This window comes from Microlunatus soli, from assembly GCF_900105385.1.
Lineage (GTDB): Bacteria > Actinomycetota > Actinomycetes > Propionibacteriales > Propionibacteriaceae > Microlunatus > Microlunatus soli.
Genome location: NZ_LT629772.1, coordinates 230,686 through 288,356, shown reverse-complemented (window position 1 = coordinate 288,356; position 57,671 = coordinate 230,686). Strand labels below are relative to the sequence as shown.

Genomic DNA, 57,671 nt, shown 5'->3' with positions numbered 1-57,671 from the left:
GCTGATGATCGTCACCGCCGGCAGTCGGCTGTCGCAGTACGTGTCGATGACGGCCGGCGAGGCCGACTTCGTCAGGATGTGGCTGGACGCATCCCAGCGGTTGGCCTGGCTGGAGAGCTATGCCGGGCGGCATGCCGACGCCGCCGCCGGATCCGTTCCCGAGCGACTGACCGATGGCATCAGGCTGGAACGGGTCAGCTTCGGCTATCCGGGAGCGGATCGGCCCGCGCTACAGGACGTCTCGGTCGATCTGCCGGCCGGCGCGGTGATCGCGGTGGTGGGGGAGAACGGCGCCGGCAAGTCGACCCTGATGAAGCTGCTGTCCCGGTTCTACACACCGAGCTCGGGCCGGATCACGGTGGACGGCGTCGACCTGGAGCGGTTGCCGGCCGAGGCCTGGCGGATGCGGTTGGCGGGGGCGTACCAGGACTTCTTCAACTTCGAGTTGCCGGCCACGCACTCGGTCGGCGTCGGTGATCTTGCGCGGCGCGATGATCATGAGGCAGTCGGCTGTGCCGTGCAGCGTGCCGGCGCCGACGACGTCATCGCCGGGCTCCCGCGCGGACTCCGAACCCAACTCGGGCCGACCTGGGAAGGCGGTGCCGAGTTGTCCTTCGGTCAGTGGCAGAAGATCGCACTGGCGCGCGGATTCATGCGCCGCGACACCCTGCTGCAGGTGTTGGACGAGCCGACCGCGGCGTTGGACGCCGAGACCGAGCACGCCTTGTTCGAATCGTTCGTCGCCCAGGCCCGGGCCGATCATGGTCGCACCGGCAGCGATACCGGACGGATCACGCTGCTGGTCTCGCACCGCTTCTCCACCGTGCGGATGGCCGACCTGATCCTGGTGCTGCAGGGCTCGCGGCTCGTCGAGGTCGGCTCACATGAGGAGTTGATCGCCGGCGACGGCCTGTATGCCGAGCTGTACGGCATCCAGGCCGCCGGCTACCGCCGATGATCGCGCCGGACGGGTCCGGCCGCTCGGTCAGACGGCTCCGAAGCCGACCTTGCGGCCGTTCTCCTCACCGATGTCGACGTAGGCGATCTTGTCCGACGGGATGAGGACCTTGCGGCCGCGTTCGTCGGTGAGGGTCAGCACGGCCAGCTTCGGGTCGGTCGCCTCGAGTGCCGTGGCCACCGCCTCCTCGATCTCGGCCGCGGACTGGGTGACCTCCAACACCACCTCACGATTGACGTGCTGGATGCCGACTTTGATCTCCACGTGCATTCCTCCTGTGCCCCGACCGTTCGAGGTCGGGATCCATGATCACTGTGCCGCTCGGCGGTCAGTGCCGACCCGTCGAGCATCCCTCAGCGTAGTCGACCGGTGGATGGCGGCGATCCCGGCTGAGCCCCTCGGTCCCGGATCGCCGGTCGGTCGGTGGCTGCCGCGCCGGGACCGGGCCGGCAGTGATGATCACCGTTCCAGACGCAATGCCCCGGAAGGGCAGAGCCGCACGGCATCGGCCACCTCCTCGCTGTCGTCGTCCTCGGCCCGGAGCAGTACGACGCGGCCGTCCTGGTCGTCCTGGTCGAAGTGGTCCGGGGCGGTCAGAGCGCACATACCCGAGCTCGCACAGATCTCGGTGTCGGCGATGATCGTCGCCATCTCAGTCCTGACCTCGGTCCGACCAGGTCACCGGGAGCTCTGTCGCACCGTAGAAGCTCTGGTCGGTCCGCATCGGCACCTCGTCGGCCGGGACGGCCAATCGCAGATCGGGAAAACGGTCGATCAATCGTGAGAACGCGATCCGCATCTCGATCCGGGCGAGCTGTTGACCCAGGCACTGATGCACGCCGTGGCCGAAGCTCAGATGGCCCTTGGCGCCCCGGGTGACGTCGAGTGTGTCCGGATCGATGAAGTGGGCCTCGTCCCGGTTGGCCGTCTGCACCGACACGGTGACGTATTCGCCGGCCGTGAGTGGATGCCCTTCGAACTCGAAGTCGGTCTTGACCTGCCGGATGATGCCGGTGTGGATGATCGTGAGATACCGCAACAGTTCCTCCACGGCTGTCGCCATCAGCTCGGACTGTTCCCGCAGCAGATCCCACTGATCGCGATTCTCCAACAGGGCAAGGGTTCCCAGCCCGATCATCTTCGCCGTCGTCTCGTGACCGGCGACCAGCAGCAACATGCCCATCCCGGCGATCTCCGACTCGTCCAGCTCCGGATCGGCGGCCAGATCGCTCAGCAGATCGTCCGTCGGTTCGGACCGCTTGGCCCGCGCCAGCTCGCTGATGAAGCCGAAGAGTCGTCCGAACGCTGCCTCCTTGGCATCGTCACCGGAGTTCAGGGTGAAGATCGCGGAGGTGTCGGACTCGAAGCGATCCCGCTGCTCGTACGGCACGCCCAGCAGCTCGCAGATCATCTGCGCCGGCACCGGCATCGCAAACTGCTCGATCAGGTCCGCTGGTGCGCCCGTCGCAGCCAGGGCGTCCAGTCGCTGGTCGACGAACTGTTCGATCCGTGGCTCCAGCACCCGCATCCGACGGACGGTGAAGACACCGGTGAGTTTGCGCCGCAGCCGGGTGTGATCCGGTGGATCCATCTCGATGAACATGCCCGGCGTGGTCGGGAAGTCGCCCTCGAAGTCGGCGTACGCTTCGAGCCCTGACATCGCCACCGGCGCTTGCGCCGGTCCGCCGAGGCGGGAACAGAAGCGGCTGTCCGACAGGACGGCGCGGGCCAGCCGGTGGCTGGTGACGAGCCAGCCGAGTCGTCCGTTCGGGTGATAGCGCAGTCGCCGCATCTCGGCGTCGCGGTGCAGGGCCATGATCGCCGCCGGCGGATCGAACCGGGTCTCACGGTCCAATGGGATGCCGTACGGGACGGTGGTCTCGGAAGGGGTCATCAGCTCTCTCCTCAGGTGGGGCAGCGGCGAGAAACGTCGCCGGCCGATCTCGTTCGGGTCTCCCGGGCGGAACGCTCGGAAGAGCTACTCTTTGTCGCTAACTACCAGTAGATAGTAATCACGAATACCGGTAGATAGCAATGCTGATTAGCTGTCGACGTCCCTGGAGGCCGGACCGCGGCGGAGAGGCGGCTGGGCCGGCTGCGGATCAGTCCCTGATGGATCAGCCCCTGGCGGATCAGTCCTGGATCAGCCCTTGGTGGATCCGGGCGAACGCTTCGGCTCCGTGACCCTGGTCGATCTGCGCGCGGACCAGTTCGTCGACCAGGACGATCGGTGCCGAGCTGATGCCGGCCTCCCGGCAGGCACGGATCAGGGTGTCCAGCTCGGTCCACTCCAGTGGCTGCACGTCGGTCGCGTAGTCCGCCCGGTCGACGGTCTCCGCCATCGCGGCCATTCCACCGGTCATCGCTGTCAGGAACGGGATGGCGCGGTCGGCGAAATCCTTCGCCGAGATGCCGGCCGAGCCGGTCAGCGCGGCACCGTGCAGGAATCCGGTGAACATGACGTACATCGCCGACAGCATGGCCAGGTCGTACAGGGCCGCCGTTCCCGGCTCGGTGCCATCCGGCCGAGCCCGAGGACGGTTGCCGCACTCATGCCGACACCGCTTCCGACGGGATCGGATCCACATCGCCGCGGCGGATGCCGTCGATGATCCTGGTCCAGTTGTCATCGCCGTGTCCGTCGTCGATCGCCGTCCGATAGTGCGCGAGCACCGCGGCGGGTAACGCCGTCTGGATGCCTGCTGATCGGCTGGTCTGCAGGATGTGCTCGGCAGTCGCTCCCATCATGGTGACCGTGCTCAGGTCACCCGGATGATCATGATCCTCCAGTTGACGGCCGAGGTCCCTGCCGACCGAGAGCATCGGTCCGATGCCGGTCAGGGTCTGCAGCGCCTCGGGGATGAACGCGGTTGCCGAGATGCCCCCTCGGCCGGCGAGTGCGGTCGCATGCATCAGCCCGGACAACGCGCTGAGGAAGATGTCCAGCTGCGCCTGGTACATCAGCTGGGCGAGGCCGGGATCGCTGCCCAGGAAGCGCGGTTCGCCGATCGCGCCCAGCAGTGTGCGGTGCTGGTCGAAGGTCACGGACGGACCGCTGTAGTAGACGTACGCGGCCGGCGTGCCGAGCATCGGTGCGGGAACCATCACACCGCCGGTCAGGAAGGCTGCGCCGTGATCGGTGGCCCAGCGCGCGGCGTCCCGGGTCCGGTCGGGATTGTCCGAGCTCAGGTTGACGATGGTCCGGCCGGCGAGCCGGTCGGCCACCGGACCGAGGATGTCGTCCATCGCGCGGTAGTCGGTCAGGCTGAGAATGATCACCGGGCTCGCCTGCACCGCGGCGCGAGGATCGGCTGCGGCACGGGCTCCCTGTCCGATCAGATCGGTCATCCGGCTCGGGGTCCGATTCCAGATCGTGACTCGATGCCCGGCGGTGAGCAGGATGGTCACCATCGACCGGCCCATCGGTCCGAGGCCGATCACGCTGACCGGAGTCGGGGTAGCTGGAGTTGTGGGGACTGCAGAGTGTTCGGTCATGTCGGCCATGCTGCGGCGGGTTTTATGATCATGGAAGTACCCACTAATTACTGGGGTACTTACCTTTCGGTGAGCCGCGCCCTACCAACAGACAGGTGATCGGATGAGGAAGGCAGGTCGCCGCGGACCCTACGTCTGCGGCATCGACGCTGCACTGGATGTGGTCAGCGGGAAGTGGAAGGGGCTGATCCTCTGGGAGTTGGAGGCCTACGGCACACGTCGGTTCGCCGAGTTGCGGCGTGGTCTGCCGGGCGTCAGCGAGAAGATGCTGACCCAGCATCTGCGGGAGATGGAGGAGGACGGACTCCTGCATCGCGAGGTCCATGCCGAGGTCCCGCCCCGGGTGGAGTACTCGCTCACCGAACACGGCAGCAGCCTGAACGACGCCCTCGTTCCGCTCGGCGTCTGGGGCAAGCAGCGACTCAGCCGGGACCGGGACTCGCTGATCGACCCGCCGGTGGCCGCGGCGACGCCCGACCGCTGAAGGCTTGACCTCAACAACGCTTGAGCTCCTAGCCTGCACGGCATGTTGATCATCAGAGCCGACGCCCACGGTGGCCCCGAGGTGTTGCAGCCCGTCCAGGTCCCCGATCCGAAGCCCGCCGCCGGTCAGGTGCTGGTCGACCTGGCCTGGTCCGGCGTGCTGTCGTTGGACGCCTTGATGCGCCGCGGAGCGCTGCCGCCCGGATTCACCGTCGACTTTCCCTGGACACCCGGCCGCGGTGGTGCCGGCGTCGTGACCGCGGTGGGTTCGGAGACAGATGTCGAGTGGCTGGGCCGGCGCGTCCTGGTCGACGCCCCGGGGAGCTATGCCGAGCAGATGGTGGCGACCGCCGACCGGCTGGTCCCGGTGCCCGACGATGTTGATCTTGCTTCGGCGATGGCCCTGTTGCACGACGGTGGGACCGCGATCGGGCTCTGGGAGACCGCGATCGAGGAGCCGGCCGAGCCACAGGTCGTCGTGGTCACACCGGCGGCCGGCGGTGCTGGAAACGTCCTGCTCCAACTGGCCCATCAGCGCGGTCACACGGTCGTTGCGATCGTCGGCGGCCCGGCGAAGGCCGACTTCGCGGCAGGGCTCGGTGCCGATCGGGTGCTCGACCACACCGAGGTCGATTGGCTGGACCGACTCGCCGCCGCCCGGCCGACGATGATCTTCGACGGCGTCGGTGGGCACGGAGCCGAACGGCTGATCAGCACCCTTCGGCCCGGCGGCAGCTATCTCAACTACGGCAACGCCGCCGGCGACTTCGCCGGTGATCTTGCTCAGAACGCTGCCCAGGAAGGGATCCGCGTGATCGGTGGCGAGATCCTGTCGCAGCTCGCGGCCGGCGGTCGTCGGGATCGCCAGCTCCGCATTCTGCAGTTGGCCGCGGACGGCGATGTCACCGCCTGGATCGGCGGCAGCTTCGCACTCGCCGACGCTGCGGCGGCGCATCGCGCGCTCGCCGACCGCACCATCGTCGGGAAAGCTCTACTGGATTGTTCCTGATCGGTCGACCTGTTGACGATCAGTCGCCTGTTGACGATCAGTCGGGGGTGCGGCCGTCCATCGGCGGCAGCAGGGTCAGCCGGGTCCAGGCGCCGAGATAGACCCGGTCGTACGGCGCCAGCGGATGTCGGATGCCGATCTCGATCGGCGTCTGCGGGAAGCCGGCGCCGGCGTCCTGCTCTTCGAGGGGGCTGATGAAGGTGCCGTTGACCGAGCCGAGGTCCTCGATCCACCACTGCTTGCCGTCGGTGGACAGCTGCGCCTGCCGACGGCTGACACCCCCGTCGTCGCCGCAATCGATCTCCGGCGTCGGATTCTGACTGGGGGAGCGCCGTCCGATCAGCGCCGACGGCGGTTCTAGCGTGATCAACTGCGGCTCACCCGGCTCCGGCATCTCGGCGGTGCTCTGCTGGTCCTTGTACCACTCGGGGTCGACGACGAGCTCCACGACCCAGGTGCTCGCCTCGGCCAGCGCCCGCGCGACGGGACTGTCGGTCATGCTGTCTCCTGCTCATTGCGGCCTGCGTGCCCATTCTGACCTGTCTGGTGCTCCGATCGTTGACCGGAGTGGTGGGCGTGTTCAGCCTGGCCGCTGAGCGGGAACCCGCTGATCCCACGCCAGGCCAGATCACTGACCAGTTGTTGGGCCTCGGCGAGCTCGATCCGACCCGCTGTCACCCAGTAACGCGCGCTGACATGGCCGATCCCCACCAGCGAGATGGCCAGTAGCTTGGACTGGTCGGGGCCGAGCCCGGTGTCGTCGGCGATCACCGTGGCGATCCGGTCGGCGATGTCGTTGTTGACCCGCCAGATCCGTTCCTCCACGGCTGCCTCGCCGGTCAGATCGGATTCGAAGATCAATCGGAACTCGGCCCGTTCGCTGGAAACCATGCTGTAGAAGGCCGTCATCGTCGCGACCACCCGCTGCGCGTTGTCCTCGGTCGATGCCAGCGCTTGATCAACCAGGTCGACCAGCCGGTCGCAGGCCAGATCGAGGAGCGCCAGGTAAAGGTCGAGTTTGGAACCGAAGTGCTGGTACAGCACCGGTTTGCTGACCCCGGCGGCGTCGGCGATGTCGTCCATCGCCGCAGCGTGGTAGCCGTTGGCGGTGAACACCTCGCTGGCGGCCTCGAGGAGTTGGGCGCGGCGCTGCTCTCTCGGCATCCGCGTCATGTTGCTGGCCATTGGAGCACCTTAAACCGATCTGCTCCGGACCTCGGCGCAGGCGAGCCGAGTGGACCGCGAGGGTCGGCGCGCCAGATTCGTCTCACGGATCAAGACCTATTAATCTGGTCGGGAATACAGGGTACAGTGGGAGGGCTCCGGATGATCAAGGCGGCACCGATCAATGCGCCACTGACCAGTGCGCCACAGATCTCGGGTTCGGCCGGCGGACGACCGACCGTGACGTTGCTGGGAGCGGGCGCTGCCGGGACTCTGACCGCCTTGGCTCTGGTACGGGCCGCGCGACGCCGTTCGCTGGGGCTGGATCTGGTGCTGCTCGACCCGGCCGATCGGTGGGCCCGCGGCGTCGCCTTCGGCACGGTCGAGGACGACCATCTGCTCAACGTGCCGGCGGCAGGGATGTCGGCGCTGCCCGAGGATCCCGCGCATTTCGTCGGCTGGCTGGCTGCCGAGGACCTCGACGGCGTTGCCGATCCGCAGGCGTTCGTGTCCCGTCGGACCTGGGCCCGTTATCTGGACGCCACGTTGGCCGCCGAGCTGCGCGCGGCCGAGGATCTGGTCACCATCCGGCACCTGCGCACTCAGGCGACCGGCCTGGTGATGACCAATCAGGACCCGTTGTCGCCGAACGAGGGCGGTAGCCGGGCCGGTGAGAAGTGGTCGGTCGTCACCGCAACCGGCGAGCAGATGCCGGCGGACGCGTTCGTGGTCGCGACCGGACTGCCACAGGTCGGCCACGACTGGGCCGGCCGGTCATTGCTGGACTCGCCCTTCTTCATCCGCGACCCGTGGGCACCCGGCGTGCTCGATCTCGTACGTCGCGACCACAGCGGACCGTCCGACGTGTTGATCGTCGGCACCGGCCTGACCATGGTCGATGTCGTCCTCACCCTGTCCGGCGCCGGCAACCGCCCGGACCGCCGGCTGCTCGGTATCAGCCGCAGCGGCCGACTGCCCAGGCGGCATCTGCCCGAGGCCAAGCTGGCCGCGATCCCCGACATCTCCGACTGGGGCAGTGAGCTGGACAGCATCGTCGCCGGCGCCACTCGCCACCTGTCGGAGGTCCGTGCCGAGACCGGCGACTGGCGACCGGCAGCCGACGGGTTGCGCCATCGGATCGCCGAGCTCTGGGGACGGCTGGACGACGCCGATCGACGACGATTCGTGACCGAACACGCCGGCGCCTGGGGCGCACTGCGGCATCGGATGCCGCCGAGCAGCGGGGCCGTGATCGACTCGCTGCTCGCCTCTCACCGGTTGGCACTGTCCACCGGCGAGGTGATCGACGCCGAGCCACTGCCGACCGGTGGCCTCCGGGTGACGTTCAGCGACGGGACCCGGCACGACGTCGGCTGGGTGATCAACTGCACCGGTCCGCGGACCGACCTGCGGACGTTGGGCAATCCACTGCTGGACGACCTGCTCCGGCCACGGGCCGGCGGCGCGCTTGCCACCGTCGACCCACAGGGGCTGGGGCTGCGGACCGACGGCGGTCGGCTGCTCGATGCCGCCGGTCGGACCGGCGCACCGGTCTGGACACTCGGCGCGCTGCGCCGCGGGGAGCTGTGGGAATCGACGGCGGTGCCCGAGATCAGGGTGCAGGCCTCCGCGATCGCGACCGCGATCCTGGACGAGGTGGCGCCGCAGCCACGGCGGCTGGAGGACGGCCGGTGGGTGAGCGGCCGGCATCCGATCGCTCGGCCGCGCGATCCGCTGGGGCTGCCGCTGTCGACGACGGCCGAGGCCGCGGCGGCGTTCAACGCAGGACTCGAACGGGTGATGCGGCTGCAGTCCGGTGGCGACGAACTGATCCGGACCGCCACCGAACTGGATCCCGACTTCGCGGTGGCGCACGCAGCGCTGGCCATGTTGGGCCACGAGGCAGGCGTCCGGACCGACGTACGGGCCAACCTGGCAGCAGCCCGGGCAGCGATCGGCAAGCGCGGGGACGCCCGGGAGGCCGGCTTGGTCGAAGTCGTCGGCCGACGGGTCGACGACGTCCGCGACACCGGTGCCACGGCGCTGATGGCGCACATCGCCGCCCATCCCCGCGATGTGCTGGCGGTGTCGGCGGCGGTGCCGACGATCGCCTTCTCCGGTGTCACCGACGTCCAACGGGAGGCCTGGGACCTGGTCGAAGGGCTGGCGCCCGCCTACGGCGACCACTGGTGGTACATCTCGCTGCTGGCCTTCACCCGGCAGGATCAGGAACGCTTCGACGACGCCGGACTGCTGGCCGAGAGTGCGTTGTCCTGCGAACCGTCCTCGGGTCATGCGGTGCATGCCCAGACGCACGTGCTGTACGAGACCGGCCAGCATGTCGACGGTCGCACCTGGCTGGACCATTGGGTCGCCGAGACCGGACGCGCGGCCAGCCATCGGGCACACTTCTCCTGGCATGCCGCGCTGCACGAGCTGGCGCTCGGCGACACCGAGGCCGTCCGGCGCCGCTACTACAGCCAGTTGGCGCCGCCGGCGGTCACCGGGGTCCGGGCGTTGATCGACTCGGCGTCGTTGCTGTGGCGGTGGCAACTGACCACCTCCGACTGGGACACGGCCGCGGCGACCTGCGGTGCCACACCCGCCTTCGTCGGTGAAGGACCGCCGCCACCGATGGCGCCGATCCTGGAGGCTGTCGGGGAGGATCTGGTCTCCCGTCCGCAGACCCCGTTCGTGGCGCTGCACTCGGCGGTCGCGCTGACCGCGGCCGAGGATCCGGCCGCCCTCCGCCGACTGCAGGAGCACTGCCTGGCGTCCTCCGACCCGACCCTGCGGACGGTGGTCGCGCCGGTCTGTCAGGCCTTCGGCGCCGTACTCGACGGGCAGTGGCGGCAGGCGGCGCGAGGTCTGCGCGATGTGCTGCCGGTCCTGGTCCGGGTCGGCGGTTCGGCCGCCCAACGGGAGATCGTGGAGGAAGCACTGCTGTTCTGCCTGATCAATGCCGGTGAGGCCGCCGCGGCGCTCACGCTGCTGGACCGGCGGCTGGACCGCCGCAATTCGCCGCTGGACCGGCGACGACGGGCCCCTCTGACCTCGATCCCACTGGCCCGCGCGCACTGACACCGACCGGAGAGGCCCTGGACGCCGGCTGACGGCACCGGCGAACGCCCGGCGCATGAGGTGCTCACCAGGTGGATCCCGGAATAGGACCGCCGGTGGGGCAGTTACCGTTGGAGATCGACGGGGCTCCACGGATCGGAGCACCCAGAGGACCAAGCCGCAGGAGGAATGGTGTCCCTACCGCCACTGGTGGAGCCGGCCGCAGAACTGACCCAGGAAGAGGTGCAGCGTTACAGCCGGCACCTGATCATCCCCGACGTCGGGATGGACGGCCAGAAGCGGCTGAAGAACGCCAAGGTGCTGGTGATCGGCGCGGGCGGTCTCGGCAGCCCGGCGTTGCTCTATCTCGCAGCAGCCGGCGTCGGCACCCTGGGGATCGTCGAGTTCGACACCGTCGACGAGTCCAATCTGCAACGGCAGATCATCCACGGGCAGTCCGACATCGGCAAGTCCAAGGCGCTGTCGGCCAAGGAGTCGATCGCCGAGGTCAACCCGCTGGTCAACGTGATCACCCACGACGTCCGGCTGGACAACGACAACGTGCTGGAGCTCTTCGCCCAGTACGACCTGATCCTGGACGGCACGGACAACTTCGCCACCCGCTACCTGGTCAACGATGCGGCCGTGCTGCTGGGCAAGCCGTACGTGTGGGGTTCGATCTTCCGTTTCGAGGGCCAGGTCTCGGTCTTCTGGGAGAAGCACGGACCCAACTACCGCGACCTCTACCCGGTGCCGCCGCCACCCGGCATGGTGCCGTCCTGCGCCGAGGGTGGCGTGCTCGGCGTGCTCTGCGCGTCGATCGGTTCGATCATGGTGACCGAGGCGATCAAGTTGATCACCGGTATCGGCGATCCGCTGATCGGCCGGCTGATGGTCTACGACGCACTGGAGATGAGCTACAAGACTCTCAAGCTGCGCAAGGATCCCGAGAGTGAGCCGATCGAGAAGTTGATCGACTACGACGCCTTCTGCGGCGACCTGACCCCGGAGGCGGCCGAGGCCGTCTCGGGCAGCACGATCAGTGTCGGGCAGTTGAAGGAGTGGCTGGAGGCGCGGGACAAGGGCGAGAAGGACTTCGAGCTGATCGACGTCCGCGAACCGGTCGAACGGGAGATCAACAACATCCCCGGCTCGGTGCTGATCCCGAAGGGTGACTTCCAGAACGGCACCGCCCTCCCGCAACTGCCGCAGGACAAGCAGGTCGTGCTGTACTGCAAGGTCGGTGGCCGTTCGGCCGAGGTGCTGGCCCTGGTGCACGGCGCCGGCCTGAAGGATGCGGTCCACGTCGGCGGTGGGGTGTCGGCCTGGGTCTCCCAGATCGACCCCAGCCAGGCCGCCTACTGACCCACCCCGTACGTCCTCGACAGATCCCGGCATCCCTTCCGATGCCGGGATCTTGTCATTCCCGGGCGCGCGAATTCCGGACACTCGGTCGGTCTTCGCTGCGAGCGGCTGTGAAGCGCGATGTCCGGACATTCGGCCGATCTTCCGGGCTGATCGGCGTCGACAGGTCGCGATTTCTGGACAGTCGGCCGAATTTCCTCGGGGAGCCGCAGCTCGCGGACCTTGCGTCCGGCAGGGAACTGTGGACGAGTGTCCGGTTTTCGGCGAGCCGCATCCTCCACCGCGCATCCGCGATCTCGACCTTTCCGGTCGTGGCGTGCCCATCGAGCTGTGGCTGCGGTTACCGTGTGGACCGACGGACCAGGTCGCGCTCGGTCCGACCGACGGAGATGAGGTGGGTAGGTGGCCGGTGCGGACGGCAGGCAGCCGACGATCCTGACAGTCGCCGCGCATGCCGGTGTCAGCCCGATGACCGTGTCACGCGTCCTGTCCGGGCAGAAGAACGTCAGCCCTGAGTTGTCCGAGCGGGTCCGCGCGTCGGTGGCCGAACTCGGCTATCGGCGCAACGAACAGGCCCGCAGTCTGCGGCCCGGTCAACGATCCGGGCTGATCGGGGTCGCGATCACCAACATCGCCAATCCCTATTACGCCGAACTGCTGCTCGGCGCCGACGAGGTCGTCGGTGCCTCCGGTCGGGGTCTGCTGATCGGCAGTACCAACGAGGACGAGGACCGGGAGAGCACGCTGATCTCCAAGTTCATCGGCCGTCAGGTCGAAGGACTGATCGTCGTCCCGGCCGGAGCCCGGCGCCATCTGCTGCCGCAGGCGCTGGGTGGTACGCCGCTGGTGCTGGCATCCCGTGCGGTCGAAGGGGCACGAGCCGACACCGTCCTGGTCGATGACATCGGCGCGAGTTACGAACAGACCGCCGCATTGCTGGCTGCCGGCCATCGGCGGATCGGTTACCTCGGCACCGCTACCTCGGTCTTCACCGGGTTGCGCCGATTCGACGGTTTCCGGATGGCGCACGAGGACGCCGGGATCGAGCTGGATCAGGCGCTGGTGTTCGCCGGCCAGAGCGATGTGCAGTCGGCCGAGCGGGTGATGCTCGACCTGCTCGGCCGCCGCAACCCGCCGACCGCGGTGTTCTGCGCCAACAACCAGAACGCGATCGGTGCGGTCCGCGCGCTGCGGTCATCGACGGCGCGTGCGAGGACCGACCCGATCCACCTGCTCAGCTTCGACAACTTCGAGTTGGCCGACGTGCTGGGGCTGCCGATCACGATCATCGATCACGACGCCCGCGAGCTCGGCCGGCTCGCGGCCAGAATGATGCTCGAACGGCTGGAGGGCACCGCCACCCAGCCGCCGCGGACCGTCGAACTACCGACCCGCATCCTCAGCTTCGTCGGCCGAGGCAGGGATATCGATGCCTCGGCCGGGGTCTGATGCCGAGTCCGAGCGCCGTCACTTCGCCTTGGGTGTGATGTAGCCCTGCTGCAGGGCCAACGACAGACCACCGCTGAGGTTGGCACCGATGATGTCCCACAACGGACTGGTGTTGTTCTTGTCGACGGGCGGCCAGTTGGTGAAGTTCTTGGTCGAGTAGGGGAACTGGTAGACCTTGGTCGAGTACCAGATGTACGGGACCTCGTCGTTGACCAGTTGCGCCCAGTTCCAGACCTGCTTGTTCATCTCGGGTCCGGGCGCGACCGATCTGGTCTGTTTGTCGATCGTCTTGGGTACGTCCACCTCGCCCAAGCCGGGGACGTTCATCGTCGGACCGAAGCCGAGCCCGCGGGTGTCGGCGTAGTTGCCCGCGGAGCTGAAGTTGTTGCCCGGGCCGAGCATCGCGGCGTACATGCCGAGCGGGTTGTTCCCACCGACGAAGTACATCCCGATGTCGAAGTCGCCCTTGTGCTGATCGGCGTCCTGCTGGGCACCCGAGGTGGCGTTCACATCGGCCTTGATCCCGAACGCGGTCAGCGCCTTGGCCGCGGAGTTGAAGGAGGTGACGATGTCGGAGGTCGCCGAGTTGACCAGGAAGGTGAGCTTGAACGGTTTGCCCTTGGGTGTGATCCAGGTGTCGCCCTTCTTGGTGAATCCCTTCGACTTCAGCAGCTGGGTGGCCTTGGCCGGATCGACCGGATACTTGTTCAACTTGTTGATCTTGTCCTGCGGCAGGTAGAGCTTCTCCAGCGACGGCGAGATCCCGGTATTGACCTCCTTCCAGGTGCCGCCGGCGCCGGCCTCGGTGCCGTACGCGGCGTTGCTGATCTGCTCCCGCGGGATGACGTAGGCCAGCGCCTGACGGACCTCCTTGATGTTCAACGGATACTTGTGGTTGTTGAAGCCCATCGCGAATCCGAACGCCAACGGCAGCGCGAGTTGGGCGTTCTCGGTGTTCTTCCAGCGCTTCAGGATCGGCGGCGGCATGTAGACGTTGGACATGTCGGTCTGGCCGCTGAACATCTGCGGATAGATCACTGTGGTGTCACCGTTGGTGTAGTCCAGCCCGCCGATCTTGATCTTGTCCGCGGCCCAGAAGGTGGCGGACTTGGGCATCTTGGCTTCCTTGGTGGTGATGTTCTTCAGCTTGAACGGGCCGTTGCCGATCACCTTGTCGACCTCGTAGCTTGCGACCTTCTTGAAGGTCTTGCCCATCCGCTTGAACTCCGGCATCTTCGACGCCTTGTCCGGGTCCTTCTGGTACGCGGTCCAATAGCTGACGACGTCGGACTCCAGCTGATCGGTGACGAACTTGCCGTACACGCTGGACGGGTAGGTGATCATGCCGAACAGATCACTCTGCGCCAGCGCGACCGGCTGGCCCTTCTTCAGGGTGAAGACGACCGTGTGCTGATCGGGCGTGTCGATCTTGGTGATGTCGTTCCAGAACGCGTCGCCGCGGGTGGCGTCCAGGATCGCTGTGTCGTAGACGTCCTTGCTGGTGACCGGGGTGCCGTCCTCCCACTTCGCGGCCTGCCGGATCTTGAGCGTGATGCTGCCGTTGCGGGCCTGCCAACTCTCGGCGAGCTGCGGCACGTACTCGGTCAGGCTCGGATACTTCGGGATCGCCAGCGGCATCAGGACGAAATTGTTCAGGATGTTGCTCAGACCGTTGACGTTGTACGGGTTGTTCGACCAGGTCGTACCCCAACTGCAGCACGGGGAATAGGCGAGATAGGGAGCCGAACCGCCGGCGCTGCCGGATGTGCCGGCCGGATCATTGGTTCCCGATCCCATCCCTGCGGTTCCGGCGGTGCAGCCGGTCAGGACGAGGGACAGTGCGATCACGAAGGCTGCCAGCGCCCGGATCAGCCCGGATGGTGATGCCTTTGTTCGGAACGACTCGGATGGCGATGACCCTGATTGCGACGAGCTGGTGCGTCGGATGCGTGGCTCGGACACGGTTGGTCCTCCTCGACCAAGAGCAGCGGTGGCCCCGTCGGTCAGCGAGCACCGGCCGCAAGGCGGGATAACGTTACCACGACGCGTCGATGCTTGACCTGGACCTGGCGGGGGACAACAGTTGTCCGTGACGCCGGTGAGCTGGCTTCGACACAGCAGATGCGGTTCCGGTGCAGTTCGGGTTCTGGTGGAGGTGGCCATGACGGCGATCACTGAACGGATCAACACGCTCGGCAGGAGCCGACGCTCCCGGATTCAGCGCAAGCTGATCGCGCTGTCGGCAACGATCGTGCTGCTGGGCTTGTTCCCGGTGATCGGTGGCCCGGTCGCGACGGCCGAGGCCGCGCACGGAGCCAAGTACGAGAAGTCGGCGGCCCGGCACACCAATGCCGAACGCACCTCGCGCGGTCTGGTCAAGCTTCGTTGGAGCGCCTGCCTCGATCGCTACGCCGAGGCGCAGGCCAAGCGGATGGCCCAGCGGCAGAGTCTGCAGCATCAGCGGCTGCGTCCGATCCTGTCGCAGTGCGGCCTGCGCTCCACCGGTGAGAACATCGCGGTCGGCTACCGGAGCGGCAAGGCGGTGACCCGGGCCTGGATGGCTTCACCGGATCACCGGGAGAACATCCTGCGCAAGGAGTATCGCAACTACGGTCTCGGCGCCCACAAGGACAGCCATGGCCGCTGGTGGGTGTCGCATGTCTTCGGCCGCAAGGCCTGAGCCCTGCTCACCGGATCCCGTCCTACAACGTCGTCATCCCGCCGTCGACCCGGAACAGCGAGCCGGTCGCGAACGACGACTCGTCCGAGGCGAGATAGACCATGACCCCGACCACGTCGTCGGCCGTCCCGGGACGGCCCAGCGGGATCCGCGACACGATGCTGGCGCGCTCGGTCGGATCGCCGGAGATGGTTGTCACCAAGGGCGTTTCGGTGTAGCCGGGGACGACCGTGTTGACCCGGATGCCGGTGCCGGCATAGGCCGCCGCGACCGTCCGGCACAGCCCGTGGATGCCGGCCTTGGAGGTGCTGTAGGCGGTGAAGTCCTTGCCCTCGCCGTTCAGTCCGGTCGGGCTGCCGGTCAGGATGATCGAACCGCCGTCCTGCGCCAGCATCGTACGGACCGCCTGCCGCAGGGTCAGGAAGGTGCCGGTCAGGTTGACGTCGATGGTCTGCTGCCAGGTCTCCAGATCCGCATCGGCGATCGGAGCGTCCCGGCCGAAGAGCTGCACACCGGCGTTGGCCACCACGACATCGGGTGCCCAGCCGTCGCTGATCAGTTCCTCGAAGCCGGAGATCACGCTGTCCTCGATGCTGATGTCCATGGTCAACGCCCGGCCGCGGTCGTGATCATCGGCGGCTGCTTCGGCGGCCCGACGATCGCGGTCGGCGAAGACGACCCGGGCGCCTTCAGCCAGGAAGCGCGTTGCGACGGCCCGGCCGATTCCCGAACCGGCGCCGGTGACCAGCGCCGTCCGGTCGGTCAACCGCTGGGAGTCGATCATGGTCGGTTCACCGCCGGACCGCGTCGATCTTGAGCATCTTGGCGATCACCGCATCCAGTTCGGAGTCGTCGAAGATCTTCTTCCAGTCCTCCTTGATGATCGACTCCCGGCCGTAGCCCATCGCGATGTGGCAGGCATCGGAGAACGGGTTGGAGCCACGCAGGCCGTTGGTCAGCGCGATCCAGGTGTGTCCATAGAGGATCGCGCGTGCGGCCTCGCGGGGGACACCGACCGTGTTGACGGTCTCCTCGAGCGCCTCGTGCAGGAATTCGCCGATCATGCAGGCGATGGTCTCCACCAGGGTCGGCTCCAGCACGGCCAGTTGCTTGACCGTCACCCAGTGCACCGCGATCACGGGTGCATAGATGGTCGAGATCACGGCTTCGGCCCGGGCGCGCAGATCCTCGTCGTCGGTCTCGAAGGCGGCCACGACCTCTTGTGGGGCGGCGATCCCGCCGAAGGTGTCGGCCCATTCCTCGGGGGTGGTGCGTTCGGAGAAGACCGACGGATGACACGGATGCGCGACGGCGTAATGGACGTCGTCGCGCTGCGCCAGCAGCCCGGCATAGGCGGCGGCCGGGTCGAGGGTGAGCAGGATCGCCCCGGGCTTGAGCTGCGGGACCACCGCCTCCGACACGACGCCGAGCACCGTGTCGGGGACCGCGAGGATCACCACGTCGGCCTGTGGCACGGCCTGATCGGTCGGGGTGACCTCGCGGCCGAGGTCCTTGATCGCCTGCTGGCCGGCGGCGGAATTCTCGCTGTACAAGGCGTTGTAGTCGCTTGTGGCCAGATTGTCGGAGACGCGGGTGCCCATCTTGCCGCCGGCGCCGATCACGGCGACGGTCAGGGTCGGGGCTGCGGTGTCGGTCATGCTTGTTTGCTCCTGAGATAGGCGATGGTGTCGGCGGTCCACCGTGCTTCGGTGTCGACGGTGGCGTGCGGGCTGTCCTGCCAGGGCAGCCAGAATTCGATGATCTGGTTGATGCCGCGGCGGTCGGGTTCGATCGCGGCGCGGATGCCGTCGTAGTCCAGTCGGCCGGTGCCGATCGGCACGCCGGTGTAGGAGAAGCCGACCCAACCCGGTGAACGGGTGAAATCGAAATCCTTGACGTGCCAGTTCTTCACGTACGGCGCACAGCGTCGGGTGACCTCGTCGGGTTGCTCGAAATTGGCCACCGTGTTGCCCGGGTCCAGGCAGATACCGAGCTGCGGGGAGTCGATCCGTTCGATCAGTCCGACCAGGTCGACGGTGGACACCTGTTCGTAGGTCTCCAGGGCGAGCGTCACGCCGGCGTCGGTGAAGGCGGGCAGCACGGCCCGCAACCGACGCTCGGCCTCGACCGCGCCCGGGCGGTCGTCGCCGGCGGTCCACATCGATCGGATCAGTCGGGCGCCGAGCCGTTCGGCGATCCGCAGATAGCGGAGCAGATGATCCTCGGCCAGCCCTCGGGTGCCGAGCTCGAGCGTGATCCCGAGATCGGTGGCCAGCGCCGCGATCTCGGAGAGCCGACCGTCGTCGGCTTCGGACAGCGGCTGATGATCACAGATCTGGAAGAGGTCGAGACCGTGGTCCGCCGTGTCGCGCAGCGCATCCTGCAACGACCAGGGCGACGCGACGCGCTCCGACATCCGCCAGAAGTAGGCGTACGTCCCGGTCCCGATGCTCATGCCGCCGCCCGATCCGTAGCCGCGCCGTGGTCGATCCGGGGAACCCGATCACGGCGGGACAGCAGGACGATCAGCACCGCCGACAACAGCATGAAGATCCCGACGATGATCATCGGCAGCTGGTAGCCGCCGGTCCAGTCGTGCACGGCACCGGTGACGTACGGCGCGGCGAAGCCGGCCAGATTGCCGACGGTGTTGATCAGCGCCACGCCGGCGGCCGCGCCGGCACCGGACAGGAAGCGGGTCGGCAGCGTCCAGAAGTTGGGCAGTGCGGCGAAGATCGCCATCGCGGTGACTGCGATCACGGCGATCGTCGCCGCCGGTGATCCGGCGAACAGCGCCACCGGCACACTGATCCCGCCGACCACCGCGGGCACGGCGATGTGCCAGGTCCGCAGGCCGCGCCGGGTTGCGTCCCGGGTCCACAGCCACAGCGCGATCGCGGCCGGGACGTAGGGGATGGCGGTGATCAGGCCCTTGGTCAGGTCGGTCATCGTGATGCCGTACTGCTCGGAGAAGCCGCTGATGATCGTCGGCAGGAAGAAGGACAGAGCGTACAGACCGTAGATGAAGCCGAAGTAGACCCCGCACAATGCCCACACCCGGCCGGAACCGAAGGCCGCGCGCAACCCGCCGGTCTCCTTGCCTGCTTGGGGTTTGGCCGCATCCTCCTCGGCGAGCGTCTGCTGCAGCCAGCCCTTCTCGGAAGCGGTCAGCCAGCCGGCGTCAGCCGGTCGATCCTTGAGGTAGAACCAGCAGATCACGCCGACCACGATCGCCGGAACCGAGACGCCGAGGAACATGAAGCGCCAACCGGCGAGGCCGAACGCGCCGTGCTGTTGCAGCAACAGCCCGGCCAGCGGGGCGCCGATCACGCTGGTCAACGGTTGCGCCAGATAGAACAGCGCCAGGATGCGCCCGCGATAGGCGGCCGGCACCCAGCTGGACAGGAACAGGATCGCGCCGGGGAAGAAGCCTGCCTCGGCGACGCCGAGCAGGAAGCGCAGCCCGACCAGCTGCGGGTAGTTCTGCACCCACACGAAGATCAGCGAGACCACACCCCAGGTGATCATGATCCGGGCCAGCCAGCGGCGGGCGCCGAAGCGGTGCAGTGCGAGGTTGGACGGCACCTCCAACAGGATGTAGCCGATGAAGAAGACGCCGGAGGCCAGGCCGAACTGCGCTGCCGACAAGCCGAGATCGTCTTCCATCCCGCCGGGTGCGGCGAAGGAGATCGCGGTCCGATCCAGGAAGTTGATGAAGAACATCAGTGCCACGAACGGCACGATCCGGATCGTGATCTTGCGGATCGCGCTCCGCGCTTCGGGCGCATGGTCCACGGTGACTCCTGACGATCGACAACCGAACCGGCGCTGCCGCATCGCGTGGCTGCCGGTCCGCTCATCGTCGCCAGTTCCTCTCGATCTGTCAACCGGTTGACCAATATTTGCGGAATTCGGGGTGTCGCCACCCGGTCTGCCGTCGGCTCGATACGCTCGGCCCATGCCCTCCTACAGCGACGACGATCCGACCGGGGTCCGTCTCGAACTCGAGGCGGTGCCGGCCGGGTCGCCCTCCGCCGTGGTCGCTCGCCAGCTGCTGCAGTTGCTCACCTCCGGCGATCTCGCGCCGGGATCGCGGCTGCCGCCGGAGCGCGCGCTGGCCGAGCGGCTCGGCGTCGGACGGTCGGCGGTCCGCGAGGCGATCGCCTCGTTGGAGATCCTCGGCGTGGTGCAGGTCCGGCCCGGCTCGGGCAGCTATCTGCGCGGTGGGACCTCGGAGTTGCTGCCGCGGACCTTGAGCTGGGGGCTGCTGCTGGCTGCCTCGAGGACCGAGGAACTGCTGGAGATCCGCTCCGGGCTCGAAGGGCAGGCGACCGGGCTGGCGGCGGAACGCGCGACCGAGGCCCAGGTCCGCGATCTGAAGAAGTATCTGGACCGGATGCAGAGGAATCTGGATCGGCCCAAGGCGTTCATCGAGTCCGACGTCCGGTTCCATACTGCTATCGCCCACGCTGCCGGCAACGAGGTGCTCGCCGATCTGTTGCAGACGATCCGATCGCTGTTGCAGGTCTGGACCGAGCGCGGCCTGAGCACCCGAGCCCAGGCCGACGACGCCTACGCCGAGCACGCCGAGGTGTACGAGGCGATCGCCGCCCATGATCCGCAGCGGGCCGCCGAACGGATGGCAGCCCACATGGTGACCGCCAGCGAGCGGGTGCTGTCGGCCGATCACGATCATCAGGAGTGAGCGCCCATGATCATCAGGACGGCGACCGGGTCGTGGGCATGACTGCGGGACCGGCTGTGGACGGGGCAGGTACGAGCTGGGGCGACGGTGAGACGCCGGACCGGATCGTGACCGCCGGGCGGTGGACGCTGTCGTTGCGCGGGGCCGAACTCGCCGACATCCGACACGGCGGCCACCCGGTGCTGCGCGGCATCCGATTCATCGTCCGTGATCATGACTGGCGCACCGCGGAGAACCTGATCCTCGACATCGGTGACGAGCATCCGGACCGGCTCCGATTCGCCGTACGCAGCCTGCTGGACGGAGTGCCCGTCCTCCAATGGGACGCCGACCTGCGACTCGGGCCCGAGCTGGAGTTCGTTGTCCGCGGCCGGGTGCTGCGTGATTTTCGGCGCAACCGGATCGGGCTGATCGTGCTGCATGCCCCTGGCCTCGCCGGCCGTCATCTGGAGGTCCTGCATCCGGACGGGACGGAGCAGAGTACCGCCTTCCCCAGTGACATCTCCGCCCATCAACCGGCGTTGGACGTCACGGGCTACCGCTGGCGGACCGACGGTCTGGCTGCCGAGTTGCGGCTGGTCGGTGACGTCTTCGAGATGGAGGATCAGCGGAACTGGACCGACGCCTCGTACAAGACCTACTCGACACCACTGGCTGAACCGTTCCCGGTGTCGGTCGGGCGCGGGGACCTGATCGAGCAGTCGCTCACGCTGAGCTGTCGATCAACGGCGACCGCGGTGTCGGGGCCGAAGCCGATGTTGATCATGCCGAGTGCGGAGTCGCTGCCGATATTGCAGACCGGCGCCGGCACGGCTCCCGACGACGCCGGCGCCGGTGGATCGCCCGCGCTCCGGTTGCCGATCATGGTCGAGCTGCCGGCCGATGAGAAGCGCTGGCCGGCGGTGCTGTACCGGGCCGGTCGGGATGCCGACGGTGCCGATCTCGACGTCCGGATCATCGCCTCCGACCCGGACCAGGTCGTCGCGGTACTGGACGCCCTGCGTGGTACCGCGATCTGCCGGATCGCCGTCTACGACCGGGCCAGCAGTCGGACGACAGTGCCGTTGACGGCCGCGCTGCGGCGGACGATGGCTGCCGTGCTGCCCGACGTCGAGGTGGTCGCCGGTACCCGTGCGCATTTCACCGAACTCAACCGCACCATCGATCAGTTCTCCGATCACCGGGGTGGGCTGACCTTCAGCATCACGCCGCAGATGCATGACCTGAGCCGCGCCCAGGTGATCGAGTCGCTGCCGATGCAACGCCCGGTGGCCGAGCAGGCGGTCCGGCTGGCCGGGGGACGTCCGGTGCACATCGGACCGGTCACCCTCCGATCCCGGTTCAACGCGGTCGCCACCACGCCGTTCGTCCCGGATGATCATGACCCGAATGATCATCTTCGGGGCGGACTCGTCGACGGATACGGTGCACAGCAGGTGCCGGAGGCCACCGACCCGCGGCAGACCTCAGCGGGGGTTGCGGCCTGGACCGTCAGCAGTATCGCCGCACTGGCGGTGCCCGGTGTCAGCACGCTGACACTGTTCGAGGCCTGGGGACCGCGGGGCCTGCGAGCCGCACCGAGTGCGCCGCCGCACCCGGCCGGCCGCGTGATCGACTGGGTCGCTACCGCCGGCCCACTCACGCCGGTGCCGTCGATCACGATCATCGACGGGCCGGCTGCGGCGATCGGGGTGCTGTGCCAGCGACTCGGGACCGGCGGATCCGGTGACCGCCGGCAGCTGCTGATCGGCAACCCCGGCGACCGAGCGGCCGTGCTGCAGGTCTCGGCGACCACGACCGGCGCACCGCAGAGCCTCGGCGAGGAGGCCACGTTGGCGGCCGAGCCCCGCGGCGTTCGGGTCACGGTCCCACCGGCGAGCACCGTCAGGCTCGTCCTCGACTGCTGACCGCACCGCTCAGCGCAGGGGAGTGACCGGCGTCGCCCGGTCGACCATGATCAACGCGTCGTAACTTCGGCTCGGGATCATCGACACCGAGTTCAGCCACGGCACCCAGGCCTGCCACTGGTGGAAGGATTCACCGGCGCTGGCCATCCGGACCCGGCGGTCCAGCAGCCGGCGATTGGCCGGCGTTGCCGCCGCGACGTCGAGGTATCCGATCCTGGTGCCGGCGAACATGCCGCGCAGCGGACTGCGGTTGGTCAGTCGGACCTCCCAGCGTCGTTCCCGGTCACCCGTTCGCAGTCGGGACTCATGCAGGTCAGTGCCGATCACCCGATAACGATCACCCCAGCGGCGCGCTGCCAGCGCACCCAGGTCGGGGTGAGCGTACGCCGCGGAGGTCTTGTCCAGATGGCCGTCGTGGGCGAACAGCAGGGTGTGATCATTTCCCCGTGCGGCTTCCTCGCTCACCGTACGGCGTAGGTTCTCCGCCATGATCCTGGCGCGGGTGGCGGCGTAGTCGCCGGCCCGGTCGAGCTGCCGATTCTGCTGCAATGCGGTGGCCGCGTTCCTGGCATCCCGCGCGACGTCGTCGCTGGTTGACAGCCGGTCGGCGAGTACGTCGAGCGCTTCGTCCACCCGACGCGGGTCACCGGGGTCGGTGGTGACGTCGTTCCATCCGTGCAGCTTGCGGCCGATCTCGGTGGCCAGGGCAGGATCGATGGTGCGCATCCCGTCCAGCGCAAGTTGTTTGTTGGCGTCGATCCGCTGGACGTCCATCCCGACCAGTCGGATCCGCCGATCCGGGGTACGCCGGTCGTTGATCCGGCGGATGCCCTCCAGCAGGTGCGCCATTTCCTCGGTGTGGTTGAGGACGAAGCCGAACGATCGTGTCGCGTCCTGGGCCGTACCCGGACCGCCTTGCAGGTAGGCGTTGGCCCGCGCGACGCTGCCGTAGTCCTCCTCCAACACGATGGCGCCGAAGGACGGCAGTTTGCCGACCAACTGCAGCCGCAGCTGCTGGAACTCATGATTCCCGTGGGTGGCTTCGCCGAGAGCGAGGACGGTCGCGTTCGACAGCCGCGGAGCGATCTCGGCACCAGCGAATTCCGTTGCCTGCGGCTCGCCCTGCGGTCGTCGGGTCCAGGAGGTCCACCCGATGGCGCCGCCGATCACGATCACTGTTGCCAGCACGGTGATCAACAGCACCTTCACCGGCGTCCGGAGCCTTGCAGTGCTCGGTGTCGTCGACGGAGTCGGCATCTCAGCGCACCTCCGTGCGAAGCTGCCGGATCCAACCCAGTACGCCCGGCAGCAAAATCCAAACCGTAACGCCCACCAGGGCCCGCGCGAGCTCGTCGCCGGTGATCCCGTCCAGGAATCTGCTGACCGCTCCGAAGTCGATCCAGGACAGCACCGGCCCGATGATCGGCGCCGACAGCAGTGGGAAGATCAGCGCCTGCCAGGCCAGAACGAGCACGATGGCGGCGGGAGCATTGAGTAGTGCCGTGCCGACCGCGGCGCCCACCAGTGCGGCGACGATCATCGCCGCAGCGAACCAGCCGATCGCGGTCCAGTCCACGGTCCAGCTGACCGCGCGTCCGGTGAGCAGCGGACCGGTCGCGCCGATCACAACGGCGGCCAGCAGACACAGCGCCGCCGTCAGCACCGCCGAGACCAGCACGGCAATCAGTTTGGCGGTCAGCGTCCGTGCCCGTCGGGGCACCAGGGCATCGGTGATCAACGCGGTCCGCTGACTGCGCTCGGAGGTCACCAGCAGGGTCGCCAGCGCCGGAATCAGCAGCATCGCCGGAGTGCCGGCGAGCAGCGTGATCCGACCGATCGACGGCGCATCGCGGAACAACACGGCGCCGCCGCCGAAGGTGCCGATCAGGACGGCGCCGACGACGATCAGGACGACACCTGCCCTGGTGTCGATCATCTTGCGCAGTTCCACCATCGTCAATCGCCCGATGCTCGGCGGCGAGGTCGCAAGCCGCTGGTCGATGTTCCGCGACCGCCGTGCCGAGGCCGGCGACGGAGCAGGTTCGGTTGTCATGGTGGAGGTCACTCTCCTGGTCGTGCGGACAGGGGTGGATCGTTCGGACGGGGCTGACGTCCGACGCGGGTCAGGCGGCACGGTCGAGTCCGCTGGTGACGGCGAAGTAGAAATCGGTGATGTCGCCGTGGCTGGCGCGGAGTTCCGCGGGGCGGCCGTGGGCGACCAGGCGACCGTCGGCGATGATCGCCAGCCGGTCGGCGATCCGTTCGACCTCGGCGAGTTGGTGACTGGACAGCAGCACCGTGCAGCCCTGACCGGCCCGTTCCCGGAGCAGCTCACCCAGCCATCGCTGACCCTGCGGGTCGAGTCCGTTCGCCGGCTCGTCCAAGATCAGGACTGCGGGATCGCCGAGCAGCGCGTTGGCCAGTCCGAGCCGCTGTCGCATCCCGAGCGAGTAGCTCCGGACCCGGCGGCGGCTCTCGGCCCTGGTCAGCCCGACGAGGTCCAGCACCTCGTCGACCCGACGCATCGGCAATCCCATCGTCAGGCAACTGAGCCGCAGCGACTCCCGCCCGGTACGCCCGGGATGGAATGCGTCGGCGTCGAGCAGCGCACCGACCAGCAGTCCCGGCGAGCCGAGGCTCTGATAGCGGCGATCAGCGACGGTTGCCGTACCGGCATCGGGAGCCGACATGCCGAGCAGGATCCGGAGCGCGGTGGACTTCCCGGCACCGTTGGGCCCGAGGAAGCCGGTGACCGTACCGGCAGAAACGCTCAGGGTCAGCTCGTCGACAACTCGGCGGCCGCCGTAGGACTTGCACAGCTGGTCGAAATTGATCATGGTCATAGTCCAGCCCAGCCGACCGGTTCGGCACATCGAACCGACGGCCGGCAACACGGCCGAACCTCGAGCCCTTCGGCCAGTCGATGCCGGCCGAAGGTCGCTACCGATGCCGCCACCAGTGCATAGGGTGAGTGGGGTGACCCTGCCCGAGCCCGCCGAACCAGGGCCGCGCCGGACGATCGGTGCGGCCGCAACCTGGGCCGTCGCCATCGTCGGCTGGCTCTACTACCTGACCCCGCTGCTGGTCCCGGGGCGGACGCCGCCGCTGTCGATCGTCCTGCTGCTCGTCCTCCCCGGACTCGGCGGGTTCGTGCTGCTGGCGCTGCGCCACCGCTTCCCGGTCGTGGTTCCGGTGCTGCTCGGCATCCTGCTGCTGATCGGACCGAGTCCGGTCGGCGCGGCGTTTGCCGCGGTCGCCCATCTGGCACGCCTGGGCCGCAGCGTGCTCACCGTCGTCCTGGTCGGCAGCTGGATCCTGATCGCCAAACTCGGCAGCTTCTTGGTCGGGCCGTATGCCCAACCCTGGCGCAACGCGCACACCGTCGAGCTGACCGTCACCATCGGTGGGTTGATGGTCGCGGTGCTGGTGGGCGCGCTCGGCGGCAGCCGAGAGACCGAGTTGCGGGAACGCGCCATCGCCGATCGCGCGCTGCGGCAGGTCGAGCAGGCACGACTGGACGGCGCGCGGGCGGCGGAACGGGAGCGGATCGCCCGGGAGATGCACGACGTGCTGGCGCATCGGTTGTCCTTGGTCGCGATGCACGCCGGCGCGCTGGCCTATCGGACCGACCTTGATCAACAGACCGCGCGGGACACCGCGGCGCTGATCCAGACCAACGCCAAGAAGTCGTTGGCCGAGTTGCGGGAGGTGCTGACCGACCTCCGGGGTGCCGGCACGACACCGGAACCGCCGCAGCCGACGCTCACCGACCTGGACTCGTTGATCAACGAGGCACGCCGGCACCAGCCGGTCGAGCTGCGATCGAGTGCCGAGGTGGCCGGTCTGCCGGAGCGGTCCAGCCGGCAGGCCTATCGGATCGTCCAGGAGGCGTTGACGAATGCCCGCAAGCATGCGCCCGGTGCTCCGGTGCTGTTGACGTTGTCCGGGGCGGCCGGTGGCGACCTGGTGATTACGGTCAGCAATCCGCTGACGCCACTGGCGCTGCCCGACCGGGACGGCGCCGGGCTAGGGTTGGTCGGGATCGCCGAACGGGTGGGCCTGGCCGGTGGAACGGTACGGCACGGCAGCGTCGGTGAGCGGTTCGACGTGGAGGTACGGATGCCCTGGCCGGACGCATCATGATCACCGTGTTGCTGGTCGACGACGATCCGATGGTCCGTACCGGTCTGCGGTTGATCATCGGCGGTGACAGCTCGATCGACATCGTCGGCGAGGCGAGCGACGGCGTGCAGGCACTGGAGATGATCGACAGCACCGGTCCGGACGTCGTGCTGCTGGACATCAGGATGCCGGTGCTGGACGGTCTCCGTGTCCTGCAACGGTTGTCCGGACGGGACGGACCGCCCGCGGTCATCGTACTGACCACCTTCCACGCCGACGACTACGTGTTGCGGGCTCTCCGGGAGGGTGCCCGTGGCTTCCTGTTGAAGGACGCCGACCCCGCCGAGATCGTTTCCGCGATCACCTCGGTCCAGCGGGGCGAGCACGCGTTGTCACCGGCGGTCACCGCGACCGTGATCGATGCCGCCGCGGCAAACCGGCCGGCCGTCGACCCGGCGCTGCAGCGGGCGGTGGCAGAGCTCACCGACCGCGAACGCGAGGTCGCCGTGCTGATGGCTCAGGGGCTGAGCAACCAGGAGATCGGACAACGGCTCTATCTCAGTCTGGCAACCGTGAAGGCCAACCTGACCCGCGTGTTCACCAAGCTCGGCTCGGACAACCGGGTGTCCGCGGCGATGCAGATCCGCGACGCCGGGCTGCTCGATCAGGAGCGTTGACGCCGTAGCTGCGGCAAATCCCGTACGAGGTTCCGGGCCCGGCTGGTTCGTTCATGATCATCATCGAGCGGTTGCTCGAGGTCAGCGGTCAGCAGATGCTGTCGGTCGGTGCCGGATTGCCCAGCCCGAACAGCGGCCGCAACTTCAGTCCGACCCAGGTGCCGCCGAGCGCGAACACCGCCCAGATCCAGCCACTGAGATTGCCGACGGAGATGCCGCTCAGGTAGGCGCCGATGTTGCAGCCGCCGGCCAGCCGGGCTCCGAACCCCATGCAGATCCCACCGAGGATCGCGGCGACGACGGTCCGCCACGGGATCGATGCCCGCAGCGTCCAGGCACCGGCCAACGCCGACGCCAGCGCCGCGCCGATCATGATCCCGACGTCGGTCAACGTCGTCTTGTCGGTCCACGCCGACGCCGACAGGGCCTGCGCGTTCTTCGCCTCCTGCCAGAAGGCCCAGGTCTCGGGATGCAACCCGATCAGCTGCAGGAACTTCGCACCCCACAAGGCGAAGGCGAAGGTGACGCCCCAGGTCGACCCGGAGACGAGTAGTACGGCGCCGGCCAGCAGACCGAGCACGACGGCGCCGACCAACAGCGGCCAGGAGCCGCGGATGATCCGGGCGGCGCCGGTCGCCGACGGTGCCGCTCCGGTCGGCGGCGGCGTACGGCGGTTCTGCACCCGGCGGGCGATCACCGCGATCGCGATCAGGGCGGCGATGGTGATCGCCCAACTCCCGAACCAGGTGACGTGATCGGACAGCAGCACACCGGGGATCTCCGGCCAGTTCTGCACGGCGGGGTAGACGGCGGTGTAGATCACCGAGCCGACGATGAACCCGAACAGGGTGATCAGGATCGCGCTCTGGCCCGAACCGACGGCGAACAGGGTGCCGGACGCGCAGGCCCCGCCCAACTGCATGCCGATCGCGAACAGCGCGGCGCCGACGAAGAGCGGCAGCCCGATCGGTGTCGCCTTCACCACCGGTGTCGAACCGAACAGGCCGATCCCGGACGCAGCGATCAGCATCACCACGCTGGCGGCGGTGCCGATCAACAGGGTGTGCGCCCGCAGCCCCGCGCTGTTGCCGACCGCGAGCAACTGGCGCCAGGCCGAGGTGAACCCGAAACGGGAATGGAACAGGGCGAAGCCGAGCAGCAGCCCTACCGACAGCAGCGCGGCGTACTTCGCGCCGTGCTGGGTGCCGACCCAGATGATCAGACCGATGCCGAGAATCGCGGCGATGATCAACGGGACCCGCTTCACCGGACCGGCAGCAGCCGGGCGCGGTGGGGCCTGCGACGTCAGACCCGGTGTGGTGACCCGGGAGATGAGCGGATGGTCCAGCAGGGAGGTCATGATCGTTCCTCGTCGGCAGCAGTGGCGGTTGCTGTGCTCAGTTCACCGCATGATCTGCTCGGCCGGACGGCGATGATCGCCATCTGGAACGATCACTCGGTCCAGGAACGACTCGGTACTTCGCTGACGGATGAGACGACAGAACCCCGGCAACAGGAACTGCTGCCGGGGCTCTGGTGTCGTGGTGGATCAGATCGCGTGGACCTGATCAGCCTGCGGACCCTTCGGGCCTTGGGTGGTCTCGAACTCCACTCGCTGCCCCTCGTCGAGGGTCCGGAATCCGGTGGACTCGATCGCGCTGTAGTGCACGAATACGTCCGGGCCGCCGCCGTCTACGGCGATGAAGCCGTAACCCTTTTCGGCATTGAACCACTTGACGGTTCCCTGCGCCATGAACACATCTCCTAGCATCTTGCATCCGGGGCCGCACCTCACGACTCCAGTGCTGCCGGACGCCCACTCCCGGCTCAGGGTTTTGGGGCCCACGCAAAAACTCACCGGGCGTAGCACTTACCACGACACAGAGCACTTGCAACAGCACGCCTAGCCTGTCACAAGATCGCAGACCTGGGAACCCCACAATTCAACCGTGTCACGTCCGTAACGTGGACGGTCCGGTCCACCGTGCATCAGCCATGATCACCCGGTCACCGCGCAGCGGGGCACCCTCCGACGCCAGGTGTTCCAGGGCTCGTTCGGTCAGTCCGTCGGCCGGCCGGCCGTCGGCCCGGACCACTCGCCACCAGCAGACAGCCGCGCCGTAGTGTGACATCACGCTGCCGACCTGCCGCGGCCCGCCGCTTCCGACGTAGTCGGCGATGTCGCCGTAGCTGGCGACCTGGCCGGGTGGGATCAGTTCCACTGCGCTCAGCACCGCTTCGACGAATTCCTCCTGCACCGGACCATCGTGGCACCGATCCGTCGATCCCGTGCCGGTGGCCCGGCCGATCCGGTGGTCCACTGACCGCGCAGCGGGCGGGATCGGGGTCGGCGGGCCCGGGCCGGTAGATTGAGGGCCGTGGCACAGGGTGAAGCGGAGCCGGCGGCCGACCAGTTCGGTCAGCCGCTGCTGATCAGAGTCAGCGGACGGGACCGACCGCGGGTGGTCGGCGATCTGCTCGGCCTGCTCGCCGGTGCCGGCGCCGAGATCGACGACATGGAGCAGCTCGTCGTCCGGGAGCGGTTGACCCTCGACGTCCTCGTCCGGATCGCCGAGGCCGACTCCAGCCTGATCCGCGACATCCTCTACTGGGGACACACCTTGCAGTTGACGGTCGACTTCGAACACGTCGAGGCGACCTCGCAGCGTTCGATGCTGCCCCGGCATGCGATCACCGTGCTGGGCGAGGCACTCAGCCCCGATGCGCTGGCGGCGGTGTCGGTGGCGGTGGCCGACACCGACGGCACCATCGACCGGATCGTCCGATTGGCCACCGAACCGGTCACTGCCTACGACCTGTCGGTGATCGCCGGCGATGTCGACACGATGCGGCGCCGGCTGATGCAGATCGCTCGCGATCACCGGATCGACATCGCCGTCCAGGCCGGTGGGCTGGAACGCCGGGCCAAGCGCTTGGTGGTGATGGACGTCGACTCGACGTTGATCCGGGACGAGATGATCGACCTGCTGGCCGAGGAGGCGGGCTGCTCCGAACAGGTCGTCGCGATCACCGAACGCGCGATGCGCGGCGAACTGGACTTCGAGGGCTCACTGCGCGAACGGGTACGGCTGTTGAAGGGGCTCGAGCTGTCCGCGATCGACCGGGTCCGTGGTCGGATCCGGCTCACGCCGGGCGCCCGCACCTTCGTCCGTACGCTGAAACGGCTCGGCTTCGCGGTCGCCATCGTCAGTGGTGGATTCACTCTGTTCACCGACTGGCTCCAAGATCAACTCGATCTTGATCATGCCTACGGAAACACTGTCGAGATCTCCGGCGACCGGCTGACCGGAGAGATCCTCGGCACCGTCGTCGATCGTGCCCGTAAGGCGGAGCTTTTGGCCGAGATCGCTGCTGCAGAAGGGGTTCCGCTGTCCCAGACAGTGGCGATCGGTGATGGCGCCAACGACCTGGACATGCTCGCCGCGGCCGGGATGGGGATCGCGTTCAACGCCAAGCCGGCGGTCCGGGAGCAGGCCGAGGTGACGGTCTCGGTGCCGTACCTGGATGCGATCTTGTTCATGCTCGGACTGCGCGGCACCGATGTCGATCATGGAGACGTCTGATGCGACTGGCGCTGGCGCAGATCATCAGCTCGGCCGACAAGCGAGCCAACCTGGACGCCGTGCAGGACCAGGTGGTCCGTGCAGCCGATGCCGGCGCGGAGTTGGTGATCTTCCCGGAGGCGACGATGTGCGCGTTCGGTAATCGGCTGGACACGGTCGCCGAGCCGTTGGACGGCCCGTGGGTGAGCAGGCTGACCGCGATCGCCGCCGCCAGCGGTGTCACCGCGGTGGCCGGCATGTTCACCCCGTCGGAGCAGCGTGCGCCGGACGGTCGGACGAAGGTCGGCAACACCCTGGTGGTGACTGGCCCGGACGGGCTGGTGAGCTATCGCAAGATCCATCTGTTCGACGCCTTCGGATTTGCCGAGTCCGACACCGTGGTGCCGGGCACCGAACCGGTCGTCACCCCGATCGGCGGGCTACAGGTCGGCCTGACGGTCTGCTACGACGTCCGGTTCCCCGGGCTGTACACCCGGTTGGCCGATCAGGGTGCGGAGTTGATCATCGTCTCGGCATCCTGGGGCGCCGGTCCGGGCAAGGTGGCCCAGTGGCAGTTGTTGACCCAGGCCCGTGCGCTGGACAGCACCTGTTTCGTTGCCGCGGTCGGCCAGGCCGACCCGGCGACCCAGGGGATCAAGACCCGGGGCAGTGCGCCGACCGGCGTCGGCTACAGCGCACTGATCGATCCCGCCGGCGGGGCCGTGATCGGCGCCGGTGCGGAGCCGGAGCTGCTGGTGGTGGACGTCGAGACCGAGCGGCTGCCGGCGATCCGGGAGACGATCCCGGTGATCGCCAACCGTCGATTCTGACCCGGCGCGGCGACTTCGGGGGCTGCATGTGAACCGCTTCAGTAACGCGCTTATCATGTGATCCTGCCGGCTCCTACGATGTCGGCAACATCACCGAACATCCTGAGGCGATCGAGGCCGTGTATCTGGTTGCGCACAAGGAAGTCGAGACACCGGAGATCGTCCGGTACGGCCTGTACGACGGTGCAGAGCAGAAGATCGGGGAACTCGTTTTCGACCCGGTCAGCGGCTTCGTCGTGCACGACGACGACGATCGCCCGGTGGTGGGGTTCGTCGGTATCGCGGCGCGGCTGGTGCTGGCCCACCAGCGGACCGGAGCGACCCCGGCCAAGATCGTCCACACCGGCTGAGTGTTCTGCCGGCACGGGAGTAGCGTCTGGCCGGTGCACTTCACCGAGTTCCACACCAGGGTGGCCGCCTACGCGGTGATCATCGACGCCGACCGGATCCTGCTCAGTTGGTACAACGGCGGTCCGCACGGACACGGCCGGCCGGGCTGGTCGCTGCCCGGCGGAGGAGTGGAGTACGACGAGTCGGTCGAGCAGGCGATCGTCCGCGAGGCGATGGAGGAGACCGGCTACCGGATCCGACTCGGCGATCCCCTGACGACGAATTCGTTCACCGACCAGGCCGGCTCGCCGGCCGATCCGGGCGGCAAGCCGTACAAGTCGGTCCGGATCCTGTACACCGCGTCAGTGGTCGACGGGAAGCTCGGCACGATCGAGGTGGGCGGCACCACCGACCGGGCCGCATGGATCGATCTGGATCGGGTGCCCACCGAATCCCGTGCCGACATCGTCGACATCGGCATCGCGTCGTGGCGGAGCCACCAGCTGTCGGTCCCGGGTGATCCAATAGCGTCATGACGGTGACGCGCTCGGACCTGCCGCAGGATCAGCGACCCGACAGCACCGCCGGGAGCTACGCGCTGGTCCGCCGAGCGTCCTCGGCGTACGGCGCGGCCACCGGTTTCACCGCGCTGGATCCCGCCCAACAGCAGGTCGTCGACCACCCCGGCGGCCCGCTGCTGGTGCTGGCGGGCCCCGGCACGGGCAAGACCACCACCCTGGTGGAGACAGCCGTCCACCGGATCTCCGAGCGCGGTCTGGGCGCCGAAAAAGTCCTGGCGCTGACCTTCTCCCGCCGGGCCGCCGCCGACCTGCGCAACCGGATCGCCTCCCGGCTCGGCCGCTCGGTGACCAGCCCGCGGGCGATGACGGTGCACGCCTTCTGTTTTGCGCTGATCCGCCGGTTCGTCGCCGTGGAGGGCTCCACCGATCGGGTCGGACTCCGGCTGTTGACCGGCCCCGAGCAGGAGTTCCGGGTCCGGGAGGTGCTGCAGGGCAGTCTCGAATCGGGCAAGGTGCGATGGCCGGAGTCGGTGACCCGAGCCTTCGGCACCCGCGGCTTCGCCGCCGAGGTGCGGGCGGTGTTGGCCAAGGCCCGCCAGCTCGGGATGGACCCCGAGGATCTGGTGGAGGCAGGGCAGGCCGCCGGCCGGCCGGAATGGATCAGCATCGGAGAGTTCTTCGACGAATACCTGGACGTCCTGGACGCCGAGGAGGTGATCGACTACGCCGAGCTGGTGCACCGCTGCCGGATCCTGCTGACCGATCCCGACATCCTGGCCACCCTGCGGCAGGAGATCGGCTGTGTGCTGATCGACGAGTTCCAAGACACCGATCCGGCCCAGGTCCGGCTTCTGCATGCGCTGGCCGGCGACGGTCGCGAGGTGATCGCCTTCGGTGATCCGGACCAGTCGATCTTCGGCTTCCGGGGCGCCGAGGCTCGCGGCATCCTGGACTTCCCCGGACGGTTCGGCGTCGGCGGTGAGCCGGCTCCGGTGATCGCGCTGCCGACCAACCACCGCAGCGGTGTCGCCCTGCAGGCGGCCACCCGCGGACTGGCCGATCGGCTCGGCATCCAACGCGCGCTGACCCCGACCGTGCTGCAGGCCTTTCGTCGGCCGACGTCGGCCGACGACCTGCCCCGCGGTGCCGTCGAGGCCTACACCTGCGTGACCGCCGGCGCGGAGGCCGAGCAGATCGCCGATCTGCTGCGCCGCGCCCATCTGCACGACGGCCTGGACTGGTCGCAGATGGCGGTCCTGGTCCGACACGGGCGGCAGCGGATCCCCGGCCTGACCCGGGCACTCACTGCTGCCGGGGTGCCGGTCGAAGTTGCCGGTGACGAGATCCCGCTGGCCGCCGAGCTCGCCACCCGGCCGCTGCTGCTGGCGCTGCGGGTGGCCGCCGCGGTGAGCCCGCTGCAGGTCGAGGAGGCCCAACTGCTGCTGAGCTCGCCGCTGGGCGGTCTGGACAGCATGGCGATCCGCCGGCTCGGCCGGATGCTGCGGCAGGCCGAACGCGCCGAGCTCGGCGACACCGGGCTGCCACGCCGGTCCCCGGAGTTGATCCGGGACGCCCTCGCCGATCCGACCCGGCTGGACGACCTGCCCGAGGTCGCCGAGGTCGATGCCGCCCGACGGCTGGCCGGACTGTTGACCGATGTCGCCGCGGAGATCACCGGCGGGGCCACCGCCGAGGAGGCGCTGTGGAGCCTGTGGACCGGTACCGACTGGCCGGATCGGCTGCGGGCCGATGCCCGGGTCGGCGGGGACACCGGCCAACGGGCCAATCGTGATCTCGACGCCGTCCTGGCGCTGTTCGACGTCGCCGGTCGCTCCGAGGAGATCTCCGGGCTGCGCGGCGTCACCGGATTCCTGGCCGAGGTGGAGGCCCAACAGATCCCCGCCGACACCCGCAACGAGGCCGCCGTCCGCGGTGCCGCCGTCCGGGTCCTCACCGCACACCGGGCCAAGGGTCTGCAGTGGCCGCTGGTGGTCGTCGCCTCGGTCCAGGAGGGCAGCTGGCCCGACGTCCGGCGCCGTGGCTCGCTACTGGAAGCAGACCGGTTGAGCCGCCACGGGCTGGCCGATTCGGCCCCGCCGGCGGCCCGGATCGCCGAGGAACGCCGACTGTTCTACGTCGCCTGCACCCGGGCGTCGAGGCGGTTGGTGGTGACCGCGGTGGAAGGAACCGACGGCGAAAATGATCAACCCTCGCGGTTCGTCTCCGAGCTCGGCGTCCAGGTCCGCCGGCTGGCCGGCCGTCCGCGGCGGCCGCTGTCGCTGACCGCGTTGATCGGCGACCTGCGCCGGGTGGGGGTCGATCCGCAGACTCCGCCGCGGCTGCAGTCCGCAGCCGCGGCTCGGCTGGCGATCCTGGCCGACGCCGAAGATGATCATCAACGACCGCTGGCCGCCGCGGCCCGGCCGGGGCGTTGGTGGGGCATGCGTGGGCAGAGCGAAGCACTGGTTCCCGTCCAGTCGGCGAAGGCGCCGGTGCAGCTGTCCGGCAGCCAATTGGCCTCCCTGCTGGGGTGTCCCCGGCAGTGGTTCCTGTCCCGCAAGGCGCACGGCGAATCGGTGCGGGGAACGGCCGCCTCCTTCGGTTCGGTGGTGCACGTGCTCGCCGAGTACGGCGCCACCCAGGAGTTGGACGCCGACACTATCGCCGGCCATCTGGACTCGATCTGGGACCAACTCGACTTCGACGCCAATTGGCTCTCGGCAACCGAACGGATCGAGGCCGAATCGGCACTCGAACGCTTCGCCCTGTGGCAGTCGGCCCGCTCGGACCGAGAACTGCTGGGCACCGAGGTCCCGTTCTCCTGCACCGTGACCCTGGGCAGTGAACGGGTCCGGCTCACCGGCACCGCCGACCGGGTCGAACGGGACGGTCTCGGCCGGATCCGGATCGTCGACTTCAAGACCGGTCGCCGACCACCGACCGCCGCCGACATCGCCGTCCAGGATCAGCTCGGTGTGTACCAATTGGCCGTGGCCGAGGGCGCGTTCGCCGAGGTGACCGGCCCGGATGCCGAGCCCGGCGGCGCCGAACTGGTCTACCTCCGGCTGCCGGAGGGCAAGGGTCCGCTGCCGAAGGTGTTCGAACAGGCCTCGCTGCATGACGTCCCGTATCCGGTCGCCCCGGAGGGTGACGGTCCGCCCGAACATCCGACCTGGGTGCACCAACGGCTGGCCGACGCGGCTCGGATCGTCCGGTCCGAGGAGTTCCACGCCCAGGTGGGCCCGGCCTGCCGGTACTGCCCGTTCCGCAGTAGTTGCCCCGCCCAGTCCGACGGCCGGCAGGTGGTGTCGTGACCGAGCAGTCCACCAAGCCCTCGTCCACCGGCGCCCGTCGACTCACCTCCACCGACGACCTGATCGACGCCCTCGGCATCCAGTTCTCGCTGCAGCAGCTGACCGCGATCACCGCACCGCTCGAACCGGGCGTGATCATCGCCGGTGCCGGATCCGGTAAGACGACGGTGATGGCCGCCCGGGTGGTCTGGCTCGTCGGCACCGGAGCCGTCCGGCCCGAGGAGGTGCTCGGGCTGACCTTCACCCGAAAGGCGGCCGCCGAGCTGTCTGCCCGGGTCAGGTCGGCGTTGCTGAAGGCCGAGGTGATCGACGAACAGGGCGTCGACGAGGCCGGCGAACAGCTGATCATGACCTACGACGCGTTCGCAGCCCGGCTGGTCGCCGAGCAGGGGCTGCGACTCGGCGTCGAGTCGGAGAGCTCCATGATCAGCGGGGCCGCCCGGTTCCGGCTGGCGTCCCGGGTGGTCGAAGCCGCGGCCGGTCCGTTCGAGCAGTTGTCCCGGCTCCGACCGCAGACGGTGACCGAGCGGGTGCTCGGACTGGACGCCGACCTGCAGCAGCATCTGGTGCCGACCGCCGCGCTCGACCCGCATGCCCGACGCTGGCGGCTGGCCTTCCAGGCGGCGCCGGTGAACAACCGCGGCAACGTGTACGCCGACGTCAAGCGAGCACTCGCTGCGATCGACGAACGCCTCGAACTGGCCAGCCTGGTGGAGGACTATCAGGCCCTCAAACAGCGACTCGAGGTCGTCGAGTTCGCCGACCAGATGGCGGTCGCGGCCCGGCTGGCGACCGAGGTGCCGGAGGTGTCGTCGGCGTTGCGGGAGGAGTTCAAGGTTGTTCTGCTGGACGAATACCAGGACACCTCGGCAGCACAGGCGATCATGCTGGCCGGACTGTTCTCCGGGCCGGAGGAGAAGTCCGGCCGCGGCCACCCGGTGACCGCCGTCGGCGACCCGTTCCAGGCGATCTACGGCTGGCGGGGTGCCGCGGCCAGCAACATCCTCGAATTCGCCTCGTCCTTCCCGCGGGTGGACGGCCGGGACAGCCGACGCTTCGCGCTGACGGTCAACCGACGCAGCGGCCAGACCATCCTGGACGTCGCCAACACCCTGTCGGAGTCGTTGCGTGCCGACGATTCGCTGCAGCCCGCGGACGGGACCGCCGAGGGTCTGGGACTGCTGCACGCGCCGCCCGAGGCCGGTCCCGGTGAGGTGCGCGCGGCCACCTTCCAGACCTGGGGCGAGGAAGTGAACTGGATCGCCGACCAGGTGGTCGCAGCGCGGCAGAGCCAGACCGTGGACCGGTGGTCCGAGATCGCCATTCTGACCCGCCGCAACGCCGACATCGGACCGCTCTACGCCGAGCTGGTCGGCCGGGACGTGCCGACCGAGATCGTCGGTCTCGGCGGCCTGCTCAGTCTGCCCGAGGTGAGTGACGTGGTCTCCACGCTGCGGCTGATCGACGACGTGACGGCCAACCCCGACCTGATCAGGCTGCTCGGCGGCCCACGCTGGAACATCAGCCCACGCGACTTGGCCCAGCTCGGCCGACGAGCCCGGGAGCTGGCGCAACAGGACCCGCTGCCGTTCGGCGATCCGGACGAGCAGCCCGACGACGATGTCGACGCCGACGGCGGGGTCGGCGGTCTGCTCGGGGCCTTGGAACAGGCCGTCGGTGATCTTGATCCGACCGAGGTGATCAGCCTGCTGGACGCGGTCGAGGATCCGGGGGAGGAATTCGGCGAGGAGACCCGGCGGCGCTTCGCCCAACTGGCCGCCGAGCTCGGCTACCTGCGCCGGCACGCCGACGAACCGCTGCTCGATCTGTGCCGACGGGTGATCGCGGTGCTCGGGCTGGACGTGGAACTGCTGGCCACCCCGGACTTCGGACGGACCCAGCGGCGTGATCAACTCGGCGCCTTCACCGATGCGGTCGCCGACTACGCCGACGTCGACGGGCAGGCGTCGCTGTCCGGGCTGTTGAGCTATCTGCGGGCCGAGAGCGAGTACGGCACCGGTCTGGAGCAGGCGGTGCCGACCGACCGGGAGTCGGTGAAGCTGCTGACCATGCACAAGGCCAAGGGCCTGGAGTGGGATGTGGTGTTCCTGCCGGCCCTGATGAAGGGCACCTTCCCCAGTGACCGGGTCTCCGACAACTGGGTGATCAGTGCCGGGGTGCTGCCCGCCGATCTGCGCGGCGACGCCGGGTCGATCCCGCAGCTGAGCGAGGCGGCCGGCCCGGCGATCGCCGACTACAAGCAGCGGTTGAAGGATCAGCAGTTGCGGGCCGAGGACCGGCTGGCCTACGTGGCCGCGACGCGCTCCCGGCGGGTGCTGATCGGGACCGGTCACAACTGGCGACCAGAACTGGTCAAGGCACGACAACCGTCGAGCTACCTGCAGACGATCATCGCCGAGGCCGGGCGGCAAGATCGTTTCGCGCCGCAGGCACCGCCGGCCGGGGACGTCAACCCGCACGATGCACAGGCTCCGGCCGTACCGTGGCCGCGGCCGTTGGACCCCGAAGCCCTGGACCGTCGTCGCCATGCCGCCGAACTGGTCCGCGCGGCACAGCAACGGCGGGCCGCCGACGGGTCGTACGAGCCGCCGGCGGGCAGCGAGGAACCGCTGCTGTTGGACGACGAGGAGACCGTCGCGGTGTGGGACGCCGACATCCGTCGACTGCTGGAGGAGAGTCTGGCTTCGCGGCGTGGCGCCGGATTGGTGGCATTGCCGGAGTCGTTGACCGCGACCGAATTGATGAAGTTGCGGGCCGACGGTGAGGCGTTCGCGACCGATCTGGCCCGGCCGATGCCGCGCCGACCGTCCCGGCGGCAACGGTTCGGGACCCGCTTCCATCAGTGGATCGAACGCCGGTTGGCCGGAGCCGCCGCACAGTTGGTGGATCCGGACGAGCTCACCGATCGGGCCGACCTCGGCATCGGCGACGAGGCGGAATTCCGGGAACTGTGCGAACGATTCGCCGACGGTCAGTTCGGCAACTCCCAGCCGATGGCGCTGGAAGCTCCATTCACCCTGGTGCTCGGCGGTCGGGTGATCCGCGGCCGGATCGATGCCGTCTATCGGACCGGTACCGGCAGCTACCAGATCGTCGACTGGAAGACCGCCCGCGGCGAGAGTCACGACCCGTTGCAGTTGGCGATCTATCGGGTCGCCTGGGCCGAGCTCTCCGACGTCGATCCCGAACAGGTCGACGCGATCTTCTACTCGGTGCCCGATGACACGATCATCCGACCGTCGCGACTGGCCGATCGCGCCGAACTGGAACGCATCCTGGCCGACGTCCCGCAGCTGTGATCATGGAGTCATGATCGACAGCGGTACGAACGACGAGACCGGTTCGGCGCACTCATCACCGTGAGCGGACCGAATGCCGTGGTGACCGGTCGAGGTCGCGGCATCGGTGCGGGTTCCCCGCGAACTCTCCGCCGCCGGCGCGGGGATCCCGCCACAGGCTGATCGGCAGGCCGGAATCCTGGTGCGTGCTGCCGACCGTCAGATCCGCAAACCGGCAGTGGACTTCAATGCCGACGACTGGGACGTGATCCATGATCTGCATCGTCTTCATCGGCGTGCTGACCAGCAGTTGGCTGGGCTGCCGAAGATGGTCGGCCACGCCGGGCCAAGAGTGGCCCGCTCGGACGGCCGGGCTCTTGCCGCGGAATGGGCACCGTGCGGGAACCGGGGCAAGGCCGTCCTGCTGAGCCGGATTACGACGACACCGGCGATGATGTGCCGGTCGGGCCGTCCCGGTTCCCGCGCATCGAGCAGGATCGGCGACTTGCCGAGTTGGCGATCAAGGCGATCGGACAGATCGATCCCGCAAAGCTTCGGCCCAATGCCACGTTGTATGTGCACATCGCCCGGGAGACCTTGGAGAACGGTCTCGGCGTGGCGCGGGTCGAGGACGTCGGCCCGATCGTGTCCAGCCTGGTTGCCGACTGGCTCCGGGGCTGCGATGTCACGGTCAAGCCGGTTGTTGATCTTGCGGCTGATCTGACACCGGTGGATTCCTCTGAGATCCCGAAGGCGATGCGGGAGCGGATGCTGCTGAAGTTTCCGGGCAGCATCTTTCCGTTCTCCGGTGTCACCGGACGGTATGTTGATCTTGATCACAGCATCCCGTATGTGCCGGGGTTCCCAGGTCAGACCCGGGAGGACAATCTCGGTCCCAAGGGCCGCGGCGAACACAACGTCACGACCCACGGCTTCTGGCGGCGTCGACAACCGTCGCCCGGAACACACGTGTTTCGGGCGCCTCACGGCAGAGTCATTCTGGTCAATCAGGCCGGCAGTTTCGATCTCGGATCTGGATCCTTCGCCCAGACGACCTGGCATGCCGCCGCGCCCCAAGTCGCAGCAAGCTGACCAGTAACTCCCGACCTCTGATCGCACTCGAGGCAGTGCGCGTGGGGCGGTGCGGATGCGGAGCCTGTGCGGAGGTGTCCGATGCCGTTCCGGTCGGGGAATGCCGGCGGACGTCACCGAGCAGGTGGCGGCGGCCCCGGAGCGTGGCGTTGACCAGGTCGGCGTCGGAGACCGGTCTTCGTCGATCACTGCAGAATCGCGTTGCGCGCGGCGTCCAGGTCGGCCAGGTCGGCGAGCACGACGGTTGCTCCGGCTGCTGTGAGTTCCTCGACGCCGTAGTGCCCGGTTGCCACCGCAACTGCGACCGCGCCATTCTCCGTTGCCGCACGCACATCGTTCGGGGTGTCCCCGACGACTACGACCTGATCCGGTGTGAACATGCCGTACTTGGCCGAGGCCGCGTTGATCGCATGAGTCACCAGCGCCGACCGATCGTCGGAGATGGTGCCGTAGCCGCCGATCTCCAGGTCGAGATGCTGTTCGAGACCGAACGCGATCAGCTTGTGGCGGGAGATCTCCGGAAGGTTGCCCGTGACGACGGTTTGCGCCACACCGAGTCGGTCCAGCTCGGCGATGATGGTGGCGGAGCCGTCGAGCGCCCGACCGACGTCGGCCAGACTGTCGCGGGAACCTTCCGACAGTTGGATCAGATAGGTCCACAGCGTTCGAATGTTGTCCTCGGACGGCTCGATACCGTGCGCGAGCAGAGCGTCGGTACTGATCGCCCGTTCGGTCCGGCCGGCGTAGACCGGATGGGTGTGCAGTTCGACATCCATCGCGCGCAACGCCGATTCGTACCAGGATCTGCCGATTCCGGCGAGGTCAACGAGGGTGTGGTCGATGTCCCAGAGAACGAGGCGGTGGACGGTCACGGGCCGAACCTACCAAGATCGATGGCCGTGGTTCTCGCCGCCGATGCCCGGCGGGGCGAACTCGTTCGCGCGCGTCGGGTCTGCTTCGGCGGCCACTCCATCGGGCCGGTCCGACGGGAGCCCACTCCGGGGTCGGCGATCATCGAGACGGTGATCAGCGCGCGGCGCGGGTGCGGCGCCAGAGCAGGGCAGCGACGATGCCGATCACGGCGAAGCCGGCAGCCAGCACGAAGCCGGCGTTGCCGGTGTCGATCGAGGCGATCGCGTTGATCGGCGAGAAATGCAGTCCGGCGACGTCGGAGAGGATGCTGGAGATCGCGATCACGCCGACCAGCAGCGCCGAGCAGATGCTGATGCCGGTGATCAGCAGGTTGAAGTTGATCTTGCGCGCCGGGTTGTTGGCTGCGGTTTCGTACATCTTGAGCATCATCAGGCCGTTGGAGGTGTCGCCCAAGGTCATCGCCGCAGCGAACAGGAACGGCAGTGACAGCGTGGCCAACGGTGCCGCGCCGCTCAGACCGGCGGCACCGGTGAGCATCAGCAGGCCGATCTGGCTCGAGGTGTCGAAGCCGAGAGAGAACAGGAAGCCGATGCCGTAGATGTGATGCGGATGACGCACCCGCCGCAGCGGAGCGGTCATGATCCGGGCCGCCGGGCCGCGCGGTGTCAGCGCCTCCGGCGGCACCTCAAGATCGGGGTCGCGGAGCAGCTGGCGACGCAACCGCAAGGCGGTCAGGAAGGCAGCCAGGTTGGAGATCGCCACCAACAGCAGGTAGCAGCCGGACACCGAGAGACCGATGATGCCGAGCACCTGGGCCGTTCGGGATTCGCCGTCCAAGGCGTGCTGGACCACGCCGATGCCCAGCACGAGAGCGAAGCCGGTCAGGATCACCACGGTCGAGTGACCGGCGGAGAACGCCAAGCCGACCGATGCCGGCCGACGGCCCTCGGCGATGAATTTGCGGGTGGAGTTGTCGATCATCGAGATGTGGTCGAAGTCGAAGGAATGCAACAGCCCGCGCAGATAGGCCAGCACGGCCAGCGACACCGTCACCACGTGCGGCTGCCCCGGCAGCAGGCTGGTCGCCAGCAGACCCAGGCCGATCAGGTGCAGCCCGCCGATCGCCGCGAAGGACGCCGTCACCCGGGTCCGGAACGGTCGTGCCTCGCGACCGGCAACGGTCAGTAGCGATCTGTCGTTGATCAAGACTCTCCCTCGGGTCGGCCGTCAGAGCCTGGTCCGCAGGCCGCTGGCTCGATTCGCCGGTCGCAGCGTAGCGCGCCGGATCGCTTGCTCGGTCCCGACCACCAGCACTCGCTCGGTCGCCCGGGTCACGGCGGTGTACAACAACTCCCGGGTGAGCAGCGGCGAGTCGGCCGGTGGCACGATGAACGAAACAGTCCGGAACTGGCTGCCCTGGGCGCGGTGCACCGTCATGGCGTGCACCGATTGGACGGCATCCAGCCGGACCGGGGCGATCATCGTCGGCTCACCGCCACGGGCGAAGGCTGCCCGGACTCCGCGTGGCGTCTGCACCACGACACCGGTGTCGCCGTTGTACAGCGACAGCTCGTAGTCGTTGGCGGTGATCAACAGCGGCCGACCCGGATACCACTCGCCGGCCGTGGCATAACCCGGAATGGCGTCACCGAGCCAGCGCAGAATCTCCCGGCTCCAGCGACTGACGCCGTACGGCCCGCGCCGGTGCGCACACAGCAGCCGATGTTGATCGAGTGCCGCCAGCGCACCGGAGACGTCGCCGATCTCGGCGCTGTCCCGCATCTGTCGCGCCGAGCCGACCACCTCCGATCGCAACTGGTGCAGGGATGTCGCATCGATCGCGGCGTCGCCGGCCACCGTCGGGTCGGCGATCGGCTCGGCGAACCACAGCGCGGGATCGCCCGACCGCAGGATCTCCATCACCCGGTCCGGATCCGAGGCTCGGATCGCGCGCGCCAGCTGGTCGATCGCTCCGCCGAACCGCCAGGTGTGCTGCAGGCGGACGACCGGACGGGCCGGCTGGCCCGACTCCGGCGGCTCGTCCAGGACCTCGGCGAGTGCCGTGGCCAGCTCCTGATCCGGCGCGGTCTCGGCCCCGGCGATGTCGGCCAGCACCGCACCGGCCTCGACCGAGGACAGCTGATCGGGATCGCCGACCAACACCAGGCGGGCATCGGGCCGCAACGCATCGGTCAAGCGCGCCATCAGGGTCAGCGACACCATCGACATCTCGTCCACGACCACCACGTCGTACGGCAGATGGTTGCGGCCGTGGTGTACGAACCGGCTCCGGCTCTGCGGCACCCAGCCCAGCAGTCGGTGCAGTGTCGATGCCGTGAGATCGCCGATCCGCTGCCGGTCCTGCGCGGGCAGCTGCGCGGTCGCGGCCCGGACCGCCTCCTCCAACCTGGCCGCCGCCTTGCCGGTCGGCGCAGCCAGCGCGATCCGCAGCGGCCGCCCCTGGCCCGGGTCGTGCTGATCCTGCAGCAGTGCCAGCAGCTTGGCCACCGTTGTGGTCTTGCCGGTGCCGGGCCCACCGGCCAACACGCTCACCCAGCGCAGCACGCTGATCGCCGCCGCTCGGCGCTGCAGATCCGGTTCACCCGGGGCCAATCCCGCGGAATCGAAGATCCGCGCCAACCCGGCACGGAGCCGGTCGGTGTCGACCCTCGGCGGCACCGCTGCGGCTCGCCGTTGCAGCTGGCTGCGGACCGTCTCCTCCTGCCGCCAGTAGCGTTCGAGGTAGAGAAGTCCGTCGGTCAGCCGCAGCGGCTTGCCGTCCGGTTCACCGGCGGCGGCGACCATCGGACTGTCCGAGCAGGCGTCGAGCCAGGCCCGCGGTTCGGGCCAGTCCAGGCTCGACACATCCACCTGTTGATCGGCGTCGTCGGCAGCGGTGTCGGCGAACACAGCGTCGGCGACGGTGTGCAGGTCGATACAGACCGACCCGGCCCGCAGCGCACGGACCGTCAGGGCGACCGCCAGCTGGACCTGCTCGCGGTCGTCATGAGCGATCCGGCCGATCGCCCGCGCCGTGTGCACGTCGGCCACCCCGAGCACGCCCGCCCGATTGAACTCACCCAGCAGTCCGGCAACCCGATGCGCGGTGTCCGGCGCGTAGTCGGTGCCAGGATCGGGGTCGGTCATCGTCACGGTCGCTCAACTCCGTCCAGCAGATCGGACAGTTCGGTGATCAACGCCGACGGCGGCCGCCAGGAGAAGACGCCGCACGGCACGCCGCCCTCGCGTGGTGTGTCCGGGCCGGCCATCCCGCGGACGAACAGATACAGCATCCCACCCAGATGCTGCTCCGGGTCGTAGCCGGGCTGCCGCCAGCGCAGATAGCGATGCAGGGCAACCGCATACAGCAGCGCCTGCAGCGGATAGTGCGCACGCATCATCGCCTCCGGCAGCCGGGACGGAGCGTAGGCCGACACCAGCAGCGGACGCCGATCGAATTCGCCGAGCCAGTTGGTCTTGTAGTCGACCACCAGATAGCGCGGTTGATCATCGCCGACCCGTAGTACGGCGTCGATGCTGCCCGTCAGGTAGCCACGCAGTGGTTGATCGGCCAGCATCGGATCGGCCAGCATCGCCGGATAGGGCGCGAGGTGGTCGGTGCTGTCCAGGTGTTTGTCCAGCAACGGTCCGACGTCGCCCAGCCGGACGTTGCCGCGTGGCTGGTCACCCCCGGCGAGGGGCAGCTCGAAGGTGAGCTCGGCAAGCCGGTCGGAGACCGGGATGTCGGCCAGCCTGCGGTCGTCGGCGAGCGGACCCAGCGGGGTCAGCAACGCCGGCTCGATGCCGTCGGCCAACGCCGGTGCCGTCATCGGTCCGGCCGGCAGTCGGGACAACTCCTCGCCGGCCAGGGTCCGCAGTTGGGTGCCGAGGTCATCGGCCTGCGGATCGACCTGCTCGAAGATCGCGTGCACCACGGTGCCGAACGCCGCGCCCATCGGCAACGCGTCCATCGGCGACACCAGCTCACCAGCGGCCGGGACGGGGGCTTCGACCGTCGAGGACGATTCGGCGATCGGGGTTGCCAGTTCGGACAGCGACTCGCTCACCGCCGTCTCGTCGTCCTCCTTGGTCGGTTCGGCCTCGCTGCTCACCCCGGCTCCGGCGCCTGCGGCCGCGGCCTCGCTTCCGTGGGCGGCCGCCGTCAACGCCGAGTAGGAGGTCCGCCGCCAGTCCTGGTCGAGCTCGCGATCGAATCGTCGGCTCTCCAGTCGCCGGGGGAGCTGCGGCCCGGCCTGCCACTCCGCGACCGGCCGCGGCATGATCTGCTCAATCGAGAACAGGGCGGCATCGTGCGGCAGCAGGCCGGGATCGCTGGTCACCTCGTAGCGGTCGGCCGGTTCGGCCGACTCCGCGGCACGGGACCGGAACAGGAAGCGTTGCAGGGCCGAGCCGGCGGTGTTCAGCGACGGCATCCACCACGTCACCACCTGGGTCTGCGCCCGGGTGAAGGCGACGTAGGCCAGCCGGAGGTCCTCGCCGCCGTCCTCGGCCCGGTAGCCGGCCAGTCGCTCCCGCCGACCGGCGCCGCCGAGTCCACCGACGTCGAGGACCAGTTCACCGGTTCGATCGTCGTGCAGCCGGAGCAGCCGACCGTCGTCCTCACGGCGGACGAAGCGATCCCAGGCTTCGGGGAGATAGACGATCGGAAACTGCAGCCCCTTGCTGCGGTGCACGGTGAGGATCTGGACCGCCTCGGCATCGGTCTCCAGTCGGCGGCTGCGGTCGTCCAGGCTGGTGTTCTGCGCTTCGTCGATCCGCTGCCGCAGCCAGTCGATCAGGGCACCGACCCCGAGCTGGCCCGAGGTCATGGTGGCGTGCAGGCTCTGACCGATGTGCCGGATGTCGGTCAGCCGCCGTTCGCCGCCGATCGACGCCAACATCCGCCGACCAAGATCGGTCTCGGTGGTGATGGCCTCGATCAACGCTGCCACGCCGCGGTGGGTGAGCAGCCGGCTCCAGCGCCGGATCCGCGCCGACAGCTCGATCACCGCGTCCTCGTCGGCGGTGGCCAGTTCGGGCATCGTCCAGCCGACGAACGCGGTCAGCGCGACCGCCCGCACCTGGGACTGGCGCGGTTGCTCCAGAGCGGTCAACAAGGTCAGCCATTCGGATGCGGTGTCGCTGGCATAGACACTGCTGACGCCCAGCACGACCGCCGGGATGCCGGCGCCGGTCAACGCCGTCCGGATCTCCTCGGCCCGGTCATTGCGGCGGACCAGCACCGCGATGTCACCCGGCCGGACCGGTCGCCGTTCGCCGATGGTGAGCAGCGGGCGAGCCGCCAGCAGTTCGGCGATGTCGGCAACCAGATCGGCGGTGATGGTGCGCCGCAGATTGCCGACCCGGGGGAGCTGCTCGGACTCCGGCTCGTGCGGCTGGAACCGGATGCGGACCGGCGCCAGCCGACCGGGCCCGCCGTCGGAGGTGGCCGGGCAGTCGTCGAGTTGATCTTGGGACGGCAACAACCGGCGCTGCTGATGGTGCGCGGTGACCCCGCCGACGGTGATGCGTTGATCACCGAGCGCAACGCCGCCCATCAGCTGGTCCAGCGCTGCGACGAGCACGGAATCGCTTCGCCAGTTGACATTCAGGGTGCCGAGCTGGCCGGCCTCGGTGACGGCATCCAGGTAGGAATACACGTCCGCACCGCGGAAGGCATAGATCGCCTGCTTGGGATCGCCGATCAGGATCAGCGTGGCATGCCCGGCGAACGCGGTCCGCAGGATCTCCCACTGGACCGGGTCGGTGTCCTGGAACTCGTCGACCAGAACCACCGCGTAGCGTTCCCGCAGCCGGTCCGCTGCCGGTCCGCCGCGGACCGGGTCGACCAGCGTGTCCCGCAGCCGGGTCAGCATGTCGGAGTAGCTGTACAGCCGACGACGCGCCTTGCGGACACGCAACTGCTCACGGACGTCGGTGGCGAAGGCGTACCGCTGATCGGCGTCGGTCCGGCCCACTTCACCGACCGGTCGAGGAACCAGCGGGACCGTCTCGTCGCCGATCACGTCGGTGGCGATCCGGATCGCTTCGGCGAAGTCGAACGGAGGAGGCGTGCTGTCCCCGGCGAAGCGTTGCAGATAGCAGTCGGTCGCGACCTCGGCGGTCAGATCGGTCAACGAATCGGTGAAGGTCGCGTCCGGTTCATGATCACCGAGTACGCCGAGCTCGTCCAGCATGGTTTGACAGAACTCATGCGTGGTGGCGATCGTGGCCGCGTCGAACTCGGCCAGCGCTGCCCGGACCCGACGATGCCGAGCCGCCAGCACCGACGGCGTCCCGGTGATCAGCAGTCTCGTGACATCGTCATGATCACGATCCGGGGCGCGTTGTTGATCATCGCCCTCGGCCAGGCACTCGGTGAGCGCGCGTTCGACGGCGACCAGGCGCTCGCGGACCCGCATCCGCAGCTCGTTGGTCGCCATCCGCCCGAAGGTGATCACCATCAGCTCCGGCAGCTCGACGATGCCGTCGGCGATGTAGCGAGCGGCCAGGGCTGCGATCGTGTAGGTCTTTCCGGTGCCGGCGCTCGCCTCCAGCACCGTGGTCCCGGTCGGCAGCTCGCCGCAGACGTCGAAGGCGGTCACGCCAGCTCCTCCGCATTCAACAGGGGATGCCAGACCCGACGGGCCAGGGCCCCGAACCGGCTGGGTGCACTCAGTCCCTCCCGGGCGTCACCGGGCCGGGCGGGGATCTTGATCAACTTCTCGAAGCTGAAGTCGGTACCGAAGACCGCACGGTAGGTGTCGTCAAGATCGAATTGGACCTGCTGGGCAACCCGGCCGCGGAGCAGCTCGGGTGACCGTTTGCCGGAGCCGATCAGGGTCGCGTACTCCGCTGCGGCCAGCGGCAGCAGCGGGAGTGGCGAGGTCATCCCGGCCCGATAGATGTCGACCAGATCGGCCAACGCCTCGCGGGCGAAGTCGGCTGGAACCGGGCCGAGCCGGGAGGTGCCCGGGGACCACCGGTTGCCGCGTCCGATGGTGATCGCCTGCCACGGTCCGGGCTCGGTGGCGGTCATCGCCAGCAGCTGGATCCAGGACTGCAGCCGCTGCTTGGGTCCGAGCCGGGAATAGTGCACCGTGACCAGCCGATCCCCGTACACCCCGGCCACGGTGCCGACCACCGAGACGGTCCGGTCCGCCGTTTCGTCCGCGTCGGTGGAACCGGGCGGTGGCAGCGTCAGCTCGGCGTTGATGTCGACGTTGTGCCGGGCGCCTGACAACTCGGGACGGGCCCGGTCGGCGATCTCGGCGACGTTGTCGGTGATCGGTCGCAGGAATCGTCCACCGAACTCCTTCGGCGGCACCTCACCGCGCAGTCGTTCGGCCGTCGCCAGATGAGAGATCGAAACACCTGCCAGATGGGCTCGCAGCATCCGGTCGCCGATCGCCCAGCCCTGCAGACCGTCCGGTTGCACCGGCATCTCGTCGGTGGTCGGGTCCTCCTCGGTGTAGAGACCGATCCCGGCTCGGGTCCGCAGGAAGCGTTGCACGGGGTGCCGGAAGAAGCGGACCAGTTCCTCCACCGGCAACAGGGCCGGCAGTTGGTAGGCCGGCAGCGGCTCGGGGGAGTAGACCGGAGTCGGCTCCGTACGAGGTTGCAGCGTCGCCCGTGCCGCAGCCAGCCCGGCGGTGTCGAAGCTACCCGGCGGTCGGCCGTCGGCGGTCACGAAGTTGGCGACATCGAACGGCTGCAACGGATGCCGGTGCAGGATCTGGCTCCGCACCGGCCCGCCGTCGGCAGCGGTCGCGGTCTGATCCAACACGTCGAGCAACTCTCCGAGGGGCACCGATGGCGGCCGATCGGCATTGGTCCGCGGATCGGCGCCGGAGTAGATGATCATCAGATGCTCGGTCGCCGACATGATCGCGTCCAGCAGCAGCTGCCGGTCCTCGCTGCGCCGGTCCCGGTCACCGATCCACGGGTCGACCGCGAGCAGATCGTCACCGTCCAACCGGCCGGCCCGCGGGAACACGCCGTCGTCCAGACCGAGCAGACACACCACCCGATGCGGCACTGAACGCATCGGCATCAGCGTCGCGACGGTCAACGTACCGGTCCGGAAGTTGGCCCGGCTGGGCCGGCCCGCGAAGAGGTCGGAGAGCACCGCACGCGCCTCCCGACGGGTCAGCAGCAGATCATCCCGGCGGTGTCCTGAGCCTGTCGAATCGCCGGCCGCCGACTCGCCGATCCGAGTCAGCTCGCCGTAGGCCTGGGCGAGCTGCCAGTTGTCGTTGGACGGGACCGCGGTGAGTAGATCGAGGGCCGTCCGGCAGGCGTCGATCCAGGACCGCAGCGACTGTCGGCGGTCGAACGAGGCGATCACGGTGTTCAACCGGTCGACCACCTCGGCGAGCCGACCGACGAGCTCGACGTCGCCGGCGTCGATATCGTCCATCGGCAGCGTGGTGCCGATGAAGTGTTCGCCGTCCTCGTCCATCGCCACCCCGAGCAGCATCCGGTCCAGACCGGCAGCCCAGGTGTTCTGCGCGAAGTCACCCATCGCGAACCGCTGCCGGTCCCGCGGGTCCAATCCCCACCGGACACCGGACCGGGCGACCAGCTCACGCAGCCGGAGCAGATCCTCGGCTCGCAGATCGAACTGCGTCGCCACCGGATCGGTGCCGCACAGGTCGACGATCGCCGACGCCTCGATCCGCGACTCGGCCAGGTCGAACAGCCGGGACAGCACCTGCAACAACGGATTGAGCTGACGCAGCGACCGGTCGGCGAGCCGGACCCGGAGCTGATGGCCGGGATGACCGTCGGGTTCGGTATCGGCATCGACGGCCTGGGCGCCGAACGCGGCCGAGACCAGCGGGGCGAAGGTCTCGATGTCGGGGCACATCACCATGATGTCGCGTGGCTCCAGGGTCGGGTCGTCGGCCAACAGCCCGAGCACCAACTCCCGCAACACCTCCACCTGCCGATCCGGCCCGTGCGCGGCGTGCACGCCGATGCTGTGGTCGTCGGCGGCGATCGGTGCCGACGTGTCGGCGGTCCGCAACGGGCGGTCGGCAGCCAGATCGTCCTGCAGGCGCCGCAACAGGGGACCGCCCGCCGGAGCCGTCGCCGGATCGTCCACCCGTTCGTCGGTCTCGTCCAGGAGTTGATCATGGATCTCGGTGTCCAACCGGGACAGGCCGACCTGGAACTCGCGGGCGTCGCGGCCCAGGTAGCCGAGCAGCCGATGCCGCGGCAGGTCAGCGGTCGGATCGTCGGAGCGAGACTGAATCGCGGGACGATCGGCGATGGCGGCCGACACCTGTTGCCACAGCGCAGGGGAGGCGTGCGGCAGCCACAGATGTACCTCGCGATGGTGGGCCAGCGCAGCCAGCACCGTCAGCGTCGCATGCGACAGCCGGGTCGGTCCGAACACCGAGAGCCGTCCCGGCAGTGTCGACGCGGACGGGTCGGCGGCCAACTGGGCGGCGGCCTCCGGCAACCGTTCGGCAGGTCCCGGCACCCCGATCTCGACCCGCAGTCTGCGCAGCAGTTCGGCCTGCCAGGCCATCGTCGCCGGCAGCGGTCGGCCGCCGCCGTCGGTGTCCCGGCCGGCCAGCCAATGCATGATCATCTGTGGCCGATCGCCGGCATACCCGGCGAGCAACTCGGCCAGATGGAACGCCGTCGCGTACCGTCTGCCGGCGCCCTCCACCTCCCCGATCTCGTCCTCGGCCCCGGCTCGGGAGAGGTCATGATCGGGCTCGCGATCGGCGAGATAGCGCCACAGCGGCTCGGCCCACTCCTGATGCCGGCCGGCGTCGATCACCGACAGCAGCGCCCAGACGGCGCGTCGTGGATGCCAGGGATCTGATCGGGGCTCGATGCCGGTGATCGGTGACACCGCATCGCCGACCAGCCGCTCCGGGGAGGGGAAGTCGATTCCGGCGCAGACCCCGTCGGTGGCTGCCCCGGTCCCGAGCAGATGGGACAGCGACTGGGCGAGCCAGCGTTCGACACCGCGAGTGGGCACCGCGACGATCTCGGTCGCGAACGTGTCCGCGGGCGGCGTGGCCAGCACCGCGCCGAGTCCGGCGACCAACCGATCGGCGCGGCTGGCCCGATGAAGGAGAAGTCCCATGGCGTCGGTCACTCTAGAGGTCGTCGCCGACAATCCGGTGGGCGCGTACACAGCCGATCAGCCGTGGCGGGCCCGGCAGCCGGCCTACTGTGGCGTTCAGGCACTTCGAAGTGCCTTTTGTAGCGCCCCTTTTACCGACTCATGATGGTGTTACGCACTACTCGTGAGGTAAGGGGCAGGAGATGAGCAGGCAACGCGGACCGGGAGGGACGGGGCCGGGCGACGGCTCAGTCGGTCGGCGTACTGACCGGGACCCGAGCCCGGCCGATCCCGGTCAGCTCACTGGCAGCCCGGTTGCTGGCGACCTCGGCGTGGTGTGCGGCAGCCCAGCCCGCCATCGCCATCACCGCGTCCAGCAGCGACCGACCCAGATCGGTCAGCTCGTACTCCACCCGCGGAGGGACCTCGGCGTAGGCGGTGCGGGTGAGCAGTCCGTCGCGCTCGAGGTGTTTGAGCGTCTGGGTCAGCATCCGTTGCGAGATCCCGGGGATGCTTGCCTGCAGGTCGGAGTAGCGCACTGCTTCTGCACCGAGCGTACTGATGATCAACATGGTCCATTTGTCGCCGATCCGGTCGAGCACCTCGCGGATGAAGGCACTGTCCTCGGGCCATGCCTGGCACGGACCACCGACCGTCCTCGCTGCCGCCATCTCCTCGCCTCCGGGTTCGACTTCCCAACGTCATAACGAATCTCGTCCTCTACCGCACCAACAGTAACCACGCCTCACCCGAGCTCGCGGGGACCACCCCGCGACGGGCGAACCACCGAAAGGAACCCAACCATGCCCACCATTGCCATCGTCGGCGCCGGATCCGGCCTCGGCCGATCGATCGCCAAGGCCTTCGGATCGAACGGATACTCCGTGGCGCTGCTGTCCCGCACCGAGACCAAGCTCGCCGCCCTCGCCGCTGAGCTGAACGAGGCAGGGATCGAAGCTGCCGGCTTCGCCGCCGATGTCTTGGAGCCGGCCTCGATCGCCGCCGCCTTCGGCCGGATCACGAAGCGTTTCGGAGCCGTCGACGTCCTGGAGTATTCACCCGCTCCGCACGCGCCCGTTCCGGGGTTGGACAATCCGTCGCCGTTGGAGGCGACCAGAGCCAACATCCAGCCGCAGATCGACTACTACCTCTACGGCGGGATCGCGGCTACCGAGCAGGTGTTGCCGGCGATGATCGAGCGTGGCAGCGGAACGATTCTCTACAGCACCGGCGGTACGTCGAAGGATCCGCTCGCCGGGCCCGCCGAATTCGCCACCACCAGCATCGGCAGCGGCGCGCTGCGCAGCTACGCGCTCAAGCTGCACCAGGCAACCGCGGACACCGGGGTGTACGTGGCCCACGTCCCGATCTTCGCCTGGATCGGCTCCGGCGGGCCCGAAACCCAGCCCGAGACGATCGCTCGGCATTACTGGGCCGCGCACACCGCACGCGAAGGAGCCGAACTGCCGTACGTCGCGCTGTGACCCACGGCCGTCCGATGCCGAGGTTCAGTGCGGCTCGGCGTCGGCCAACAGTCGATCGATCGCGGGCTCGAGCTGATCGGGGGAGTCGATGATCAGATCCGGTCCGGATGCCACGAGCTCGTCGCGGCTGCCGTAACCCCAGGTGACGGCGATCGTCGCCATCTCATGATCACGACCGCCGCTGATGTCGGAGTGGCGATCACCGACCATGATCATCTTGTGCCGTTCGGGATCACCGAGCGCGGTGCAGGTGGCGTCGATGATCACCGACTTGTCACCGGCGCCACCCTCGGCGGCACCGCCGACCACCTCGAAGTACTCGGTCAGTCGGTGATGATCAAGGAACGGCGTTGCGGTACTGATCAATTTCATCGTCGCGGTCGCCAGCCGGAAGCGTTGCTGCAAGCTGGCCAGCACCTCGCGGACCCCGGGGAAGACGGTGGCGTTCTGGATCCCCTCGGACAGGTAGTGCCGGCGGTAGGCGGCACCGGCCTCGTCGATCCGCTCGGCCGGCACACCGACCCTGGCGAACAGGACCGCCGGCGGCGGGCCGAGGTCGCTGCGCAACACCTCTTCGCTCGGAGGTTCGATGCCGACGTCGCGCAACGCCGCCTGCTGGGCGGCGACGATGCCGGGCGCCGAATCCAGCACCGTCCCGTCCAGATCGAACAGGATGACCGGGCGGTCGTCGGTGCTCACCCGAGGCGACGGTTCTGTCGAGGTCACAGGTTCCGCCGAGCTCACAGGGTTGCGAGCTTGGCGGTGACCTCGCGCACCGACGGGTTGGTCATCGAGGAGCCGTCGCTGAAGACCAGAGTGGGCACCGTCTGGTTGCCGTTGTTGATCTTGGCGACCAACTCGGCCGCATCCGGCTGGGCCTCGATGTTGACCTCGTCGAAGTCGATCTTCTCCCGCTTCAGCTGACCCTTGAGGCGGAAGCAGAAACCACACCAGGGTGTGGTGTACATGGTGAACGCGCTCATGTCACCAGCTAACCGCATCGCGGTCGCGACTATTCCACCGCCTCACGTCCGGCCGGGTGGCACGGCAGGCTGTGGGTGGCCGGCGCAAACTGTCGGCCCGGCGGTCTAGGGTCTGTGCTGTGACGTCATCAGCAGCTCCCGGCACGCTTCTGAGTGTGGATGCACTGCTCGAGCGGCTGGATCCCGAGCAGCGGGAGGTGGCCACCACCTTCGGCGGCCCGGTGGCGGTGATCGCCGGTGCCGGGACCGGCAAGACCCGGGCAATCACGCACCGGATCGCGTACGCCGTCGCTGCGGGTGTCTACAACCCCACGTCGGTGCTGGCCGTCACCTTCACCACCCGGGCCGCCGGTGAGATGCGGGGTCGGCTGCAGCAGCTCGGGGTCCGTGGCGTGCAGGCCCGGACCTTCCACTCCGCCGCCTTGCGGCAGGCGCAGTATTTCTGGCCGAAGGCGTACGGGTCGGATCTGCCGCCGGTGGTCGACAACCGGTGGGGAATGGTCGCCGAGGCCGCGTCCCGGCTCCGGGTCTCCACCGAGACCGCTGCGCTGCGCGACCTGTCCGGTGAGATCGGCTGGGCCAAGGTCAGCAATGTGACTCCGGACAGTTATGTCGGAGTCGCCGGCCGACAGGACCGTCAGCTGGCCTCGTTCGACGCCGAGACCGTGGCCCGCGTGTTCGCGGCCTATGAGGAGGTCAAACGGGACCGGCAACGGATCGATTTCGAGGACATCCTGCTCTGCACCGCGGCGATGATCTCCGACCACGACCGGGTGGCCGCCGAGATCCGGCGCACCTACCGGCATCTGGTGGTCGACGAATACCAGGACGTCAGTCCGCTGCAGCAGACCCTGCTGGATCTGTGGCGGGGTGAGTCACAGGACATCTGTGTGGTCGGTGACCCGGCGCAGACCATCCACACCTTCGCCGGTGCGCAGGCGTCCTTCCTGACCGGATTCGCCAAGCGGCACCCCGGCAGCACGGTGGTCCGGTTGGTTCGGGACTACCGGTCCACACCACAGGTGGTGAAAGTCGCCAATCGGATCGCCGGGAGCGGCAAGATCTCCGAGCTCGGAGCAGTCCGGTTGGAGGCGCAGCGGGAGCCGGGCCCGGAAGCTCGGTTCGCCGAGGCTGCCGACGAGGCGTCCGAGGCCGCCGACGTCGCGGACTGGCTGGCATCGTTGCACCAGGCGGGCGTGGAGTATCGCGAGCTGGCGGTGTTGTTCCGGATCAACGCCCAGTCGCCGGCCTTCGAGCAGGCGTTGACCGAGCGGGGCATTCCCTACCTGGTCCGTGGCGGCGAGCGGTTCTACGAGCGGCCCGAGGTGCGGCAGGCGCTGGTCGCCCTGCGCAGCCAGGTCCGCAACGCGCCGGAGGACGCCGACGACTCGGCGATGACGGCCGCCGGTCAGGTGAAGATGCTGCTCGGCAGTCTGGGCTGGACCGAACAGCCGCCGACCGGCACCGGCGCTGTCCGGGAGCGATGGGAGTCGCTGGCGGCCCTGGTGGCGGTGGCGGAGGATCTCACCCGGACCCGACCCGGCTGCACGCTGACCGATGTGGTGGCGGAGTTGCAGCGCCGCGCCGAGACCCAGCACGTGCCGTCGGCCAACGGCGTCACCGTGTCCACGCTGCACTCGGCCAAGGGGCTGGAGTGGGACGGTGTGGCGGTGGTCGGAGTCTGTGAGGGGTCGTTGCCGTTCGTGCTGGCGACCACCGAGGAACAGATCACCGAAGAACGCCGGCTGTTCTACGTCGGCGTCACCCGGGCTCGCAAACACCTGCGGGTGTCCTGGGCCCGGACCCGCAACGGCTCCGGTCAGCGCAGTCCTTCCCGGTTCCTGTCCGGTCTACGCGGCGACAGTGCCGGAGCGGGCACCTCCCGGCCCGGCCCCGTACGGCGGAATCGGTCCAGTGTGTTGGCGGCGACCTGCCGTTCCTGTGGTCGGCATCTGGTCGACGCCGCCGAACGGAAGCTCGGCCGCCATACCGATTGCCCGGCCAGCTACGACGAACCGACGCTGGACCGGCTGCGGACCTGGCGCAAATCCCGGTCGGAGGCCGAGCGGCTGCCTGCCTATGTCGTCTTCACCGACGCCACCTTGATCGCGATCGCCGAGGCCAGACCGCGGACCGCGCGGGAGTTGATCAAGGTCCCCGGGATCGGTGCGACCAAGATCAGCAAGTACGGAGCCGACGTCCTCGAGGTCGTCAACGACGACACCGCCGGGACCGATCACGACGACAGCCGGCACACCGGCCGTTCCGGCCGTCAGGGTCGGCATCGATAGGTCCGGATACAGGTCCTGAGAAAATAACTCACACAATCGGGATAATTCGGTTGCTCTGGCGCCCCAGACACCATAGTGTTTCGGATGCACCTCATTCGGAGTGCAGAAAATCATCACTCGGACACCGAGTCAGGAGACTGACGATGCTGATCAATCGAGAGGAGGCAGTGACATGGCGACGTTGACCAGCAGCTCGTTCACGCGGTCCACCACGATCGCAATCGCATCGCGCCCACGGCTGACGATGTCACTGCCGCGTGCTCTCGAATCGATCGTGGCTTCTGGTGTTCGCACCGCTGCGCCGACCGGCATCGCACTGTCGGAGCAGACCGTCATGGTGGGCACGTCCGCCCAGTCGAGCCAGCCGAGCCGGACCATCGGGTCGGGCTCGGTCATGTCGGATCCGTCGAAGGCCGTCCAGGTGGCCGCTACGGGTGCCGTCAAGGGGCACAACCACAACTCCATCACCTCCTATGACGCTGTCGCGCTGCTCGACTCGCGCAAGCCGTGCGGCGTCGTCGATGGCCAGGGTGCCGGTATCAGCCGCAAGGGCGCCTTTGTCATCAGTCTGGGTTCCAGACCTCCGAGTCCACCGGTGTAGAGACACTCTCACCAAGGCAACTCAAGGCCGTGAACCCCAGGCAATCCGGGATTCACGGCCTTCGTGTTTCCCGGCCGAACGAGAGCGGTGCTGCTCGGCGTAATCCAACGCCGAACCGGGCCGTTCAAAGAAGAGAAGTTGGCCGAAATGTTTGACGCAGGAAGAAACAAGGGGTCTGTCCGCGAGTTGCCATGCCATCTCGTGGACCCGGAGGTGTTCTTCGCCGAGCAACCTGCTGATGTGGAGTACGCCAAGTCGCTGTGCATGAGCTGCCCGATCCAGGAAGCATGCCTCGCCAGCGCCCAGGACCGGCGCGAGCCGTGGGGCGTGTGGGGCGGACAGCTGATCGTCCAGGGTGAGATCGTCGCGCGGAAGCGTCCGCGTGGCCGGCCTCGGAAGCACCCGCTTCCGGAGCCGGAGATCGCCCCAGCGGTGGCACGGCGATGGGAACTGCCGCGAGAGCGGCGGGGCCACGGCCGTCAGGTTCGCTCCGGGGGTGAGCGCGCAGCATGACCGGATCGGACGGTAGGACATCCGGCGGTCTGGCAAGTCGGATGTACCACGCCGTCCGACTCTGGTTGGGTCGCGCCCTCTCCTGACAGTGGGCCTGTCCAGGGGACGGTTGGACAGTGCCGGACAGCATGCCCGGCGCGCCCCGGCAGCGCAGAGAACCAATGAGGTAGCGCAGAGAACCGATGAGAACGCCCGCCTGTTCGGCAGCTACGGCTGCCGGTCAGGCGGGCTTCTCCGTCCGGGCCTACGGTGCGCGGGCTGGGTGGTTCAGTCGCCCTCGTCGGCCGTTTGACAGACGGCTTCCACGTTGTTTCCTTCGGTGTCGCGGACGAAGACGGCGTAGTAGTGCTCGTGATACTCCGGCCACAGCCGGGGTGCGTGCAGGATCTCCGCTCCCAGCGATTCGGCGGCTTCACCGAAGGCCCGTACGGTCGCGGCGTCGGGTGCGGTGAAGGCGACATGCATCTCGCGGTTGGCTCCGACTCCGTCGAAGGTGGAGATCCAGAAGTCCGGCTCGGTGGTGCCGTAGCCGATGGCGACGTCGAAGTCCATGATCCGGCGGTGACCGAGCACGCCGAGCACCTTGTCGTAGAAGGCGCTGGCGGTCGCCATGTCAGCAACGTTGATTCCGAAGTGATCGAGCATGACGCCGATCCTTGCAGGTCGGTGCGGGTCAGGCAGGCTCGGCGGCAAATCCGGGCAGGAACTCGTCCAGCACCGCCCGGAACCCGGCGGTGATCCGCAGCTGGGACAGTACGGCGATGCCACCCATCCAGACCCGGTGGATGAGCAGGTAGTCGGTCGGCAGATTGAAGGCCC

The 57,671-nt window shown here is 68.4% G+C and carries 50 protein-coding genes (2 of these 50 only partly in view); 21 read left to right on the top strand and 29 right to left on the bottom strand.

Annotation, left to right across the window (positions count from 1 at the left end; all coding sequences use genetic code 11):
- Nucleotides 1-958, top strand: the 3' portion of a protein-coding gene (locus tag BLU38_RS01265; protein WP_231920128.1) for an ABC transporter ATP-binding protein. 887 nt of this gene lie to the left of the window's left edge; 958 of the gene's 1,845 nt are visible here — the last part of the coding sequence; the start codon falls outside the window, past its left edge; the stop codon is at nucleotides 956-958.
- Between the two features lie 27 nt (nucleotides 959-985).
- Here the strand turns inward: BLU38_RS01265 and BLU38_RS01260 are convergent, their stop codons facing one another.
- The 5 genes from BLU38_RS01260 to BLU38_RS01240 all read right to left on the bottom strand — a co-directional run bounded on the left by BLU38_RS01260 (nucleotide 986) and on the right by BLU38_RS01240 (nucleotide 4,453).
- A complete protein-coding gene (locus BLU38_RS01260; protein WP_091531607.1) occupies nucleotides 986-1,222 on the bottom strand; it encodes a DUF3107 domain-containing protein in 237 nt (78 codons plus the stop codon).
- Nucleotides 1,223-1,417: 195 nt separating this feature from the next.
- A complete protein-coding gene (locus BLU38_RS01255) occupies nucleotides 1,418-1,609 on the bottom strand; it encodes a ferredoxin (protein ID WP_091518598.1) in 192 nt (63 codons plus the stop codon).
- Between the two features lies 1 nt (nucleotide 1,610).
- A complete protein-coding gene (locus tag BLU38_RS01250) occupies nucleotides 1,611-2,852 on the bottom strand; it encodes a cytochrome P450 (RefSeq protein ID WP_091518595.1) in 1,242 nt (413 codons plus the stop codon).
- Between the two features lie 238 nt (nucleotides 2,853-3,090).
- Nucleotides 3,091-3,546, bottom strand: a complete 456-nt coding sequence (locus BLU38_RS01245) for an imine reductase family protein (protein WP_091518592.1) — start codon at nucleotides 3,544-3,546, stop codon at nucleotides 3,091-3,093.
- Complete coding sequence (locus BLU38_RS01240) at nucleotides 3,509-4,453, bottom strand: NAD(P)-dependent oxidoreductase (RefSeq protein ID WP_091531605.1); 945 nt, start codon at nucleotides 4,451-4,453, stop codon at nucleotides 3,509-3,511. Before BLU38_RS01240 ends, BLU38_RS01245 begins: the two co-directional genes overlap by 38 nt.
- A 103-nt stretch (nucleotides 4,454-4,556) precedes the next feature.
- Between BLU38_RS01240 and BLU38_RS01235 the strand changes: the two genes are divergently transcribed.
- Nucleotides 4,557-4,937, top strand: coding sequence for a winged helix-turn-helix transcriptional regulator (locus BLU38_RS01235; protein WP_091518589.1), 381 nt, complete (start codon nucleotides 4,557-4,559; stop codon nucleotides 4,935-4,937).
- A gap of 42 nt (nucleotides 4,938-4,979) precedes the next feature.
- The gene (locus BLU38_RS01230) at nucleotides 4,980-5,945 is read left to right on the top strand and encodes a zinc-binding dehydrogenase (protein WP_091518586.1); all 966 of its coding nucleotides are present in this window, start codon (nucleotides 4,980-4,982) and stop codon (nucleotides 5,943-5,945) included.
- Between the two features lie 37 nt (nucleotides 5,946-5,982).
- Here the strand turns inward: BLU38_RS01230 and BLU38_RS01225 are convergent, their stop codons facing one another.
- Both BLU38_RS01225 and BLU38_RS01220 read right to left on the bottom strand, forming a co-directional pair.
- Nucleotides 5,983-6,444 carry an FHA domain-containing protein gene (locus BLU38_RS01225; protein WP_091518582.1) on the bottom strand — a complete coding sequence of 154 codons (462 nt, stop codon included), beginning with the start codon at nucleotides 6,442-6,444 and terminating at the stop codon, nucleotides 5,983-5,985.
- Nucleotides 6,441-7,130 (bottom strand): TetR/AcrR family transcriptional regulator, encoded by a 690-nt coding sequence (locus BLU38_RS01220; protein WP_231920127.1) that lies wholly within the window; start codon nucleotides 7,128-7,130, stop codon nucleotides 6,441-6,443. Before BLU38_RS01220 ends, BLU38_RS01225 begins: the two co-directional genes overlap by 4 nt.
- Before the next feature lie 141 nt (nucleotides 7,131-7,271).
- On the opposite strand from BLU38_RS01220, the gene BLU38_RS01215 reads away from it, so the two are divergent.
- The 3 genes from BLU38_RS01215 (at nucleotide 7,272) to BLU38_RS01205 (ending at nucleotide 12,983) form a co-directional block, all read left to right on the top strand.
- The gene (locus BLU38_RS01215; RefSeq protein ID WP_197679946.1) at nucleotides 7,272-10,190 is read left to right on the top strand and encodes an FAD/NAD(P)-binding protein; all 2,919 of its coding nucleotides are present in this window, start codon (nucleotides 7,272-7,274) and stop codon (nucleotides 10,188-10,190) included.
- Nucleotides 10,191-10,358: 168 nt separating this feature from the next.
- Nucleotides 10,359-11,534, top strand: coding sequence for an adenylyltransferase/sulfurtransferase MoeZ (moeZ, locus tag BLU38_RS01210; protein WP_231920126.1), 1,176 nt, complete (start codon nucleotides 10,359-10,361; stop codon nucleotides 11,532-11,534).
- A gap of 402 nt (nucleotides 11,535-11,936) precedes the next feature.
- Nucleotides 11,937-12,983 carry a LacI family DNA-binding transcriptional regulator gene (locus BLU38_RS01205; RefSeq protein ID WP_091518579.1) on the top strand — a complete coding sequence of 349 codons (1,047 nt, stop codon included), beginning with the start codon at nucleotides 11,937-11,939 and terminating at the stop codon, nucleotides 12,981-12,983.
- Between the two features lie 18 nt (nucleotides 12,984-13,001).
- Here BLU38_RS01205 and BLU38_RS01200 read toward each other — a convergent pair whose 3' ends face one another.
- Nucleotides 13,002-14,831 (bottom strand): ABC transporter substrate-binding protein, encoded by a 1,830-nt coding sequence (locus tag BLU38_RS01200; protein ID WP_157683130.1) that lies wholly within the window; start codon nucleotides 14,829-14,831, stop codon nucleotides 13,002-13,004.
- 313 nt (nucleotides 14,832-15,144) lie between these two features.
- Between BLU38_RS01200 and BLU38_RS01195 the strand changes: the two genes are divergently transcribed.
- Nucleotides 15,145-15,663 (top strand): CAP domain-containing protein, encoded by a 519-nt coding sequence (locus tag BLU38_RS01195; protein ID WP_091518572.1) that lies wholly within the window; start codon nucleotides 15,145-15,147, stop codon nucleotides 15,661-15,663.
- 22 nt (nucleotides 15,664-15,685) lie between these two features.
- Here the strand turns inward: BLU38_RS01195 and BLU38_RS01190 are convergent, their stop codons facing one another.
- From BLU38_RS01190 to BLU38_RS01175, 4 genes are read right to left on the bottom strand one after another with little or no spacing between them, the layout of a single operon-like run.
- Complete coding sequence (locus BLU38_RS01190; RefSeq protein ID WP_091518569.1) at nucleotides 15,686-16,447, bottom strand: SDR family NAD(P)-dependent oxidoreductase; 762 nt, start codon at nucleotides 16,445-16,447, stop codon at nucleotides 15,686-15,688.
- 7 nt (nucleotides 16,448-16,454) lie between these two features.
- Nucleotides 16,455-17,321 (bottom strand): phosphogluconate dehydrogenase C-terminal domain-containing protein, encoded by an 867-nt coding sequence (locus BLU38_RS01185; RefSeq protein WP_091518567.1) that lies wholly within the window; start codon nucleotides 17,319-17,321, stop codon nucleotides 16,455-16,457.
- Entirely contained in the window at nucleotides 17,318-18,118 is an 801-nt protein-coding gene (locus tag BLU38_RS01180; RefSeq protein ID WP_091518562.1) for a sugar phosphate isomerase/epimerase family protein, read from the bottom strand. The genes BLU38_RS01185 and BLU38_RS01180 overlap by 4 nt, the downstream gene beginning before the upstream one ends.
- The gene (locus BLU38_RS01175) at nucleotides 18,115-19,458 is read right to left on the bottom strand and encodes an MFS transporter (protein ID WP_231920125.1); all 1,344 of its coding nucleotides are present in this window, start codon (nucleotides 19,456-19,458) and stop codon (nucleotides 18,115-18,117) included. The genes BLU38_RS01180 and BLU38_RS01175 overlap by 4 nt, the downstream gene beginning before the upstream one ends.
- A gap of 163 nt (nucleotides 19,459-19,621) precedes the next feature.
- On the opposite strand from BLU38_RS01175, the gene BLU38_RS01170 reads away from it, so the two are divergent.
- Both BLU38_RS01170 and BLU38_RS01165 read left to right on the top strand, forming a co-directional pair.
- Nucleotides 19,622-20,368, top strand: coding sequence for a FadR/GntR family transcriptional regulator (locus tag BLU38_RS01170; RefSeq protein WP_091518555.1), 747 nt, complete (start codon nucleotides 19,622-19,624; stop codon nucleotides 20,366-20,368).
- A complete protein-coding gene (locus BLU38_RS01165) occupies nucleotides 20,365-22,275 on the top strand; it encodes a hypothetical protein (protein WP_091518552.1) in 1,911 nt (636 codons plus the stop codon). The genes BLU38_RS01170 and BLU38_RS01165 overlap by 4 nt, the downstream gene beginning before the upstream one ends.
- 9 nt (nucleotides 22,276-22,284) lie before the next feature.
- Here BLU38_RS01165 and BLU38_RS01160 read toward each other — a convergent pair whose 3' ends face one another.
- From BLU38_RS01160 to BLU38_RS01150, 3 genes are all read right to left on the bottom strand, one after another.
- Nucleotides 22,285-23,532: an erythromycin esterase family protein gene (locus BLU38_RS01160; RefSeq protein ID WP_091518549.1), complete on the bottom strand. Its 1,248-nt coding sequence runs from the start codon at nucleotides 23,530-23,532 to the stop codon at nucleotides 22,285-22,287.
- A 1-nt stretch (nucleotide 23,533) separates the two neighbouring features.
- The gene (locus BLU38_RS01155) at nucleotides 23,534-24,328 is read right to left on the bottom strand and encodes a hypothetical protein (protein WP_157683128.1); all 795 of its coding nucleotides are present in this window, start codon (nucleotides 24,326-24,328) and stop codon (nucleotides 23,534-23,536) included.
- A gap of 70 nt (nucleotides 24,329-24,398) precedes the next feature.
- The gene (locus tag BLU38_RS01150) at nucleotides 24,399-25,112 is read right to left on the bottom strand and encodes an ABC transporter ATP-binding protein (RefSeq protein WP_091531591.1); all 714 of its coding nucleotides are present in this window, start codon (nucleotides 25,110-25,112) and stop codon (nucleotides 24,399-24,401) included.
- A 139-nt stretch (nucleotides 25,113-25,251) separates the two neighbouring features.
- Between BLU38_RS01150 and BLU38_RS01145 the strand changes: the two genes are divergently transcribed.
- Nucleotides 25,252-26,418: a sensor histidine kinase gene (locus BLU38_RS01145; protein WP_172836041.1), complete on the top strand. Its 1,167-nt coding sequence runs from the start codon at nucleotides 25,252-25,254 to the stop codon at nucleotides 26,416-26,418.
- Complete coding sequence (locus BLU38_RS01140; RefSeq protein WP_091518540.1) at nucleotides 26,415-27,074, top strand: response regulator; 660 nt, start codon at nucleotides 26,415-26,417, stop codon at nucleotides 27,072-27,074. Before BLU38_RS01145 ends, BLU38_RS01140 begins: the two co-directional genes overlap by 4 nt.
- 88 nt (nucleotides 27,075-27,162) lie before the next feature.
- Here BLU38_RS01140 and BLU38_RS01135 read toward each other — a convergent pair whose 3' ends face one another.
- The 3 genes from BLU38_RS01135 to BLU38_RS01125 all read right to left on the bottom strand — a co-directional run bounded on the left by BLU38_RS01135 (nucleotide 27,163) and on the right by BLU38_RS01125 (nucleotide 29,332).
- Nucleotides 27,163-28,434: a YeeE/YedE family protein gene (locus BLU38_RS01135; RefSeq protein ID WP_091518537.1), complete on the bottom strand. Its 1,272-nt coding sequence runs from the start codon at nucleotides 28,432-28,434 to the stop codon at nucleotides 27,163-27,165.
- Between the two features lie 189 nt (nucleotides 28,435-28,623).
- Nucleotides 28,624-28,827 (bottom strand): cold-shock protein, encoded by a 204-nt coding sequence (locus tag BLU38_RS01130; protein ID WP_091531587.1) that lies wholly within the window; start codon nucleotides 28,825-28,827, stop codon nucleotides 28,624-28,626.
- A gap of 199 nt (nucleotides 28,828-29,026) precedes the next feature.
- The gene (locus BLU38_RS01125) at nucleotides 29,027-29,332 is read right to left on the bottom strand and encodes an MGMT family protein (protein WP_197679945.1); all 306 of its coding nucleotides are present in this window, start codon (nucleotides 29,330-29,332) and stop codon (nucleotides 29,027-29,029) included.
- 120 nt (nucleotides 29,333-29,452) lie between these two features.
- On the opposite strand from BLU38_RS01125, the gene serB reads away from it, so the two are divergent.
- From serB to BLU38_RS01085, 7 genes are all read left to right on the top strand, one after another.
- On the top strand, nucleotides 29,453-30,658 hold the full coding sequence (gene serB, locus BLU38_RS01120) for a phosphoserine phosphatase SerB (RefSeq protein WP_091518534.1): 1,206 nt from the start codon (nucleotides 29,453-29,455) through the stop codon (nucleotides 30,656-30,658).
- A complete protein-coding gene (locus BLU38_RS01115; RefSeq protein ID WP_091518532.1) occupies nucleotides 30,658-31,467 on the top strand; it encodes a carbon-nitrogen hydrolase family protein in 810 nt (269 codons plus the stop codon). The genes serB and BLU38_RS01115 overlap by 1 nt, the downstream gene beginning before the upstream one ends.
- A 119-nt stretch (nucleotides 31,468-31,586) precedes the next feature.
- Complete coding sequence (locus BLU38_RS01110; RefSeq protein WP_091518529.1) at nucleotides 31,587-31,817, top strand: hypothetical protein; 231 nt, start codon at nucleotides 31,587-31,589, stop codon at nucleotides 31,815-31,817.
- A gap of 33 nt (nucleotides 31,818-31,850) precedes the next feature.
- The gene (locus BLU38_RS01105) at nucleotides 31,851-32,333 is read left to right on the top strand and encodes an NUDIX hydrolase (protein WP_172836040.1); all 483 of its coding nucleotides are present in this window, start codon (nucleotides 31,851-31,853) and stop codon (nucleotides 32,331-32,333) included.
- A 2-nt stretch (nucleotides 32,334-32,335) separates the two neighbouring features.
- On the top strand, nucleotides 32,336-35,632 hold the full coding sequence (locus BLU38_RS01100; protein WP_231920124.1) for an ATP-dependent helicase: 3,297 nt from the start codon (nucleotides 32,336-32,338) through the stop codon (nucleotides 35,630-35,632).
- Nucleotides 35,629-38,952, top strand: coding sequence for an ATP-dependent DNA helicase (locus BLU38_RS01095; RefSeq protein ID WP_091518522.1), 3,324 nt, complete (start codon nucleotides 35,629-35,631; stop codon nucleotides 38,950-38,952). Before BLU38_RS01100 ends, BLU38_RS01095 begins: the two co-directional genes overlap by 4 nt.
- A gap of 375 nt (nucleotides 38,953-39,327) precedes the next feature.
- A complete protein-coding gene (locus BLU38_RS01085) occupies nucleotides 39,328-40,023 on the top strand; it encodes a hypothetical protein (RefSeq protein ID WP_157683127.1) in 696 nt (231 codons plus the stop codon).
- A 185-nt stretch (nucleotides 40,024-40,208) separates the two neighbouring features.
- Here BLU38_RS01085 and BLU38_RS01080 read toward each other — a convergent pair whose 3' ends face one another.
- From BLU38_RS01080 to BLU38_RS01055, 6 genes are all read right to left on the bottom strand, one after another.
- A complete protein-coding gene (locus BLU38_RS01080; protein ID WP_091518509.1) occupies nucleotides 40,209-40,895 on the bottom strand; it encodes an HAD family hydrolase in 687 nt (228 codons plus the stop codon).
- A 154-nt stretch (nucleotides 40,896-41,049) separates the two neighbouring features.
- On the bottom strand, nucleotides 41,050-42,102 hold the full coding sequence (locus BLU38_RS01075; RefSeq protein WP_091518505.1) for a HoxN/HupN/NixA family nickel/cobalt transporter: 1,053 nt from the start codon (nucleotides 42,100-42,102) through the stop codon (nucleotides 41,050-41,052).
- Between the two features lie 21 nt (nucleotides 42,103-42,123).
- Complete coding sequence (gene recD, locus BLU38_RS01070; protein WP_091518501.1) at nucleotides 42,124-44,043, bottom strand: exodeoxyribonuclease V subunit alpha; 1,920 nt, start codon at nucleotides 44,041-44,043, stop codon at nucleotides 42,124-42,126.
- A gap of 2 nt (nucleotides 44,044-44,045) precedes the next feature.
- Nucleotides 44,046-47,501 (bottom strand): UvrD-helicase domain-containing protein, encoded by a 3,456-nt coding sequence (locus BLU38_RS01065; RefSeq protein ID WP_091518497.1) that lies wholly within the window; start codon nucleotides 47,499-47,501, stop codon nucleotides 44,046-44,048.
- Complete coding sequence (recC, locus tag BLU38_RS01060; RefSeq protein WP_091518493.1) at nucleotides 47,498-51,001, bottom strand: exodeoxyribonuclease V subunit gamma; 3,504 nt, start codon at nucleotides 50,999-51,001, stop codon at nucleotides 47,498-47,500. Before recC ends, BLU38_RS01065 begins: the two co-directional genes overlap by 4 nt.
- Before the next feature lie 227 nt (nucleotides 51,002-51,228).
- Complete coding sequence (locus tag BLU38_RS01055; RefSeq protein WP_091518488.1) at nucleotides 51,229-51,651, bottom strand: winged helix-turn-helix transcriptional regulator; 423 nt, start codon at nucleotides 51,649-51,651, stop codon at nucleotides 51,229-51,231.
- Between the two features lie 132 nt (nucleotides 51,652-51,783).
- On the opposite strand from BLU38_RS01055, the gene BLU38_RS01050 reads away from it, so the two are divergent.
- Nucleotides 51,784-52,464, top strand: coding sequence for an SDR family NAD(P)-dependent oxidoreductase (locus BLU38_RS01050; RefSeq protein ID WP_091518484.1), 681 nt, complete (start codon nucleotides 51,784-51,786; stop codon nucleotides 52,462-52,464).
- A 24-nt stretch (nucleotides 52,465-52,488) separates the two neighbouring features.
- Here the strand turns inward: BLU38_RS01050 and BLU38_RS01045 are convergent, their stop codons facing one another.
- Nucleotides 52,489-53,163: an HAD hydrolase-like protein gene (locus BLU38_RS01045; protein WP_157683126.1), complete on the bottom strand. Its 675-nt coding sequence runs from the start codon at nucleotides 53,161-53,163 to the stop codon at nucleotides 52,489-52,491.
- Nucleotides 53,164-53,204: 41 nt separating this feature from the next.
- On the bottom strand, nucleotides 53,205-53,447 hold the full coding sequence (locus BLU38_RS01040; protein WP_091518475.1) for a mycoredoxin: 243 nt from the start codon (nucleotides 53,445-53,447) through the stop codon (nucleotides 53,205-53,207).
- Nucleotides 53,448-53,596: 149 nt separating this feature from the next.
- Between BLU38_RS01040 and BLU38_RS01035 the strand changes: the two genes are divergently transcribed.
- On the top strand, nucleotides 53,597-55,738 hold the full coding sequence (locus BLU38_RS01035) for an ATP-dependent DNA helicase UvrD2 (protein WP_231920456.1): 2,142 nt from the start codon (nucleotides 53,597-53,599) through the stop codon (nucleotides 55,736-55,738).
- Between the two features lie 150 nt (nucleotides 55,739-55,888).
- On the opposite strand, the gene BLU38_RS01030 is transcribed toward BLU38_RS01035, so the two are convergent.
- Complete coding sequence (locus BLU38_RS01030; RefSeq protein WP_091518472.1) at nucleotides 55,889-56,134, bottom strand: hypothetical protein; 246 nt, start codon at nucleotides 56,132-56,134, stop codon at nucleotides 55,889-55,891.
- 352 nt (nucleotides 56,135-56,486) lie between these two features.
- On the opposite strand from BLU38_RS01030, the gene BLU38_RS01020 reads away from it, so the two are divergent.
- A complete protein-coding gene (locus tag BLU38_RS01020) occupies nucleotides 56,487-56,852 on the top strand; it encodes a WhiB family transcriptional regulator (protein ID WP_091531572.1) in 366 nt (121 codons plus the stop codon).
- A 267-nt stretch (nucleotides 56,853-57,119) separates the two neighbouring features.
- Here the strand turns inward: BLU38_RS01020 and BLU38_RS01015 are convergent, their stop codons facing one another.
- Both BLU38_RS01015 and BLU38_RS01010 read right to left on the bottom strand, forming a co-directional pair.
- Nucleotides 57,120-57,497 (bottom strand): VOC family protein, encoded by a 378-nt coding sequence (locus BLU38_RS01015; protein ID WP_091518466.1) that lies wholly within the window; start codon nucleotides 57,495-57,497, stop codon nucleotides 57,120-57,122.
- A 28-nt stretch (nucleotides 57,498-57,525) separates the two neighbouring features.
- Nucleotides 57,526-57,671 carry the 3' end of an ABC1 kinase family protein gene (locus BLU38_RS01010; protein ID WP_091531568.1) on the bottom strand. 1,177 nt of this gene lie beyond the right edge of the window, so only the last 146 of its 1,323 coding nucleotides appear in the window; its start codon lies off the right edge, out of view; it ends in the stop codon at nucleotides 57,526-57,528.

Excerpts from the sequence above, each read along its gene's own strand:
- BLU38_RS01255 (WP_091518598.1), bottom strand. The coding sequence starts at position 1,609 with ATGGCGACGATCATCGCCGACACCGAGATCTGTGCGAGCTCGGGTATG.
- BLU38_RS01250 (WP_091518595.1), bottom strand. The coding sequence starts at position 2,852 with ATGACCCCTTCCGAGACCACCGTCCCGTACGGCATCCCATTGGACCGT.
- BLU38_RS01245 (WP_091518592.1), bottom strand. The coding sequence starts at position 3,546 with ATGTGGATCCGATCCCGTCGGAAGCGGTGTCGGCATGAGTGCGGCAAC.
- BLU38_RS01240 (WP_091531605.1), bottom strand. The coding sequence starts at position 4,453 with ATGACCGAACACTCTGCAGTCCCCACAACTCCAGCTACCCCGACTCCG.
- BLU38_RS01235 (WP_091518589.1), top strand. The coding sequence starts at position 4,557 with ATGAGGAAGGCAGGTCGCCGCGGACCCTACGTCTGCGGCATCGACGCT.
- BLU38_RS01230 (WP_091518586.1), top strand. The coding sequence starts at position 4,980 with ATGTTGATCATCAGAGCCGACGCCCACGGTGGCCCCGAGGTGTTGCAG.
- BLU38_RS01225 (WP_091518582.1), bottom strand. The coding sequence starts at position 6,444 with ATGACCGACAGTCCCGTCGCGCGGGCGCTGGCCGAGGCGAGCACCTGG.
- BLU38_RS01220 (WP_231920127.1), bottom strand. The coding sequence starts at position 7,130 with ATGGCCAGCAACATGACGCGGATGCCGAGAGAGCAGCGCCGCGCCCAA.
- BLU38_RS01215 (WP_197679946.1), top strand. The coding sequence starts at position 7,272 with ATGATCAAGGCGGCACCGATCAATGCGCCACTGACCAGTGCGCCACAG.
- moeZ (WP_231920126.1), top strand. The coding sequence starts at position 10,359 with ATGGTGTCCCTACCGCCACTGGTGGAGCCGGCCGCAGAACTGACCCAG.
- BLU38_RS01195 (WP_091518572.1), top strand. The coding sequence starts at position 15,145 with ATGACGGCGATCACTGAACGGATCAACACGCTCGGCAGGAGCCGACGC.
- BLU38_RS01190 (WP_091518569.1), bottom strand. The coding sequence starts at position 16,447 with ATGATCGACTCCCAGCGGTTGACCGACCGGACGGCGCTGGTCACCGGC.
- BLU38_RS01185 (WP_091518567.1), bottom strand. The coding sequence starts at position 17,321 with ATGACCGACACCGCAGCCCCGACCCTGACCGTCGCCGTGATCGGCGCC.
- BLU38_RS01180 (WP_091518562.1), bottom strand. The coding sequence starts at position 18,118 with ATGAGCATCGGGACCGGGACGTACGCCTACTTCTGGCGGATGTCGGAG.
- BLU38_RS01170 (WP_091518555.1), top strand. The coding sequence starts at position 19,622 with ATGCCCTCCTACAGCGACGACGATCCGACCGGGGTCCGTCTCGAACTC.
- BLU38_RS01160 (WP_091518549.1), bottom strand. The coding sequence starts at position 23,532 with ATGCCGACTCCGTCGACGACACCGAGCACTGCAAGGCTCCGGACGCCG.
- BLU38_RS01155 (WP_157683128.1), bottom strand. The coding sequence starts at position 24,328 with ATGACAACCGAACCTGCTCCGTCGCCGGCCTCGGCACGGCGGTCGCGG.
- BLU38_RS01150 (WP_091531591.1), bottom strand. The coding sequence starts at position 25,112 with ATGATCAATTTCGACCAGCTGTGCAAGTCCTACGGCGGCCGCCGAGTT.
- BLU38_RS01140 (WP_091518540.1), top strand. The coding sequence starts at position 26,415 with ATGATCACCGTGTTGCTGGTCGACGACGATCCGATGGTCCGTACCGGT.
- BLU38_RS01135 (WP_091518537.1), bottom strand. The coding sequence starts at position 28,434 with ATGACCTCCCTGCTGGACCATCCGCTCATCTCCCGGGTCACCACACCG.
- BLU38_RS01130 (WP_091531587.1), bottom strand. The coding sequence starts at position 28,827 with ATGGCGCAGGGAACCGTCAAGTGGTTCAATGCCGAAAAGGGTTACGGC.
- BLU38_RS01115 (WP_091518532.1), top strand. The coding sequence starts at position 30,658 with ATGCGACTGGCGCTGGCGCAGATCATCAGCTCGGCCGACAAGCGAGCC.
- recD (WP_091518501.1), bottom strand. The coding sequence starts at position 44,043 with ATGACCGACCCCGATCCTGGCACCGACTACGCGCCGGACACCGCGCAT.
- recC (WP_091518493.1), bottom strand. The coding sequence starts at position 51,001 with ATGGGACTTCTCCTTCATCGGGCCAGCCGCGCCGATCGGTTGGTCGCC.
- BLU38_RS01055 (WP_091518488.1), bottom strand. The coding sequence starts at position 51,651 with ATGGCGGCAGCGAGGACGGTCGGTGGTCCGTGCCAGGCATGGCCCGAG.
- BLU38_RS01050 (WP_091518484.1), top strand. The coding sequence starts at position 51,784 with ATGCCCACCATTGCCATCGTCGGCGCCGGATCCGGCCTCGGCCGATCG.
- BLU38_RS01040 (WP_091518475.1), bottom strand. The coding sequence starts at position 53,447 with ATGAGCGCGTTCACCATGTACACCACACCCTGGTGTGGTTTCTGCTTC.
- BLU38_RS01030 (WP_091518472.1), bottom strand. The coding sequence starts at position 56,134 with ATGACCGAGCCCGACCCGATGGTCCGGCTCGGCTGGCTCGACTGGGCG.
- BLU38_RS01020 (WP_091531572.1), top strand. The coding sequence starts at position 56,487 with ATGTTTGACGCAGGAAGAAACAAGGGGTCTGTCCGCGAGTTGCCATGC.
- BLU38_RS01015 (WP_091518466.1), bottom strand. The coding sequence starts at position 57,497 with ATGCTCGATCACTTCGGAATCAACGTTGCTGACATGGCGACCGCCAGC.